The organism is Massilia paldalensis (assembly GCF_044901715.1).
Taxonomy (GTDB): domain Bacteria; phylum Pseudomonadota; class Gammaproteobacteria; order Burkholderiales; family Burkholderiaceae_D; genus Telluria; species Telluria paldalensis.
The window spans coordinates 1-54708 of record NZ_JBJCIU010000008.1 but is presented as its reverse complement, the minus strand read 5'-3'; the positions used below and the strand labels follow the sequence as shown (position 1 = coordinate 54708).

Below are 54708 nucleotides of genomic sequence, written 5' to 3'. Positions count from 1 at the left end.
TGAAGGACTGCGTCAGCGTACCCAGTTCGTCCTTCGTCTCGACGATGGGACGCGGCGACAGGTCGCCCTCGGCCACCGCGCGCGTGCCCTCGGCCAGCACTAGCAGCGGCTGGGCGAGGTTGCGCGCGATGAGGAAGGCGCTGCCGATGGCGGCGAAGATCGCCAGCAGCAGCGTCAGGGTCAGCGTGCCGATGTACATCTTGCGCAGGCCCGTGCGGGCGTCGGCGCGCGACTTGTATTCGGTGTACGCCGTGCTCAGCACCTCGGCGTTGGACGCCAGGTTCACCGGCACGCCTTGCAGCAGCTGCAGGTAGCGCGGCGCCATGCCAGGCGGCTCCGGTACGGCGATCACGACGCGCAGGCGCAGGCCGGTGGCGGCATCGAGCGCGCTGGGCTGGTCGTCGCCCATCTTGGCGAGGTCGTGGTCGATGCCGCCTTCCGGCCGCGCATAACCGCCCGGCATGGCGGCCTGGCGCAGCATCTGGGCGGTCGGCAGGTCGGGCGTGAGGTCGGCGTTGCGCACGTCGGACGAGGACGCGACCAGCTTGCCGTCGGCCGACAGCAGCATCGCGCTCTGCATGCCGCTGATCTCCTCGACGGTGCGTGCCAGGATCGCGTGCGCCATCAGGTCGTCCTGCCCGGCCAGCGTGGCCGCCGTGGTGCCGGCATTCGCGCCGAGGTCCGTGAGCGCCTCGTCCAGCGCCGCGTGGCCCAGGTTCAGGCCGGACTGCAGCGCGGCCTCGATCTTGACGTCGAACCAGGACTCGATCGAGTGCGAGACGAACTGCACCGAGACCATGAAGATGACCAGGCCGGGAAGGATGCCGATGCCGGCGAACAGCAGCATCAGGCGCGCCATCAGGCGCGAGCCGAAGCGGCCCGCCTTGTAGCCCGAATACAGGCGCGCCAGGTTGACGATCACGAGGATCAGCAGGGCGCCGGCGACGGCCGCGTTCAAGCCCAGCAACCAGTAGTAGTTACGATCGAAGAAGCCCGAGTTGTCGGATGCCGATGCGAGCAGGAACAGCAGGATCGAGGCGATCGCGCTGCCGACCACCAGGGCGTAACGCAGGGCCTGGGTCACGGCTTACTCCGCACGGTAGGTGAAGGTCTTCTTGTGCGACGTCAGGCGCCAGTCGGAGTTGTTGAAGGCATCCACCTGGAGCGGCTTCTGCAGGTACTCGCGGTCCATGAACATGCGCAGGGAGACGTTGTAGGTCTCGCCGGGCTTGAGCGTGCCCTTGGCGCCGATCAGCCAGCGGCTGGGACGGCGGATCAGGAACAGCGCCTCGTCGAGCGTATCGAAGGTCTGCTGCACGCTGCCCGGCGCGGACACGTGGTAGACCCGGGTCAATACATCGTAGTACAGGCGCACCGTGCGCTTGGACGAGATGGCGCGGTCGTCGGTCCAGTACCAGCGCGGACGCGTGAGCTCGATCTCGGTGGTGAAGTACAGGGGGGTGCCGTGCTGGACGGCCTGCTGCAGGCCGTAGGGCAGTTCGAACGCATAGTTCACCGACAGGCGGTAGCCGTCGTCGGAAGCCTCGATGCTGGCGCGGGTGATCTCGATCCCATCGGCCGCCTGCGCGCCCGCGCATGCGAAAGCCAGCATGAGCTGGCAGGCGAGGAGGCGGAAAAATCGTAAAGTCACTAGGGCCAGAGCCTTAAAAAGCGTTGTCGGGAAGTCTCACGCCCCAGCCTTGTGGAACAGGGCGTAGAACAGACCGTCATGATCCTGCCCGGCGCCGCTTTCGGGAAGCAGTTGGCCCGGTGCATCGAGTCGGACTGCATTATTGCGCGCCGCGAAGGCGGCGGCCTGCGCTTCCGATTCCTGCGGCCAGAGCGAACATGTCACGAACAGCAATTTACCATCGGGGCGAAGCATTCGCCAAAGATTGTCGAGTATTTTCCCGGAAAGTGTTGCAAGTTGGTGGGTATCGCTTTTACGGCGCAGCCAGCGGATATCCGGGTGGCGGCGGACGATACCGGAGGCCGTGCACGGCACGTCCGCGAGGATACGATCGTATTGACGACCATCCCACCAATCGCTGTCTTCCGCGGCCCCCGTCATCACGGTGGCGGACATGCCCAGGCGCTGCAGGTTCTGCTCCACGCGCAGCAGGCGGCGCGCGTCCACGTCCAGCGACGTCAGGTCGACGTTCGCGCATTCCAGGATGTGGCCGCTCTTGCCGCCCGGGGCCGCGCAGGCATCGAGCACGCGCATGCCGTCCTCCAGGTCCAGCAGCGGCGCGGCGAGCTGGGCGCCCGCATCCTGGACCGACACCAGGCCTTCGGCGAAGCCGGGAATCTGGCCGACGCCCACGGCATGCGCGAGGCGCAGCGCGCTGGGCCCGACTTGCTGCGCCTGCATGCCGGCCGCGGCCAGCAGCGCGAGGTAGGCGTCGACGTCGGTCTTGCGGCGGTTCACGCGCAGCGTCAGCGGCGGCTGGCGGTTGCCCTCCTTCAGGATCGCCTGCCACTCGCGCGGATAGGCAGTGCGCACGGCATCGATCCACCACTGCGGGTAGTTCCATTGCGCCAGCGACTCGCGCAGCGCCTCGGCGACCAGCGCGTCGCGCTCGCGCAGGAAGCGCCGCAGCACGGCGTTCACCATCGCCTTGGCGTGGGCGAAGTCGGGGTGGGCGGCGGCCGCGCCGACGGCCTGGTCGACCACCGTGAAGGCTTCGTACGGCGCCGGTGCGCCGTCGGGCTGGTCGAGCAGCGCGAGCGCGGCATGCAGCAGGCCGGCCAGCATCGGCGGCTCCGGCGCCTTGCTCGTCATCAGGCCCAGCAGCACTTCGCTGCGTCCCAGCTGGCGCATGGCGCGGTAGGCGATGTCCTGGATCGCACCGCGCGCCTGCGGCGTGGCGTCGTAGGCGTCGAAGGTCTCGGCCAGCGCCTGCGGCAGCGCGGTGCCGGCGCGCACGCGTGCCAGGCTGCGCGCCGCGCCCAGCAGCGCAAAAGCGAGCGCGTCCGGCTTCAGTTCCGGACGGTAGTCGAGCTGGACGGGGTTCTTGACTTCATGGCTGTGGCGCAGGCGCGCCTCCGACTGGTGCCCTGCCCCGCTCGCGGCCGCGCCCTGCTCGACGGCGCGGCGCGCCTGGGGTGCTGCCTGCTCGGGAACCGGCTTCGGAGCCTGCTTGGGTGCCTGCCCTTGCGCCGCGCGGGGACCCGCCGGCTTCGCGCCGGGACGTACCGGACCACCCGGGCGCGCGCCGGACTGTCCCGGACGCTTGGCCGCGCCGGCCGCCTTGGCCTTGGGTTTGAGGGTGAGCGTCGGGCGCTTTTCGGTCATGGCAATCAGTCAATGCATAAAGACGCACATTGTAACGGGTAAGCGTTGCGCAGGCTTAAGCGAGGCTTTGGAGAAGTCCCCCCGATGGGTGACGCAGCGGTTGGCCGGGAGCGGCAAACCAGTATAATGACCGCTGTTTGCCCGCGGCACGACCATCGCCCGGCACCGCTGTCCATTATATTTTCGACCACTCCCATGCTCGCCCAACAAAAACAAGAGATCGTTGCCCTGTTCCAGGCCGCCCTGGCTCCCATCGTCGCCGGCACCGACCTCACGCCAAACGTCGTCCTGGAGCGTCCGCGCGACCCCAGCCACGGCGACATCGCCTGCAACATCGCCATGCAGCTGGCCAAGCCGCTCAAGACCAACCCGCGCGAACTGGCCACCCGCCTGGTCGCCGCGCTGCTGGCCGATCCGAAGGCCCAGGGCCTGGTGGAATCGGCCGACGTGGCCGGCCCCGGCTTCATCAACCTGCGCGTGTCGGCCGCCGCCAAGCAGTCGGTCGTGCGCACCATCCTGCAGCAGGGCGATCAGTTCGGCCGCGGCACGGGCGGCAACGGCCACCACGCGATCATCGAATTCGTCTCGGCCAACCCGACCGGTCCGCTGCACGTGGGCCACGGCCGCCAGGCGGCGCTGGGCGACGCCCTGTCCTCGCTGTTCGAGGCGCAGGGCCACCAGGTGACCCGCGAGTTCTATTACAACGACGCCGGCGTGCAGATCGCCACGCTCGCCACCTCCGTGCAGGCGCGCGCGCGCGGCTTCAAGCCGGGCGACGCCGAATGGCCCGAGTCGGCCTACAACGGCGACTACATCGCCGACATCGCCGCCGACTTCCTGGCGAAGAAGACCGTGTCGGCCAGCGACGGCGCCCCGGCCACCGGCAGCGGCGACGTCGACGACATCGAGTCGATCCGCCGCTTCGCCGTGACCTACCTGCGCAACGAGCAGGACCAGGACCTGCAGGCCTTCGGCGTCAAGTTCGACAACTACTACCTCGAATCGTCGCTGTACGCCGACGGCAAGGTGGAGGCGGCCGTGCAGGCGCTGGTCGATGCCGGCGTCACCTACGAACAGGACGGCGCGCTGTGGCTCAGGACCACCGACTACGGCGACGACAAGGACCGCGTGATGCGCAAGTCCGACGGCACCTATACCTATTTCGTGCCGGACGTGGCCTACCACATCCAGAAGTTCAAGCGCGGCTTCGACCAGGCCATCAACATCCAGGGCAGCGACCACCACGGCACCATCGCGCGCGTGCGCGCCGGCCTGCAGGCCGTGAACATCGGCATCCCGCAGGGCTATCCCGACTACGTGCTGCACAAGATGGTCACCGTCATGAAGAACGGCGAGGAGGTCAAGATCTCCAAGCGCGCCGGTTCCTACGTCACCGTGCGCGACCTGATCGAGTGGTCCGGCAACGGCGACGTCACGCGCGGCCGCGACGCCGTGCGCTTCTTCCTCATCTCGCGCAAGGCCGACACCGAGTTCGTGTTCGACGTCGACGTCGCCCTGGCCACCAACGACGAGAACCCCGTCTACTACGTGCAGTACGCCCACGCGCGCATCTGCTCGGCCCTGGCCAACTGGGGCGGCGACCCGGCGACCCTGGCCGGCGTCGACCTGTCGCCGCTGACCGAGCCGCACGAGCAGGCGCTGCTCGCGAAGCTGGCGTCGTATCCGGAGATGCTGCAGCGCGCCCAGGCCGAACTCGGCCCGCACCAGGTGGCGTTCTACCTGCGCGAGCTGGCCGGCGAGCTGCACAGCTACTACTTCGCGCACAAGTGGCTGCTGGACGACGACGAGGCGCTGAAGCTGGCGCGCCTGGCCCTGGCGACCGCCACCCGCCAGGTGCTGCGCAACGGCCTCGCGCTGATCGGCGTGTCCGCCCCGGACAAGATGTAAGCGTTTACTTTTTCGATCGTTACGACACCGCACCAATGACCGCCGCATTTCGCCCAGACCTCCGCTCAGCTCTCAGTCTTCGCCCACTTTCGCGCCAACGCGGCAGCACGCTGACTGGCCTCATCATCGGCCTGATCATCGGCCTGGGCATCGCGGTCGCGGTGGCCCTGACGATCACCAAGGGCGCCTCGCCCTTCACGGACAAGACGGCCAAGTCGGGCCGTCCGGCCGACCCGGCACCGGACCAGGCCGCCGATCCGAACAAGCCCCTGTACGGCAACCGCGACGCCGCCCGTGAAGCGAGCCGCGCGCTGGCCGACAAGGCCACGCGCGCGCCGGCGCCGGCCGCACCGGCCGCACCTGCCGCGCCGAGCGACACGAAGGCAGCGGATGCCGATCCGCTGGGCCAGATGATCGCGGGCCTGAAGGATCCGTCCGAGAAGCCGGCGGCGCCGGCCGCCCGCGCTTCGTCCCCGTCCGCGTCTCCATCTGCGGCCCCGGCCGCGCGCACGCCGTCCGCGCCGGCGACCGCCACGGCGGCCGCACCCGCGCCTGCCTCCGCTTCCGGCGACTACATCTATTACCTGCAGGCCGGCGCGTTCCGCGAGATCTCGGACGCCGAGGCGACCCGCGCCAAGCTGGCCCTGCTCGGCTTCGAGGCTTCGATCAGCGACCGCACCAGCGGCGACAATGTGCTGCACCGCGTGCGCCTCGGACCGTACAACCAAGTCGAAGCGATGAACAAGGCGCGCGCCAAGCTGCTCGACAGCGGCGTCGACGTCGCCATCGTGCGCAACCAGCGCTGATCCGGCGCCAGATCGGCGCCTGATTTCCGCCGCACCCGCGTCATCAACCAAGGAGAAGCCATGCGCGCACTGCGCCGCCTGTTCTGCACCGCCCTCGCCGGCCTGGCCGGCGCCGCCGTCCTCCCCGCCGGCGCGGCCGAGCCGCAAGCGGGCAAGGATTACGTGACCCTGGCCAATGCCCAGCCCACCGAGTCCGGCAAGAAGGTCGAGGTCATCGAGTTCTTCGCCTACTACTGCCCGCACTGCTACGCCTTCGATCCGATGCTGACGGAATGGGTCAGGAAGCAGGGCGACAACATCGTCTTCAAGCGCGTGCACGTGTCGGCCGGCGCTTCCGCGGTGCCGCAGCAGCGCCTGTTCTACACGCTCGAGGCGATGGGACTGACGGACCAGTACCACACCAAAGCCTTCGAAGCGATCCACGTGCAGCGCATCCGCTTCGCCAATGACGAGCAGGTGTTCGACTGGGCCGCGAAGAACGGCATCGACCGCGCCAAGTTCGTCGCCACCTACAACTCCTTCGGCATCGGGGCGCGCCTGCGCCGCGCGTCGGCGATGATGGAATCCTACGACGTCCAGTACTGGCCGATGATCGTGATCGACGGCCGCTACGTGACGTCGCCGTCGCAGGCCGGCAAGGGCGCGGGCCCGGGCCTGTCCGAGACCCAGCAGCAGCAACTGTCGCTGCAGGTGATGGACGCGCTGGTGGCGAAGGCGAAGGCGGAGAAAGGCTGACGATGCAGGCGGCAGTGAACGCCGGGCGCATCATGGCGCAGTCGCACAGCGGCGTCGCCGTCGAGGTGGTGCAGGAAACCGGCTCGACCAATGCGGACCTGCTGGCGCGCGCGCCGGCACTGGCGGCGCCGCTGCTGCTGCTCGCCGAGCACCAGACCGCCGGGCGCGGACGGGCCGGCCGCAGCTGGCTGTCCGCGCCCGGACACTCGCTCACCTTCTCGCTGGCCTGGCGCCTCGAGGGCGGCCTGCAGCGCCTGACGGGGCTGCCGCTCGCGGTCGGCACGGCGCTGGCGGAAACGCTGGGCCGCCTGGGCCAGCCGGTGAAGCTGAAATGGCCGAACGACATCCTGAAGGACGGCGACAAGCTGGCCGGCATCCTCGTCGAGACGCAGGGCATGCCGGACGGCTCGACCTGGGCCGTGATCGGCATCGGATTGAACCTGGCGATGCCGGACGAACTCGAAGCAAGGATCGGGCGCGCCGTCGCCTCGATGCCCTGGCTGGCGCGCATGGACCGCGACGCCTTGATGGCCGCCCTGCTCGACGGCCTGGCCGGCGCGCTGGACGAATTCGCGCGGCACGGCTTCGCGGCGTTCAGCGCGCGCTGGAACCTGCTGCATGCCTACCAGGGCGAGCCCGTCGTCATCCTCGACCGCGGCGAGGTGCTGCACGAGGGCCTGGCCGCCGGCGTCGACGATGCCGGCCGCCTGCTGCTGGACACGGCCGCGGGACGCGTCGCCATCGTCGCCGGCGACGTCTCGCTGCGGCCGAAGCCATAAGGAGACTGCCATGCTGCTGCTCGTGGACGCCGGCAATACCCGCATCAAATGGGCGCTCGCCGCCGCCGGCGCGGCGCCCGGCGACTGGATCGCGCACGGCGCCGTGCCGCATGCGGAGCTGGAGCGCCTGGTGCCTGCCTGGGCCGGACAAGGTGTGACGCGTGCGATCGTCTCCAACGTCGCCGGCGCCGCCATGGCCGCCCAGCTGCAGGCCGTGCTGCCGGTGGCGCCGACCTGGTTCACGGCGCGTCCCGCGCTGGCCGGCCTCGTCAACCGCTACCGCGATCCCGCGCAACTGGGCAGCGACCGCTTCGCCGCCGCCCTCGGCGCACGCACGCTGGCGCCCGGCAAGGCCCTCGTCGTCGCCACCTGCGGCACGGCGACCACGGTCGATGCCGTCAGCGCGGGCGGCGAATTCCTGGGCGGGATGATCCTGCCGGGCCTGGGCCTGATGCTGGGCGCGCTCGCGCGCGGCACGGCGCAACTGCCGCAGGTGGTCCCGGGGGCGACCCCGCCGACCTTTGCCGACCACACCAGCGACGCCATCCTGTCCGGCTGCATGGCGGCGCAGGCCGGCGCGATCGAACGCGCCTGCGCGCACTTGCCGGCCGAGCTGTGCATCGTTTCCGGCGGCGCGGCGCCCGGCATCGCGCCGCTGCTGACGGTGCCGCACTGGATGCTGGACAATATCGTGCTGGTGGGCCTGCATGCGGCCGCCCCGCACCTGGACTGACGAGGAATTCCGATGCTGCGACTCGCCTTCTGGTCCCTGCTTGCCTTGAACCTGATCCTGTTCGCCTACGCCCAGGGCGTCCTCGGCACGGCCAGGAGCATGGACCACGAACCGGCGCGCCTGAAGCGCCAATTCAATACCGCCAAGCTGACGCTGCTGACGCGCGAGCAGGCCGAGGCGGCCGCCAGCGCGCCGCCGGCGCCGACCTTGCCGGGCGATGCGAATGGCGCCCCCGCGATCGTGACTCCTGCGGCGCCCTCCCCGGCCGCAGCCGCGACGCCCGCCGCGGCGCCGCAAGCCGCGTTTGCCTGCACCGAGATCGGTCCCTTCGACGACACCGACGCGCGCCGCTTCGAGACGCGCCTGGCCGCCCTCGACCTGGGCGAGCGCCAGTCGCGCCAGGCCGTGCAGGCGCAGGACGTGAACAGCTGGCTGGTGAACATTCCGCCCCAGGGCGGCAAGGAAGGCGCCGACCGCAAGTCGGCCGAGCTGCGCGCGCTGGGCGTGACCAATTTCTACGTGCTGCAGGGCGACTCGCCGATGCGCTACGCGATCTCGCTGGGCGTGTTCAAGACGGAAAAAGGCGCCCAGGCGCTGCTGGCGCAACTGAACAAGCAGGGCGTGCACAGCGCCCGCATCACGCCGCGCGGTCCGCAGACCACGCACTACGTCTACCGCGTGCGCGCGCTCGATGCGGCGACGCGCAAGCGCATCGAAGGGTATGCGCAGCGCTACGATGTGGACGTGAAGAGCTGCGCTTAATTACCCGTCACCCCACCACCCGTCGCCCCTGCGCAGGCAGGGCCCAAGTTTCCAGCGCTAACGCAACGCGTGCAATATTGGGCCCCTGCCTGCGCAGGGGTGACGGGGTTTGCGCAGGGGCGACGTGGTTTGATGTTGCGCCTGGTCTAGCGCCGCACGACGATCGGCTTCAATCCCAGCGACGCCGGCAGGGAACGCGCCGCTTCCTGCGCCATCGCGCGCGTTTCGTAGGGACCGCAATACAGGCGGTTGATGCTGCCCGACGTGACCACTTCGATTGCCTGCGACACGCCCGACTTCTTGACCATCTCGCTCATTTCCTCGGCCTTGCCCGCGCGGCCGAACGCGCCCAGCTGCAGGTAGTAGCCCGAAGCAGCGAATGACACGGGCGACGGAGACGCGCCGGCCTGTGCGGGCTGCGCACGCGCCACGGCAGCATTGTCCATCTCGACGCGGTCTTCCAGCATGAGCGCGGCGATGCCCGGCGGCGGCAGCGCCTGCGCTTCGGACGCGGCGGCGCGGCGTGCCGTGGCGATGCGCGTGCCGTCCTCGGGGAACAGGCGCTCGACCTGGACTTCGTGGCTGCCCTTGCCCAGCAGGCCGAGCTTGAGCGCAGCCGTGTACGACACGTCGATCAGGCGGTCGGAGTGGAAGGGACCGCGGTCGTTGATGCGCACGATGACGGACTGGCCGCTCTCGACGCTGGTGATGCGGGCATACGACGGGATCGGCAGCGTGGGGTGCGCCGCCGTCATCTTGTACATGTCGTAGGGCTCGCCCGAGGACGTGCGCTGGCCATGGAACTTGACGCCGTACCAGCTGGCGATGCCGCGCTGCTTGTACGGCTCCTCGTTCAGCAGGGGCGTGTAGGTGGTGCCGAAGACCGTGTACGGCCGGTTCGCGAACTTCGCATAGGGCTCGTACTTGACGACGGCATCGGGCACGTCGCGCAGGCCCGCCGGCGGGTTCGCGCCGGGACCGTCGTCCTGGTAGTAGCCGCCGCGCCCGGAACCCGGCGCGGGCAGCTTGGGCAGGTCGTTGCCGACGGCCGGATGGTTGGCCGTGACCTTGTGTTTCCAGGGGAGCGGGATCAGGCTTTTGTGTTCGCCGGTTTCCGTGGTACTGCAACCGGTGATCATTGCCAATGACGCAATGACCGCGGGCAGATACCTAGGAACGGCCATTGCGTTCTTTTTCATATCAGGTCTGCATCAGGTCTGCACCAGCTTGCGGTGCCGTTGAATGCTCATCAATATACCACTGCCGAGGCCCAAAGTAATCAGCGCGGTTCCGCCATAGCTCATGAAAGGCAGGGGAACTCCGACGACCGGCAGGATGCCGCTGACCATGCCCATATTGACGAAGGCATACATGAAGAACATCATCGAGATCGCGCCGGCGAGCAGGCGCGTGAACAGGTTCGGCGCATTCGCCGCGATCATCAGGCCGCGACCGATCAGCAGCAGGTACAGGAACAGCAGTACCAGGTTGCCGACCAGGCCGAATTCCTCCGAATACACGGAGAAGATGAAGTCGGTCGTGCGCTCGGGAATGAATTCCAGGTAGGCTTGCGTGCCCTTCATATAGCCCTTGCCCGAGACGCCGCCGGAACCGATCGCGATCACCGACTGGATGATGTGGAAGCCCTTGCCCAGCGGGTCGGATGTCGGGTCGATCAGCGTCATCACGCGCTCGCGCTGGTAGTCGTGCAGCATCGACCAGGCCACCGGCAGGCTGGCCGCGCCCAGCGTCACCAGCGCCACCAGCGCCTTCCACGACAGGCCGGCCAGGAAGATCACCCAGAAGCCGGTGCCGCCGACCAGCAGCGCCGTGCCCAGGTCCGGCTGCTTGGCGATCAGCGTGAACGGAATCGCCAGCAGCAGCGCACCCACGGCGAACGACTGCCACTTGAGCATGCCGGCGCGGGTCTGGAAGTACCAGGCCAGCATCAGCGGCGTGGCGATCTTCATGATCTCGGACGGCTGGATGTCCACGCCCACGTGCAGCCAGCGCCGCGCGCCCTTCTTGATGATGCCGAACAGCGCTACCGCGATCAGCAGCGACACGCCGAAGCTGTAGATCGGCACCGCGAGGCGCAGCAGCGTCTGCGGCGGGATGTTCGCCGCCACCCACATGACGATGAAGGACAGCAGGATGTTGCGCATCTGCCCTTCCATGCGGCCCGGGAAGTCGTGGCCCGCGGAGCTCAGCGTCAGCGTGCCGGCCGAGAACAGCAGGAACAGGATCATCGCCAGGGGGCCGTCGAAGACCGTGATATACGGCTTCATGCGGCGCCACAGCGAGCGCCGTTCGGGAATGTGTGCCATCGCTTACTCCACGTTGCCGGCAGCTTCGGCAGGCGCGGCCGGCGCAGCCGCCGCTTCCTTCGGCACCGTCGGCTTGTCCTTGTCGCCCGGGCGTTTGCCGAGCAGGTAATAGTCGAGCGCCTTGCGCGCGATCGGTGCCGCGTAGGTCGAGCCGAAGCCGGCGTTCTCGACCACCATGGCGATCGCGATGCGCGGCTTGTCGGCCGGGGCGAAGGCGGTGAACAGCGCGTTGTCGCGCAGGCGCTCGGGCGTCATGTTGTGGTTGTACTTGGCGCCCCTCAGGCCCACCACCTGCGCGGTACCCGTCTTGCCGCCGGCGACGTAGCCGGCATTGCGGAACGGGATGAAGCCGGTGCCGCTCTGGTCGTTGATGACGCCCACCATCGCGCGCTTGATGACGTCGATGTTTTCCTGCCTGAGCGGGATGCGGCCCGATTCCTTGGGCACCGTCAGCGTGCGCTGGCGCGTCGCCGCGTCTTCCAGCATCTTGACCAGGTGGGGCTTCATCACGACGCCGTTGTTGGCCAGCGTCGCCACCGCGTGCGACAGCTGCAGCATCGTGTAGTTGTTGAAGCCCTGGCCGATCGACACCGAGATCGTGTCGCCGCCGACCCACTTCTGCGCGGCGCGGTTGCGCTTGAAGCGCTCGCGCTTCCATTCCTGCGACGGCAGCACGCCCGCGCGTTCGTGCTCGAGGTCGATGCCGGTCGGCTGGCCGAAGCCGAACTGCTTCATGAAGCCGCTGATCGCATCAATGCCCATCTCGTTGCCGAGCTGGTAGTAATAGGTGTCGCAGGACATCACGATCGAACGGTACATGTCGACATAGCCGTGGCCGCCCGGCTTGTCGTCGTTGAAGCGGTGCCCGCCCAGCATGAAGAAGCCGGCATCGCTGATGCCCTGCTCCGGACGGCGCTTGCCCAGTTCCAGCGCGGCCAGCGCCATGAAGGGCTTGAAGGTCGAGCCGGGCGGATAGGTGCCGGACAGCGGACGGTTCATCAGCGGCTTGTCGAGCGAGGTATTCAGCTCGTTCCAGCTCTGGCTGTCGATGCCGTCGACGAACAGGTTGGGATCGAAGCCGGGACGCGACACATAGGCCAGCACGTCGCCCGTCTCCGGCTCGATGGCGACGAGCGCGCCGCGGAAGTCGCCGAACGCCTCCTCGACCACCTTCTGCAGCTCGATGTCGATCGACAGGATCAGGTTGTTGCCGGGGACCGGGGCGCGGCGCGACAGCGTGCGGATGGCGCGGCCGCCCGCCGAGCGCTCGACTTCCTCGTAGCCGGTCTGGCCGTGCAGCTGGCGTTCGTAGCTCTTTTCCAGGCCTTCCTTGCCGATATGGTCGGTGCCGTTGTAGTTGGCGGCCACCGCGGTATCCTCGTCTTCCTCGAGCGCCTTGGCCTCCTTCTGGTTGATGCGGCCGATGTAGCCGATCACGTGCGAGGCGACCTCGCCCAGCGGGTACTGGCGGAACAGGCGCGCCTGCACCTCCACGCCGGGAAAGCGGAAGCGCTGGGCGGTGAAGCGCGCGACCTCGTCGTCGGTCAGGCGGTTGCGGATCGGGACGCTGGCGAAGTTGCGCGACTCCTCCATCAATCGCTTGAAGCGTTTCCTGTCCTTCGGCTCGATGGCGACCAGCTTGGACAGTTCGTCGATGACGGAGTCGAGGTTCGCCTCCAGCTTGGACGGCGTGATCTCCAGCGTGTAGGCGGAATAGTTGCTGGCCAGGACCACGCCGTTGCGGTCCAGGATCAGGCCGCGGTTGGGGACGATCGGCACCAGCGCGATGCGGTTGTCCTCGGCCTGGGCCATGTACTGGTCGTGCTTGAGCACCTGCAGCCACACCCAGCGCGTCACCAGGAGGCCGAAGCAGATGAAGATGAAGACGACCAGCGCCGTCAGGCGCATGCGGAACAGGTGGATCTCGCGATCGCTGTCTTTTATTTCGGTCATTGCTTATTCGGGCATCGGTAGGTGCTCAGATCGGACGCGTATGGTCCTTGTCCACGGCACGGCGCTGCGGCGCCAGCAGCAGCCAGGTGATCACGGGCCACAGGGCCACGGCGATCAGGCTCTCGATGAAATGCAGCCAGCCCGGGAAGCGCCCCGTCACGAAGAAGCGCACCAGCACCTGGATCGCCTGGGTCAGCAGCAGCAGCGGGAACACGTGCATCGCCTGCGTCATCAGGGGAAACCACAGCACGCGGCGGTGGATCATGATCGCCAGGTAGGACAGCAGCGTGTAGGCGAGCGCGTTCTCGCCCAGCAGCGTGGCGTCGTGCACGTCCATCAGCAGGCCCATGCAGAAGGCGATGCCGATGCCGACCTTGCGCGGCTGGTGAATGCCCCAGAACACCAGCACCAGCGCGACGAAGTCGGGCGCGCCGATCCAGCGGCCCCAGGGCAGCAGGTTGAGCATGAAGGCGCACACCAGGCTGAACGCGATGAACAGCGGGCTGGCGGGCAGCAGGATGTAGTGCGGACGGTTCGTCGTCGCCATCAGCCGCCCTCCCTCGGCTGGCTGGCCGGCTGGCGCGCGGCCGGCGTCCCGGCGGCCGGCGCTGCGGTGGCCGGCGCCGCGGTGGTCGGGGTTACTGCGGCTGCCGGCCTGGATGCAGGTGCGCCGGCTGGCGCGCGCTGCGCGGGGGCGGTCGCAGTGCCGGCAGGCGCGCCGGCGGCGGGACGCGCCGTACCAGCAGCGGCAGCGGCGGCGGGCGCAGGCTGGCCGTTCGCCGCCGCGCCATTCGCGGCGGCGGGCGCCGCCGGCGGCAAGGGCGTGGCCTGCAGCGGCGGCAGCGGGATCGGGGCCATCTTCGGCAGGTTGCGGCGCGCCGTCGTGTTCGCGTTCGGCTTGGCCGCCTCCTCCGGCGGACGCGGCGCGGCCGGTTCGTCGGACATGACGATCAGCAGCTGGCGGTGGCGGTCGATGCCGGCCAGCGGCTGGCACACGACGTGGCCGAAGGAACCGGCCGCCACGTTCTCGACCTGCACCACCTTGGCCACGGCCAGGCCGGCCGGGTACATGCCGTCCAGGCCGGAGGTGACGAGGACGTCGCCGACCTGGATGTCGGCATTCGGCGCGACGAAGCGCAGGTCCAGCAGGCCGGAGTGGCCACGCCCGTAGGCGACGCTGCGCAGGCCGCTCCTGAGCACCTGCACGGGGATCGCCTGCTCCTTGTCGGTCAGCAGCGTGACTTCGGACGTGAACGGGAACACGCGCGTGACCTGGCCGACCACGCCGGCGTTGTCGATCACGGGCAGGCCGGCCTTGACGCCGCTCTGCGCGCCGCGGTCGAGCACCACGCGGCGCGTCGACGGGTCGCGCGCGTCGTACAGGATCTCGGCCATCATCGAGCGCACCGGCAGGTGGGCGCGCGCGTCCATCAGCTTGCGCAGCTGGACGTTCTCGGCCATCTGGAGCTGGGCCTGCTGCATCGCCTGGGCCAGCGCGACCTGCTGGCTCTTGAGGTCATGCACTTCCTTCTGCAGCGCGGAGATCGAGGAAAAATAGCTGCCCATGTTCGCGAGCGCGTCGCGCGGGACCAGGGCGGCCATCTGCAGCGGGTACAGCACCGTGCCCGCCACCTGACGCACGGCGCCGAGCGCATGAAAACGCGCGTCGACCACCAGCAGGGCGATCGAGATCAGCGCGAACACCGTCACCTTGACCCTTGCGGGGGCGCCTTGCTTGAACAGCGGCGGAGGACTGTATTCCATGACTTCCAATAATGCAGGCGCCGTGCGCCAACGTCAACGAAGGTGCCGGGCACCGGAAAGCGTGAAACGGCGCCGGGCGCCAGATGGCCCGACGCGGGCAGGCCCGCGGCTCGCGCCGCAGGCACTGCCCGCGCCATGCAGCACGTGCTTACTCGTACGAGAAGATCGAGCCAAGCTTGTCCATGCGCTCCAGCGCCATGCCCGAGCCGCGCACCACGCAGGTCAGCGGATCTTCGGCCACCAGCACCGGCAGGCCGGTTTCTTCCATCAGCAGGCGATCCAGGTCGCGCAGCAGCGCGCCGCCGCCGGTCAGCATCATGCCCTTCTCGGCGATGTCGGCGCCCAGTTCCGGCGGGGTCTGCTCCAGCGCGTTCTTGACGGCCGAGACGATGTTGTTGAGCGGGTCGGTCAGGGCTTCCAGGATCTCGTTGGACGAGATCGTGAAGGAACGGGGGATACCTTCGGACAGGTTGCGGCCCTTGACTTCCATTTCCTTGACTTCCGAACCCGGGAAGGCGGAGCCTATGGCTTTCTTGATCGCCTCGGCGGTCTGTTCGCCGATCAGCATGCCGTAGTTGCGGCGGATATAGTTGACGATCGCCTCGTCGAACTTGTCGCCGCCGACGCGCACCGAACCCTTGTACACCATGCCGCCCAGCGAGATGATGCCGACCTCGGTGGTGCCGCCGCCGATGTCGACGACCATCGAACCGGTCGCCTCGGCCACCGGCAGGCCGGCGCCGATCGCGGCCGCCATCGGCTCCTCGATCAGGTAGACCTGCGAGGCGCCGGCGCCCAGCGCCGATTCGCGGATCGCGCGGCGCTCGACCTGGGTCGAACCGCAGGGCACGCAGATGATGATGCGCGGCGACGGACGGAAGAATTTGGAGTCGTGCACCATGCGGATGAACTGCTTGAGCATCTGCTCGGTGACGGTGAAGTCGGCGATCACGCCGTCCTTCATCGGGCGGATCGCCTCGATGTTGCCGGGGACCTTGCCGAGCATCTGCTTGGCTTCCTTGCCGACCGCCTGGATCGTCTTCTTGCCGTTCGGGCCGCCTTCCTGGCGGATCGCGACGACCGACGGCTCGTCCAGCACGATGCCCAGGCCGCGCACGTAGATCAGCGTGTTGGCGGTGCCCAGGTCGATGGCCAGGTCATTCGAGAAATAGCTGCGTAAAAAACCAAACATGTGTGTCCTGATGCGCAACCGAGTGCGCCTAAAAACGAACCTCGAAAAACGTTTCCAAGGCCCTCATCATTGATCGGGAATCCTCGCCGCGATCGCCAAGGTGCGTCGCGGGCTTCTTGTGGTACGGAGGGGCCGACGGCGACTGCGCCGCCGAGGGCGGCACGCCGGTCTGCCCTTTCGGCGCCGAGAACGCATTAGCCCGCCATTCTACCTTATAATTTGTCGATTAAACGCTGAAAAACGGCCCGATTGGGCTTCAATTCGGCAGGCGAGATCGGCGGTATTACCAAGCTTTTATCGGCTTTAACGCGCCGTTGTCCAAATTTCATTATCTGCATAACCATCCTTGAACGCGGCATCGAACCGCGCCATTTGCCATGTCCCTGACACTTTCAGACGTAAAACGGATCGCCAACCTGGCCCAGCTCGATATGGACGAAGCTCACGCCGAGATCGCCCTGAACGAGCTGAACGGGATCTTCGCCCTGGCCGAGCAGATGCAGGCCGTCGACACCACGGGTGTCGCGCCGCTGGCCCAGCCGCTGTCCGCCATCCTCGCGCAACCGCTGCGCCTGCGCGAGGACGTGGTCACCGAGGAGAACCGCCGCGAGGATTACCAGGCGCCGGCCCCGAAAGCCCAGGACGGCCTGTACCTCGTCCCGAAAGTCATCGAATAACCCAGCCGCGAACGTTGTCATCATGCATAACAAGACCATCAAGGAGCTGTCCACGCTCCTGCACGCGAAACAGATCTCGGCGACCGAGCTGACGCAGCACTACCTCGACCGCATCGCAGCGAGCGGCCACAATGCCTTCCTGGACGTGAATCCGGAGCTGTCGCTGGCCCAGGCGAAGGCCGCCGATGCGCGCATCGCCGACGGCCTGGCCGGTCCGCTGACCGGCATCCCCATCGCCCACAAGGACATCTTCGTGACCCAGGGCTGGCGCTCGACCGCCGCCTCGAAGATGCTGGGTAATTACGTCAGCCCCTTCGACGCGACCGTCGTCACGAAGTTCGCCGACGCCGGCATGGTCACGCTGGGCAAGCTCAATTGCGACGAATTCGCGATGGGCTCGTCCAACGAGAACTCGGCCTTCGGCGCCGTCAAGAACCCGTGGGATGCGCTCGCCGTGCCGGGCGGCTCCTCGGGCGGTTCGGCCGCCGCCATCGCCGCGCGCTTGGCGCCGGCCGCGACCGGCACCGACACGGGCGGCTCGATCCGCCAGCCGGCCGCCTTCTGCGGCATCACCGGCATCAAGCCGACCTACGGCCGCGTGTCCCGCTTCGGCATGATCGCGTTCGCTTCCTCGCTCGACCAGGGCGGCCCGATGGCGCGCACCGCTGAGGACTGCGCCCTGCTGCTGAACGAGATGGTCGGCTTCGACGAGCGCGACTCGACCAGCCTCACCGTCGAACAGGGTAACCTGCGCGAGGACTTCGCGCGCGACCTGAACCAACCTTTGAATGGCCTGCGCATCGGCGTGCCGAAGGAATACTTCGGCGAAGGCCTGGCCGCCGACGTCGAGCAGGCCGTGCGCGCCGCGCTGGACGAATTCGTGAAGCTGGGCGCCACGCTGGTCGAGATCTCGCTGCCGAAGACGGCGCTGTCGATCCCCGTGTACTACATCATCGCGCCGGCCGAGGCCTCGTCGAACCTGTCGCGCTTCGACGGCGTGCGCTACGGCTATCGCGCCCCGGAATACACGGACCTGCAGGACATGTACAAGAAGACCCGCGCCCAGGGCTTCGGCAAGGAAGTCCAGCGCCGCATCATGGTCGGCACCTACGTGCTGTGCCACGGCTACTACGACGCCTACTACGTGCAGGCGCAGAAGATCCGCCGCCTGATCGCCGAGGACTTCCAGGCCGCCTTCAAGGACCAGTGCGACGTGATCATGGGCCCGGTGGCCCCGTCGGTCGCCTGGGACCTGGGCGCCAAGGCCGACGACCCCGTCGCCAACTACCTGGCCGACATCTTCACGCTGTCGACCAGCCTGGCCGGCCTGCCCGGCATGTCGATCCCCGTCGGCTTCGGCCAGGGAGAGAAGAACGCCAAGCGTCCGGTCGGCCTGCAAATCATCGGCAATTACTTCGCCGAGGCGAAACTGCTGAACATCGCGCACCAGTACCAGCAGGTTACGGACTGGCACAACCGCGCACCCGAGGGTGTCTAACGGTTCGGTGGGCATGTGATGCCCACCCTACGCCTGCGAACCATGTAGGGTGGGCACCACGTGCCCACCATTGTCTGCAAAAAGACAAACAAGAGAGAACACTATGCAATGGGAAGTCGTCATCGGTCTTGAGAACCACGTCCAGCTCACGACCAATTCGAAAATTTTCAGCGGCAGCTCGATCAAGTTCGGCGCCGAGCCGAACACCCAGGCCAGCCCCGTCGACCTGGCGCTGCCGGGCGTGCTGCCCGTGATGAACAAGGGCGCCGTCGAGCGCGCGATCCGCTTCGGCCTGGCGGTCGGCGCGAAGATCGCGCCGCAGTCCGTCTTCGCGCGCAAGAACTACTTCTACCCCGACCTGCCGAAGGGCTACCAGATCAGCCAGTTCGAAGATCCGGTGGTCCAGGGCGGCACCATCAGCTTCGCCTACGAAAAGGACGGCAAGCTGGAGACGAAGACCGTCAACCTGACCCGCGCCCACCTCGAGGAAGACGCGGGCAAGTCGCTGCACGAGGACTATGCCGGCATGAGCGGCATCGACCTGAACCGCGCCGGCACGCCGCTGCTGGAGATCGTCTCGGAGCCGGAAATGCGCAGCGCCGCCGAAGCCGTGGCCTATGCCAAGGCCCTGCACGCGCTCGTGATGTGGCTCGGCGTCTGCGACGGCAATATGCAGGAAGGCTCGTTCCGCTGCGACGTCAACGTGTCCGTGCGTCCGCTCGGCCAGAAGGAATTCGGCACCCGCTGCGAGATCAAGAACCTGAACTCCTTCCGCTTCATGGAAGAAGCGATCCACTACGAGGTGCGGCGCCAGATCGAGCTGATCGAGGACGGCGGCAAGGTGCAGCAAGCCACCCGCCTGTGGGATCCGGACAAGAAGGAAACCCGCTCGATGCGCAGCAAGGAAGACGCGCAGGATTACCGCTACTTCCCGGACCCCGACCTGCCGGCCCTGACCATCTCGCAAGACTGGATCGAGCGCGTCAAGGCCGACATGCCGGAACTGCCGGCCGCGATGCGCGCGCGCTTCACGGGCGACTACGGCCTGCCGGAATACGATGCCCTGATCCTGACCTCGTCGCAGGCGATGGCGACCTACTACGAAGCCGTCGTCGCCAAGGCCGGCAAGGAGAACGCCAAGGCCGCCGCCAACTGGATGATGGGCGACGTGGCGTCGACGTTGAACCGCGAAGGCATCGACATCGCCGAATCGCCGGTCGAGGCCTCGCAGCTGGCCCTGCTCCTGAAGCGCATCGCCGACGGCACCATCTCGAACAACGCCGCCAAGAAGGTGTTCGGCCTGATGTGGGAAGCGAAATCGGAAGACGAGCACCTGGCCGACGCCATCATCGAGCGCGAAGGCCTGAAGCAGATCTCGGACACGGGCGCGCTGGAAGCGATCGTCGACGAGGTGCTGGCCAATAACGCCAAGTCGGTCGAGCAGTACCGCGCCGGCAAGGAAGCGGCGATCAACGCCCTCATCGGCCAGTGCATGAAGGCGTCGAAGGGCAAGGCCAATCCGGCCCAGGTGACGGAGCTGCTGAAGCAGAAGCTGGCCGGCTGAACGCTGCCGCCTGCATGAAAAAAACCGGGGCTTGCCCCGGTTTTTTTCATGGCGATCAGAGCGCCAGCGCCCCGATACGCTGCAGCCCCATCCCGATGTTCTTCCGGACCGCGCCCGCGATCGACATGCGCTGGCGCTCGGTGCCGACGAAGGCTTCGTCGCCGCCGACCGTGTAGTCGGTCGCGATCGTCTCGCGCCACACGACGGCGCCGCCCGCGCGCGCCAGCGTCCAGTCCAGCGTCACGGTCGAGGTGAAGGCGATCGCGAACGCCGGCGTCGCCACCTCGCGCACCTGCACGCTCAAGCGGTAGTCGCCGCCTTCCGGCTTGACGCCGGCAAAGACCTTGTAGCCGCGGATGGATTCGTCCAGCGCCGTACGCAGTTCCGTCATCGCGGCCACCGTCGATGCCGCCGCCGGATCGGCGCCCGGCTTGGGCAGGGTCGTGACGGTCACCGATTGCGGATGCGGGCGCGCCACGTCGAGCGCGATCGGCGTCATTTCCTCGTGCGGGATGTGGACGGCGCAGCCGCCCAGCGCCATGGCGGCTAGCAGGGCCGGAATCAGGACGAGGCGCTTCATCGCTTACACGCCGTACTGCGCGCGATACGCCGCCACCGCATCCTTGTAGGCGCCCAGCGCCGGATCGGCCGACAGGTAGGCGAACAGGTCGGCCAGGTTGGCGATCGAGATGACGGGGATGCCGTAGTTCTGGCTGACTTCCTGCACGGCCGACAGGGGCGACAGCACGCCGTCCTTGCCGCCGCGTTCCATGCGGTCCAGCGCGATCAGCACGGCGGCCGGTTCGGCGCCGGCGGCGCGGATCATGGCGACCGATTCGCGCACCGAGGTGCCGGCCGAGATCACGTCGTCGATGATCACGACCTTGCCGGCCAGCTTGGCGCCGACGATGGTGCCGCCTTCGCCGTGATCCTTGGCTTCCTTGCGGTTGTAGGCGAACGAGGTGTCGCGGCCCTTGGCGGCCAGCGCCACGGCGGTGGCCGAGGCCAGCGTGATGCCCTTATAGGCGGGGCCGAACAGCATGTCGAATGCGATGCCCGAATCGAGCAGGGTCTGGGCGTAGAACTGCGCCAGCTTGCCCAGCGTGGCGCCGTCGTGGAACAGGCCGGCATTGAAGAAGTAAGGCGACTGGCGGCCGGCCTTGGTGGTGAATTCGCCGAACTTCAGGACTTCGGCTTCGACTGAGAATGCGATGAATTGCTGGCGCAGGTTGTCCACGTGGGTGCTCCGGTTTTTCTGTAAAGGCGATATTGTAGCCCGGCCGCCCGGCCCGCATACCGGCCGGGCCGCCGACGGCCGGCAGCAACAAGCTTGATGGCTTGGCAAGCATGTTGATGGCGGACAAAACACGCTACACTGTCGGCCTCGCAATCGTGCTCAGCTCCGTGTAGATCATGCCAAGAATTATTTCCGCCAACCTGAACGGCATCCGCTCCGCCCACAAGAAGGGCTTCTTCAACTGGCTGGCCAAGCAGGACGCCGACTTCATCTGCGTCCAGGAACTGAAGTGCCAGCTCGCCGACATGACCGAGGAATTCCTGGCGCCGCACGGCTACCACGGCCACTTCCACTATGCCGAGAAGAAGGGCTACTCGGGCACCGGCGTCTACAGCCGCACCAAGCCGGATGCGTTCAAGATCGGCTTCGGCTGCACCGAATTCGACAACGAAGGCCGCTATACCCGCGTCGACGTGGGCGACCTGACCGTGATCTCGCTGTATGCGCCGTCCGGCTCCTCGTCGCCCGAGCGCCAGGAAGCCAAGTTCCGCTTCATGGAAGTGTTCCTGCCGCACCTGGTCGAGCTGCAGGCCGAGGGCCGCGAGATCGTCGTCTGCGGCGACTGGAACATCGCGCACAAGGAAATCGACCTCAAGAACTGGAAGGGCAACCTGAAGAATTCCGGCTTCCTGCCGGAAGAACGCGCGTGGATGACGCGCATCTTCGACGAGCTGGGCCTGGTGGACGTCCACCGCGGCATCGACCAGCGCCCCGAACAGTACACCTGGTGGAGCAACCGCGGCCAGGCGTATGCGAAGAACGTGGGCTGGCGCATCGACTACCACGTGGCCACCCCCGGCATCGCATCGAAGGCGCATGCCGTGTCGGTCTACAAGGACGAGCGCTTCTCCGACCACGCGCCCCTGATCATCGACTACAAGCCCTGATCGTCGCGCCCAGCGGCGCCGGCCAGCGCCGCCCGGATGTCTTCCGCGGCGGCGGGCTTGAGCAGGTGGCGGTCGAAGCCCGCGGCCTGCGAACGGGCCCGGTCTTCCGCGGCGCCCCAGCCCGTCAGCGCCACCAGCGTCAAGGCCGCCAGTTGCGGCATGGCGCGCAGGCGCCGCGCCGTCTCGTAGCCGTCCATGCGCGGCATGCCGATGTCGAGGAACGCCAGCTGCGGCAGGAACGCCGCCGCGGCGTCCAGCGCCTCCACGCCGTCCGCGGCGATGCGCACCTCGTGTCCCTCCAGTTCCAGCAGGCCGGCCAGGATCCTGGCGGCGTCGGCATTGTCGTCGGCGACCAGTACCCGCAGGCGCCGGGGGCCATGCCCATCCTGCGGCATCGGGGCGTCGTCCTCGGCGCCCGCCGGCGGCAAGCCCTGCACCGCCAGCGGCAGGCGGATCGTGAACGTGCTGCCCTGCCCCGGTCCGGGGCTGGCCGCGCGCACGGTGCCGCCGTGCAGTTCGACCAGCTTCTTTACCAGCGACAGGCCGATGCCCAGGCCGCCGTTGGCGCGGTCGATGTTCTTGGCCACCTGGGTGAACATCTCGAACACGGCGCCCAGCGCCTCGGCCGGGATGCCGATGCCGTCGTCGGCCACCGCGATGACGACGGCGTCGCCCTCCGGTACGCGGTCCAGCGCCACGTCCAGCGTAATCCGCCCGCCCGGCGCCGTGTACTTGGCGGCGTTCGTCAGCAGGTTGCCGATCACCTGGCTCATGCGCACGGCGTCGGCCTCGATGGCGACCGGCACGTCGGGCAGCGTCACCGACAGCCGGTGGCGCGCCCCCTCGACCAGCGGCGCGGTCGACTCGACGGCACTCTCGACGACGGCGCGCACGTCCACGATCTCCTTCTGCAGCACGATCTTGCCGCTGGCGACGCGGGCGATGTCGAGCAGGTCGGACACCAGGTGCGTCATGTGGCGCAGCTGGCGGTCCATCGTGTCGCGCACGGACACGCGCAGGGCCGGGTTGCCGTCGGCCAGGCGCAGGATGTCCAGGCCATTGCGCAGCGGCGCCAGCGGGTTGCGCAGCTCGTGCGCCAGCGTGGCCAGGAATTCGGACTTGTGGCGGTCGGCCGCGCGCAGCGCCTCGGTCGAGCGCACCCGCTCGATGTGGGCCCAGCAGCGCTCGACGACGGCGTCGACGAGGGCGACCTCCTCGATGGTCCAGGCGCGCGGCTGTTCCTGGTGCACGGCCATCATCGCCACCAGCCGGCCGCCCTTGGCCAGGCCGCAGCAGACGATGGCCTTGATGCCGATCTGGTTGAACATGTCCTTGCCGTCTTCCGGCGCCAGTTCGCGGTCGACGTCGCCGATCACCAGGTTGCGGCCCATGCGCAGGTTGGCGCGGGCGCGCGAGCCGAACAGGTCGAGCGAATACACGCCCACGGTGCTGATCGCGCCCGGCACGCGCCAGTCGTGGCGGATGGTGAAGCGGTCGTTGTCCGCCTCCAGGTCGGCGTACGCCACCCGCGTCGCGCCCAGGTATTCGCCCAGCAGGCGCGTGGCCTCGTCCATGATCACCTTGGGATCGGACGCGACCCGCGTCGCCTCGCCGATGCGGTCGAGCAGGCGCAGGCGCTCCTCGACCCGGTAGCGCTCGGTGACGTCGGTGCCGGTGACGGCGATGAACAGCGGCGCCCCGTCCGCCCCCGTGACGGGAGCGAGCACGAGCCCGATGAAGCGGCGTTCGCCGTTCGCGCAGAAATGCGGCACCTCGACGCGCACGGTGTCCCCGCCCGCCGTGGCCTCGACGCTGGCACGCACCTGGCCCGCCAGGCCGGGCGCGCCGTCCCACCAGCCGCACTCCCAGAACGCCCGGCCGGCCACGTCGGCGCGCGCATAGCCGCCGGCTTCCAGCGACACGCGGTTGGCCTCGGCCACGGTGCCGTCCGGCGCCAGCAGCACGGCAAAATGCGGCGCCTGATCGAAGAAGGACGGGAACCAGTTGCCGGACGGCGTCGTGGCAACGGGAGCGTCGGTAGCGGGACGGGACGGCATGGGCGGATTGGGAAACGGAACAGGTGGAACGATACCACGACCGCCGCGGCGGTGCGTTCAGGTAGCGGGCCAGGCCAGCGTGCGCACGCTCTCGAACGCGCGCTCTTCCCCCGTCAGCGGATCGGTGAAGGCGATGCGGCGCGCCAGCAGCTGCAGCGGCGCCGAGAAATCGTCGCCCTTGCACGGCAGCGCGACCGGATAGAACGCGTCGTTCAGGATCGGCACGCCCAGGGAGGCCATGTGCAGGCGCAGCTGGTGCTTGCGTCCCGTGTGCGGATGCAGGCGGTAGCGCGCCAGGCCGCCGCGCCGTTCGATCATCTCGACCAGCGTCTCCGAATTCGGCTCGCCCGCCTCTTCCTTCATGACGAAGAATTTTTCGCCGTCGACCATGCGGCTGCGGTAGGTGAAGGGAAAGTCGCGTCCTTCCAGCGCCGGCGCCAGCGCCTCGTAGACCTTGCGGATGCTGCGCTTCTGGAACATCGACTGGTAGGTGCCGCGTGTGTCGAGGTTGTGCGAGAAGATGACGACGCCGGCCGTCTCGCGGTCAAGGCGGTGGATCGGGGTCAGGTGCGGCAGGCCGAGCTTGTGCTTCAGGCGCACCAGCAGCGTCTCGCGCAGGAAGCGTCCGGTCGGGATCATCGGCACGAAATGGGGCTTGTCGACGACCAGCAGGTGCTCGTCGCGGAACAGGATGCGCTCCTCGAACGGGATCGGCGTTTCCGCGTCGAGTTCGCGGTAATACCAGATGCGCATGCCCTGGCGCACGTGGCTGTCCGGCTGCAGCCGCTCGCCCTTCGCATCGACGACGTCGCCGCGCGCCAGGCGCTCGGCCCAGGACGGACCGCCCACGGCACCGAAGCGCTCCTCGAGGAAGGCCAGCATGCCCCCTAGACGGTCTTCCGTGATCCACAGGTAGCTGGGCGCGACGCCGTCGCGCACGGGCAGCGGCACGACGGCATTGGCGGCGGCCTGGTGGCCTTTCCTGACGAAACGTGCCATCCCTTCCCTAGCGTGACGCCACGTTGCTGCGGTAGGCCGGCAGGCGCTCGACCGACGTGCCCTTGGCGCGCGCGTACAGCGGCAGCAGCACGTTCATGTGGTCCTGGATCTGCTCGATGCGGTTGGCGCCGCCCGGGTGCGTGGACAGCAGCTCGATGTTCCCGCCCCGTCCTTCCAGCGCCGCCATCTTGTTCCACAGCGCGATGCCGGCGCGCGGGTCGTAGCCCGAGCGCGCCGCGATGTCCAGGCCGACCAGGTCGGCCTCGCGTTCCTCGTCGCGCGAGAACTTCAATACGTACAGCTGGCCGGCGCTGTTGGCGATGCTGCGCACGTCGTAGCCGAGCCAGGCCGAGGCCAGCGCGCCGCCGATGCCGGTGACGAGGCCCGTCGTCGTGGCCTTGCTCTGGCGCTCGCGCCCGTGCTCGCGCAGCGCGTGGGCGATCTCGTGGCCCATCACGGCAGCGATCTCGTCGTCGGTCAGCTTCAGTTTCTCGATGATGCCGGTGTAGAAGGCGATGCGGCCGCCCGGCATGCAGAAGGCGTTCACCTGATCCGACTTGAGCAGGTTCACTTCCCATTTCCAGCCCTGGGCGCTGTCGTTCCAGCGCGCCGTGTTCGGGATGATGCGGCGCGCGATGGCGCGCAGGCGCTGCACCCGCGGATCGCTTTCCGGCACCAGCACGCCTTTTTCGCGCGCCTGCGACACCAGGGCCGTGTACTGCTGGGCGGATTGCTCGTTGATCGCCTTTTCCGGCGCCGTGAAGTCGCGCCAGCGCCCGCGCAGGCCGTCGCGCTCGATGGGCTTGACGGCGATGCCGTCCTGGACGACCTGGTCCTGCGCGAAGGCGGGCGTTGTTTGCAGCGTGCCGCACAGCGCGAGCAGCAGCGCGGCGTGTTTGACGCGAATGAGTTTGTTCATGGTCGGGTATCCTTGTACGTTCTTGACAAGAATCTTCTCAAAAAGCACGTACGTACAGCACACGATAGATCAGCTGACGACCAGATCCTTCTTGCGCAGCCGGAACACGGCCAGGCTGCCGCGCAGGTTCGGCAGGAAGGAGACCAGCTTGCCTTCGGCCAGCGCCACATACTCGATGACTTCCAGGCCGCATTTCTCGGCCAGGTCCTTGAAGTCGTAGATCGTGGCGTAGCGCACGTTGGGCGTGTCGAACCACTGGTACGGCAGGGAGCGCGACAGCGGCATGCGGCCCTTGAGCAGCGCCGCCCGGTGCGGCCAGTAGGCGAAGTTGGGGAAGGACACGATGGCTTCCTTGCCGACCCGGACGATGTCGCGCAGGCGCGCCTCGACGTGCTGCATCATCTGCAGCGAGGACAGGCACAGCACCATGTCGAAGGCGTTGTCGCCGAACAGGTCCAGCCCCTCTTCCATGTCGTGCTGGATGACGTTGATGCCGCGCCGCGTGCTTTCCAGCACCTTGTCGTCAGCGATCTCGACGCCGTAGCCCGTGCAGTGCTTTCCCGTCTCCAGGTAGCGCAGCATGGCGCCGTCGCCGCAGCCCACGTCCAGCACGTGCGATCCTTCCTGGACCCAGTGCGCGATGAACGCAAGGTCGGGGCGCAGGGTGCTCAGGTCTTCGAATTTCATGCGGCCTCCCGCTGCTTGCCATTGCTCTCTTCCCAGATCCGCTCGTAGTAGGCGCGCACGATATTCATGTAGCGCGCGTCTTCCAGCAGGAAGGCGTCGTGGCCGTGCGGCGCGTCGATCTCGGCGTAGCTCACCTTGCGGCGGTTGGCCAGCAGCGCTTCCACGATCTCGCGGCTGCGCTCCGGCGAGAAGCGCCAGTCGGTGGTGAACGAGGCGATCAGGTACTGCGCCCTCGTGTTTTCCAGCGCCTTGGCCAGGCTGCCGCCGTGCTCGCGCGCGGGATCGAAGTAGTCGAGCGCCTTGGTGATGAGCAGGTAGGTGTTCGCGTCGAAGTATTCGGAGAACTTGTCGCCCTGGTAGCGCAGGTAGGATTCGATCTCGAAGTCGATGCCGAAGTCGAACTTGTAGTCGTTGGTTTCGGCCGCGTTGCGCAGCTTGCGGCCGAATTTCTCCGCCATGTCGTCGTTCGACAGGTAGGTGATGTGGCCGACCATGCGCGCCACTTTGAGCCCGTTCTTCGGCACCACGCCGTGTTCGTAGAAATCGCCGCCGCGGTAGTCCGGGTCGGTCAGGATGGCCTGGCGCGCGACGTCGTTGAACGCGATGTTCTGGGCCGACAGCTTGGGGGTCGAGGCGATCACGATGCAGTGGCGCAGGCGCTCGGGGAACATGATGCTCCAGGCCAGCGCCTGCATGCCGCCCAGCGAGCCGCCCATGACGGCGGCGAACTGGTTGATGCCGAGGCGGTCGGCCAGCAGGGCCTGGGCCGCGACCCAGTCTTCCACCGTCACCACGGGGAAGGCGGCGCCGTAGGGCTTGCCGGTGGCCGGATTCGTGTGCATGGGCCCCGTCGAGCCGAAGCAGGAACCAAGGTTGTTGACGCCGATGACGAAGAAGCGGTCGGTATCGACGGGCTTGCCCGGGCCGACCATATTGTCCCACCAGCCCGCGCTCTTGGGCTCGTTGTAATGGCCGGCCACGTGGTGCGAGGCGTTCAGCGCGTGGCAGATCAGGACGGCGTTCGACTTGTCGGCATTCAGCGTGCCGTAGGTTTCGTACATCAGCGTGTAGTCGCCGATCGACGCCCCGCCCTGCAGGCGCAGCGGTTCGGCGAAGTGCATCGCCTGGGGGGAGACTATTCCAAGGGATCCCATGAGACTCGTTGTTCTATGTGCGCGCCGTGCCGCGGTAGTGCCGGGCACGGCGTCGACGCCAAATCGTTTAAAGGGTTTGCAGCTGCTCGACGGCCTCGGCGATCGCCGCCGGCTCCATCGCGCGCAGGATGCGCTTGGTGCGCGCCGTCAGGGCTTGCGCGTCGCTGGACAGGATTTCCTGCTTGACCGCCAGCAGCTGGGCCGGATGCATCGAGAATTCGCGCAGGCCCATGCCCAGCAGCAGGCGCGTGAGCTTGACGTCGCCCGCCATCTCGCCGCACACGGCCACGTCGATGCCCGCCTTGCGGCCGGCGTCGATGGTCATCGCGATCAGCTGCAGCACGGCCGGATGCAGCGGATTGTACAGGTGCGCGACCTCGTAGTCGACGCGGTCGATGGCCAGCGTGTACTGGATCAGGTCGTTGGTACCGATCGACAGGAAGTCCATGCGCTTGACGAACATCGGCAGCGCCAGCGCGGCGGCCGGGATCTCGATCATGGCGCCGACCTCGATCGCCTCGTCGAACTTGATGTTGCGTTCGCGCAGCTGCTGCTTGGCCTGCGCGATCAGGCCCAGCGTCTGGTCGATCTCGAACGCATGCGCCAGCATCGGGATCAGCATGCGCACCTTGCCGAAGGCGGAGGCGCGCAGGATCGCGCGCAGCTGGGCCAGGAACATCTGCGGCTCGGCCAGGCAATAGCGGATCGCGCGCAGGCCCAGGGCCGGATTCAGCGCCGTGTGCTCAGCCTGGTCGAGCGGCTTGTCGGCGCCGACATCGAGCGTGCGGATCGTCACCGGGCGGCCCTTCATCGCCAGCACGGCCTTGCGGTACTGCTCGAACTGCTCGTCCTCGCCCGGCACCTTCAGTCCCTGCGCGCCGCGTCCCATGAACAGGAACTCGGAGCGGAACAGGCCCACGCCCACGGCGCCCGCATCCAGCGCCGGACCGCAATCGTCGGGCAGCTCGATGTTGGCCAGCAGCGTGATCGCCGTGCCGTCCTTGGTGACGGCCGGGGTCTTCTTGAGCTTGAGCAGGCGCTTGCGCGCCTTGATCAGGGCGAGCTGGCGCGCGCGGTACTGCTCCAGCACGAGGGCGCTGGGATTGCAGATGACGACGCCGGCGTCGCCGTCGACGATCACCCAGTCGTCCTGCTCGATCAGGCGCGAGGCCTGGCTCATGCCGACGGCGGCCGGGATGTCCAGGCTGCGCGCGACGATGGCCGTGTGCGAATTCTGACCGCCGACGTCGGTGACGAAGCCGACGAAGGAGCGGTCGCGGAAGGCCAGCATGTCGGCCGGCGAGATGTCGTGGGCGACCACGATCATCTGCGGCTGGAAGTGATCCTCGCCCGCCGGCGGGACCGGCGGCGCATGCAGCTCGGTCCCCATCAGCACCTTCAGCACGCGCTCGGCCACCTGCTGGATGTCCTGCTTGCGCTCGCGCAGGTACGGATCCTCGATCTCGTCGAACTGCGCCGACAGCTCGTCGATCTGCGTGACCAGCGCCCATTCGGCGTTGTAGTGGCGCGTGCGGATGATGTCCAGCGGCGCCTCGGAAATCATGGGGTCGGACAGGATCAGCACGTGCACGTCGATGAACGCGCCCAGCTCGGTGGGGGCGTCCTTCGGCAGCTCGGTCCACATCTCCTGCAGGTTGCGGTGCACCTCGCCGATCGCGTGCTGCAGGCGCTCGACCTCGGCCTCGACCTGCTCTTCGGGCACCAGGTAGTGCTTGACGTCGAGCGCGGCCGGCGTGAGCAGGTGCGCGCGCCCGATCGAGATCCCGCGCGAGACCGGAATGCCGTGCAAAGTGAACGATGCCATCGATGGTCCCTGGAAGCGCCCTGCCCGTGTATCCGGCATTTACTCGCCTTCGCCGAATTTATCGTTGATGAGCGCGGTGAGCGCCGCGATGCATTCCTGCTCGTCCGGCCCTTCCGCTTCCAGCGTGACTTTCGCGCCCTTGCCAGCGGCCAGCATCATGACGCCCATGATCGACTTGGCGTTGATGCGGCGGCCGTTGCGCGACAGCCAGACGTCGCTCTGGAATTTTGCGGCCAGCTGGGTGAACTTGGCGGAGGCGCGGGCGTGCAGGCCCAGCTTGTTGATAATTTCGAGTTCTTGCTGAATCATAAGTCGATGAGGTCTGCCCGCTCGTTGTCGTTGTTATGGGGATAGGCTAGGAACCTACCCGAATCCGGTTGTCCACCCTGACCGCGCCGTTCTGCGCGCCCGCCAGCGCCATCTCGACGACCACGTCGAGCGTGTCCTGCCGATACGTGATGGCGCGCAGCAGCATCGGCAGGCTGATGCCCGCGATGACTTCCACGTGACCGGGATCGGTCAGGCAGTTGCAGCAGTTGGACGGGGTGCCGCCCTTGACGTCGGTGATGACGAGCACGCCATCGCCTTCGTCCAGGCGCTTGATCGCGCTCTTGGCGAGCGCGTCGATCTCCTTCGTGTCCTGGTCCGCGGTGACGTCGATCGCCTCGAAGCGCTCGACGGGTGCGCGGAACACGTGCGCGACCGCCGCGATGAATGCCTGACCCAGTGGAGCGTGGGTCATCAGCAGGATGCCTACCATGTCATTTCCCGTTTATTTACCAGAGACGTTCCGTTCGACGGCATCGATGAACATCGCCGCGACGTCGAATCCGGTCTGGTCGAAGATCTCCTGGAAGCAGGTGGGGCTGGTAACGTTCACTTCCGTCAGGAAATCGCCGATCACATCCAATCCTACCAGCAACAGGCCACGGGCGGCCAGTAGCGGGCCGACGCTTTCCGCGATCTCGCGCTCGCGGTCGGAAATCGGCTGGGCCACGCCCAGGCCGCCGGCCGCCAGGTTGCCGCGCACTTCGCCGCCCTGCGGGATGCGCGCCAGCACGAACGGCACCGGCTTGCCGTCGATGACGAGCACGCGCTTGTCGCCCTTGACGATGGCGGGGATGTATTTCTGCGCCATGATCGTGCGCGCGCCGTTGTCGGTCAGCGTCTCGATGATGGAGCCCAGGTTCAGGCCGTCGTCCTTGACGCGGAAGATGCCGGCGCCGCCCATGCCGTCCAGCGGCTTGAAGATCACGTCGTCGTGCTCGGCGTGGAAGGCGCGCAGCTGCGTCGGCGACGACGACACCAGCGTCGGCGAGGTGAACTGGCTGAACTGGGCGATGGCCAGCTTCTCGTTGTGGTCGCGGATCGCGGCGGGCTTGTTGAAGACGCGCGCGCCCTGGCGCTCGGCCTGCTCGAGCAGGTAGGTGCCGTACACGTATTCCATGTCGAACGGCGGGTCCTTGCGCTGGATGACGGCATCGAAGGCCGACAGCGGCACGGTCTCGGTCGCGCCGGCGACGTACCACTCGTCGGGGTCGCCCGTCAGGGTGATCTCGGTCGCTTCGGCGGTCACGATCCCCTGGTTCAGTACCAGGTGGCGCTGTTCGAAGGCATAGACCCGGTGGCCGCGGCGGGCCGCCTCGCGCATCATGGCGAAGGTCGAGTCCTTGTAGATCTTGAAGCCGGACAGCGGATCGGCGAGAAAAGCGATTTTCATGATGGTTCCAGTCAGGACAATGCCTCGATTTTAGCCGGAAATGCCGATGTCCGCGGAAAGCGCCCCGGCAGATTCCCCTTGGCAAAAAGTCATCTATCCCCTTCGCGTTTGCGACCCCTCAAGCATCCATGCGGCATGCTTGGGAAGATGCGAACGAAGGAGGAACGGCCATGAACGAGGGGGCTGAACACGAGCGCATCAACCAGGTCTATCGCAAGTGGCATGGCGGGGCCGCCCTCGCCCGCTACGCCTGGCACCGTCCGGAAATCGTGCGCCAGGCAGCGGCCCGGGCACGCACGCTGGCCGCCCTGCTGGCCGTTACCGTCGGCCGCGATTTGTCGGCCGTGCGCGTGCTCGACGTCGGCTGCGGCAACGGCGGCTTCCTGCGCCAGCTGATCGACTGGGGCGCCACGCCCGCCCACCTGGCCGCCACCGAGCTGCAGCAGGACCGGCTCGACCAGGCCCGCAGCCGCAGCGCGCCCGGCGTGCGCTGGCACCTCGGCGGCACCGAGGCCTTCCCCGACGACAGCATGGACCTGGTCAGCGCCAACACGGTGTTTTCCTCGATCCTCGACGAAGACCTGCGGCGCGCGCTGGCGGCCGAGATGTGGCGCGTGCTGCGCCCGGGCGGCTGGACCATGATCTTCGACTTCCGCTACGACAATCCGCGCAACCCGCAGGTGCGCAAGGTGGCGGACGTCGAGCTGCTGCGCTTCTGGCCGGCCGCCCAACGCCATTACCGCAGCCTGGTGCTGGCGCCGCCGCTGGGAAGGGCGCTGGCCAGCCTGCCCTGGATGCTGCCGGAGCTGCTGGCCACCTGCGTGCCGCTGCTGCGCTCCCACTTCATCTACATGGCGCGCAAGCCCGAACCGGTGCAGCGGCTCGGGTTTGCACACACCGGGGTCAGAGCCCCGACAAGCAAAACCGGGCTCTGACCCCTGTCAGTAAATTTCCGGATCCGGATCCGTGCGTTCCAGTTCCAGCGACGCCGCCAGCAGCGCCAGGCGCGCCACCACGCCGTACACGTAGAAGCGGTTCGGCGCCGCCGTGCCCGGCTTGGCCTTCAAATCCGGCACCGCATGCTGCTGGGCGAACGCCAGCGGCACGTATTGCGAGCCCGGCGCGTTCAAATTCTGGTCGACGCCGCGCTCGGCGTGCACGCGGTAGAAGCCGCCCACGACGTAGCGGTCGATCATGTACACGACGGGCTCCGCCACGGCATCGTTGATCGATTCGAAGGTCGGGACGCCTTCCTGGATCATGACGTCGGTCACGGTCACGCCATCCTTGATGACCGACATCTTGTTGCGCTGCTTGCGGTTCAGGTCCTTGACCTCGCTCGCATCCTTGACGGTCATGATGCCCATGCCATAGGTGCCGGCGTCCGGCTTGACGATGACGAAGGGTTTCTGGTCCTTCATCCCGTATTCCTTGTACTTCTTCTTGATCTTGGACAGCAGCGCCGACACGTTGTCGGCCAGGCATTCCATGCCCGTGTCTTCCTGGAAGTTCACTTCGCCACACTTGTTGTGCAGCGGATTCACCAGCCAGGGGTCGATGTCGATCAGTTTGCCGAATTTCTTGGCGACTTCGTCGAAGGCCTTGAAGTGGTTGCTCTTGCGGCGCACGGCCCAGCCCGCGTGCAGCGGCGGCAGCAGCGACTGTTCGTGGACGTTTTCCAGGATGGACGGGATGCCGGCCGACAGATCGTTGTTCAGCAGGATCGTGCAGGGATCGAAGTCGGCCAAGCCCACGCGGCGGCCGTTGGCCGAGCGCACGAGGGGTTCCACGACCAGCATGTTCCCGTCCGGCAGCGCCAGCGGGGTCGGCTGGGTGACTTCCGGCGACAGTGAGCCCAGGCGCACGTGCAGGCCGGTCTGGCGGAAGATCTGCATCAGGCGCTGCACGTTCTGCAGGTAGTACGGGTTGCGCGTATGGCTTTCCGGGATCAGCAGCAGGTTGCGCGCGTCCGGACAGTATTTATCGATGGCGGCCATGGCGGCCTGCACGGTCAGCGGCAGCATCTCCGTCGACAGGTTGTTGAAACCGCCCGGGAACAGGTTGGTATCGACGGGCGCCAGCTTGTAGCCGGCATTGCGCAGGTCCACGGAGCAGTAGAACGGCGGCGTATGCTCCTGCCACTCGAGGCGGAACCAGCGCTCGATGGCGGGCGTGGCTTCGAGAATCTTCTTTTCCAGGTCCAGCAGCGGACCGGACAATGCGGTGGCGAGGTGGGGAACCATAACGATGACGTCCTTCAGGCTTTATTTTTGGCGGTTTGGTTGGCTCACATTGGGGCGCCAGCGCGCATTTTAAAGCCCAGATCCCCTCAAGCAATAAAAAAAGCGCCCGGGGATACCCCGGGCGCCCTGGAAGCGCCGACGGACGCAGGAGATTCCGAATCTTACGAGTGGTAGGCCGACTCGCCGTGGCTGGTGATGTCCAGGCCTTCGCGTTCCTGGTCTTCCGGCACGCGCAGGCCGAGGACCACGTCCACGATCTTGTAGGCGATGAAGGCGACCACGGCCGACCAGACGATGGTGGTGCCCACGGCTTCCGCCTGGATCAGCACCTGGCTGGCGATCGAGTACGGATCGGCCGACATCTTGTTGGTGGTGTAGTCGAAGATGCCCTGGCCGCCCAGCTGCGGCGCGGCGAACACGCCGGTCAGCAGTGCGCCCAGGATGCCGCCCACGCCGTGCACGCCGAACACGTCCAGCGAGTCGTCCGCGCCGATCAGGCGTTTCAGGCCATTCACGCCCCACAGGCAGACCAGGCCGGCCACCAGGCCGATGATCAGGCCGCCCATCGGACCGACGTAGCCGCAGGCCGGGGTGATGGCGACCAGGCCGGCCACTGCGCCCGAGGCACCGCCCAGCATCGACGGCTTGCCCTTGGTGATCCATTCGCCGAAGACCCACGACACGGCGGCGGCGGCGGTGGCCAGCAGGGTGTTGATGAAGGCCAGCGCGGCGACGTCGCCCGCTTCCAGCGCCGAACCGGCATTGAAGCCGAACCAGCCCACCCACAGCATCGACGCGCCGATCATGGTCATGGTCAGCGAGTGCGGGGCCATCGATTCGCGGCCGTAGCCGATACGCTTGCCGATCAGGATCGCGCCGACCAGGCCGGCGACGGCGGCATTGATGTGCACCACGGTGCCGCCCGCGAAGTCGAGCGCGCCCTTCTGCCACAGCCAGCCGGCCTTGGCCGTTTCAGTGGCCAGGGTGGCGCTGGTGATGGCGTCCGGACCGGTCCAGAACCAGACCATGTGGGCGATCGGCAGGTAGCCGAAGGTGAACCACAGGACCATGAACAGCAGCACGGCCGAGAAGCGCACGCGCTCGGCGAAGGCGCCGACGATCAGGCCGCAGGTGATGGCGGCGAAGGTGCCCTGGAAGGCCACGTAGATGAATTCGGGGATGACGACGCCCTTGCTGAAGGTGGCGGCGGTCGTGAAGCTGGCCTTGACCGGATCCCAGATGCCCTTCAGGAAGGCGCGGTCGAGGCCGCCGATGAAGGCATTGTTTTCCGTGAAGGCGAGCGAGTAGCCGTAGATGCACCACAGGACGATGATGACGGCGAACGTCATGAACACCTGCATCAGCACGGACAGCATGTTCTTCGAGCGCACCAGGCCGCCGTAGAACAGGGCCAGGCCCGGGATCGTCATCATGATCACCAGCAGGGTGGCGACGAACATCCAGGCGGTGTCGCCCTTTTGCGGCGTCGGTGCGGCGGGTGCCGCGGCGGGGCTCGCTTCGGCGGCTGCCGGTGCGGCGGCGGCGGGCGCGGCCGGTGCGGCGGCCGGAGTGTCTGCGGGCGCGGCGGCCGTGGCGGCGGCCGGGGCCGCGGAAGTGGATGCATCCTGCGCGAGGACCGGGCCCGACAGGCCCAGCGCCACGGCGACGGACACGCCTGCGATCAATTTAGTAATAGTACGGATCATGGTTTCCCCTTACAGCGCATCGTTGCCGGTTTCGCCGGTACGGATACGGATTACCTGCTCCAGATTGGAGACGAAAATTTTGCCGTCACCGATTTTGCCGGTGCGTGCCGCGCTCTGAATCGTATCGATCACCTGGTCGACGATGGCATCGTCGACTGCCGCCTCAATCTTGGTTTTCGGCAAGAAATCGACCACGTATTCCGCACCGCGATACAGCTCGGTGTGGCCCTTCTGGCGGCCGAATCCCTTCACTTCGGTCACCGTGATGCCCTGCACGTTGATCTCCGACAGGGCCTCGCGGACCTCGTCGAGCTTGAAGGGTTTGATGATGGCGGTGATCATTTTCATGCTATTGCCTCTTCAGAAAGTTTTTGAAACAGTGAGCAGGGCCGCGGACTTGCCCAGGTTCTCGGCCGATGGACTCAGGTAGGCACTGGTGTCGGCTTTCACCCAGGCGAGAGCGACCGAGCAGATGCCCAGGTCCTTGGTGACGCCGATCTTGTAGTCAGTGTAGGAAAGCGAACCGTTGTGGCGCACGCGCTGGCGCCCGACGTGCACGTTGACGACGAAGCCGTTGGTGACGTCGACGTTGGCGCCCACGTCGAGGTAGCCGCTCTGCTTGCTGTCGGCGGTGCCGAACAGGTTGGTCAGCGCATGCGAATACTTGATGTAGGCCGGACCGTAGCCCAGCTGGCCGTACAGTTCGAAGGTGTTGGCATTCGGCTTCAGGCCGTTGTCCGGGTAAAAATAGTAGAGGCCGCCCACGTCATAGGTGATGGCGTCGCTGAGGTTGCCGCGCTTGCCGCCGTAGATGTCCCACTCGACGTTGCCGTCGCCGCCCAGGTCCTTCGTCCACTTGATCGAGGACAGCCAGGTGCCCACGTACAGGCCGGTCGGGTTGTGCGTGTAGTCGGCCCCGCCCGAGACGGCCGGGTCCAGGCGCGACTGCGACAGGCCGCGGTAGCGGTAGTCGCTGCTGATCGCAGCGTTGTAGCTGATCGTGTGTTCCGGTTGCTGTTCCTGCGCGCTTGCGATCTCGGTGGCGAACACGGTCGCTGCCAGTACTGCAACCCGGGCCCACTTGTTGCGGTGATGCTTGCCGTCATGCGTCATGCGACTCTCCCTCGTTGTTGGTCATGTGCTGGTGATGCGGTTTACAATCCGTGTTCGCGACCCTGTCGAGTCGGAAGCGCCTGAAACCGAAGCATTGTGCGCAACAGTTTGTTGGGATTCTTATGTTTTAGGTATGCTTTAGCAGGATGCGTGCCAACCCTGTGCCCGATGCATGCCCCCTTGTTTTTGGGGTATTCCATCGCAACATGGGGTTAAAAAAAAGCAATACCTGTCTTGACGCCTGCGCCATTGCGGTGCACGCACTAATTCAGGATTCTGCGCACCATTGTGGTGCGCGCGCCTTTTACCAGGAACACTGTGAAATGAATAACTTCTTCAATGACTTGCAAGGCAAGCTCAACCAGGCAATCGAGAATTCCCCGGCCAAGGACATCGAACGCAACGTCAAGGCCATGATGACCCAGGGCTTCTCGAAGCTGGACCTGGTCACGCGGGAGGAGTTCGACATCCAGGCCCAGGTACTGGCCAAGACCCGTGCCAAGCTGGACGCGCTGGAAGCGCGCGTGGCGGAGCTGGAAGCGAAGCTGGCGGCGTCGGAGACCGCCAAGGTCTGACCGGTGGGGTGGTGATACGGTGGGCACGTGGTGCCCACCCTACGTGCTACGCCCTACGGATACGTCCGGCGCATGGTGGGCGTCACCTGCCCACCATGCGTATCAAGCTGCCATGCGCTGCGTATCCAGCCAGCGCCGCGCCGCTTCCTGCGCACTCAATCCCTCCACGCGGATCGCATGTTCCAGGTCCGTGACCACATCGTTCCCCAGGTACAGTCCCCGCAGTTCTTCCAACGCGGCCGGCGCGATGCCCGGCAGCACCTCCTTGCGTGCCACCAGCGTCGCCTCGTCCTGGCCGCCCAGCATGCCCTTCGGCTCGACCAGTGAGCGGATCCGGTAATCGTGGTGCAGGTACTGCGGGCTCCACAGCGGTAGCACCAGCCAGCGCCGGTCCGCGACGGCACGCTCGAACTTGGCGAACGCCGTCGCCTCGCTGCCCGGTTCGAAGCGGTAGCCGACGTCGCGCAGGCCGTAGGCATCGATCATCGCCGCGGAAAAACGGCTGATGCCGGCGCCGGGATTGATGCCGTCGATGACACGGTCCATCTTGTCCAGCACTTCCGGCTTCTTCAAGTCCTCGACCGAGGCCAGCACGTCGGCCGGCACATAGTCGGGCACGCCCCACAGGCAGTACGGCTCGTACAGCACCGTCAGCTTTTCCACGGCATCGAGCGACGGCGCCAGGTAGCCGCCGTGGCTGGCCGGCAGCCAGGCCGACGAGACGATGTCCACTTCCTTCGCATGCAGCAGCTCGAACATGGCTTCGTGCGGCGCCGCGCGCAATTCCACCTGGTGGCCGTGGCGCTCCAGGATTTCCTGCACGACGCCGGCGCTGGCCAGGTGGAAGGACAGGTCGATGTAGCCGAGGCGGATCGGCTGGCCGGTACGGGTAGTCATTGCTGGATCTCCTTCATGTCGATGCTGTACAGGGTGACGGGTTGCTGCACCTTGGAGGTGCCGCCGTTGAAGACGGGGACGCGGTCCATCTGCGCCACGGGCAGCCAGATGCGGCCGTTCGCGATGGTGGGGGCGTCGACCCAGTGCAGGCGCGGATCGCTCAGCACGGTCGTGACCTTGCCGTCCGGCGCGCGTTTTACGAGGCTGCTGGTGCGCAGCTCGGTATAGAACAGGTTGCCCCTGGCGTCGAGGACGGAGCCGCCGATCGGCGGCAGGTCGGCCCAGGGCCTGACGGCGGCGGCCAGCGTCGTGGCCGTCGTGGATGGATCGTCGAGCAGCCGCGTCGGCACCTGCGACCACGGTCCGGTCAGCGGGCCGTAGTACAGCGTCTTGCGGTCAAGGCTGAGCTCGAACGGGTCGACGTTCACGGCCAGCGGTTCGCCGTCGGCGCCGCGCACGATGGTGCCGGCCACGTCGATCGGACGGGTCCTGGGTGCCACCACGGAAGGATGGTTGTCGAGCACGCGGCGCGATTTGCCGGTATCGAGGTCGACGACGATCAGGCCCGGCTTGCCCGCATCGGTGAGATAGGCGTGGCGGCCGTTGAAGCGGATGTCGTCGACATAGCTGCCCGGCAGCGCCACGTCCGGGCCGAAGGCGATCGTGCGCACGACGCGATTGCTCTTCAGGTCGATCTGCACGGCCTTGGCGCCGCCCGGCAGCGGATCGCCGCCGAACTGGGGCGAGCCCGTGTCGATGACCCACAGGCTGCCGCGGCCGTCGAGGTGGATCGCATTCACGTTGACGAAGGCGCGGCCGTTGTCGCCGCCCTCCTTCCAGCCGTTCCAGGCCGCGTCCGGATACGGCACGGGCTTGCCGTCCTTGCCGATCAGGCCCAGGGCGGGGCCCTGCGAGCCGGTCCAGCGCGGGCCGGCGACGAAGACGCGCTTGCCGTCGACGGCGACGGCGTTCCAGATCATCGTGTCGCTGCTCGCCTCGACTTTCAGGACGGGGGCGGCGGTCGCGGCAGCTGCGGCGGCGCCGGCGAACACGGCGGACAGTGCGGCCGCGGCGAGCTTGGAAGGGGTAGACATGGTGGACGCTCCTGATATTGATCGATAGAATCAGCTTACGTCATGCTTTTTTGAATGAAAACCATCGCATCCGCATAGTCCGGATTCATTTTTGAATGAACGCAGATTGGAACGATTACCGCGTCTTCCTCGCGATTGCCCGCCACGGCACGCTGAGCGAGGCGGCGCGCCGCCTGGGCCTGTCCCAGCCGACGATGGGCCGGCGCCTGCAGGCGCTGGAAGACGCGCTCGCCCGCCCCCTGTTCCAGCGCACGGCGGACGGCTACGTGCTGACGATCGAAGGCCAGTCCGTGCTGGCGAATATCGAACGGATGGAAGAACAGGCGACGGCCGTCGAGCGCAAGCTGGCCGGCGAGTCGGAACTGGAGGGTCTGGTGCGCGTGTCGACGACGGAATGGTTCGGCGTGCACCTGCTGGCGCCGATCCTGGCCGGCTTGCGGATCGACTATCCGGGCCTGGCGATCGAACTCGTCACGGAAACGCGCCTCGTCAGCCTGGCGCGGCGCGAGGCCGACCTGAGCTTTCGCTTCCGCGAATTCGAGGAACCGGACGTGGTGCAGGTACGCGCCGTGGCGCTGGACTTCGGCGCCTATGCGAGCCAGGCCTACCTGGAGCGCTGCGGCCTGCCGCGCGACGGCGATGGCAAGGGCAATGGCAAGAACCACACCCTGATCACGATGGACACGGGCTTCGGCACGCTCGCCGACGTGGCCTGGCTGACCGGCCGCCTGCCCGATGCCGCGATCGGCCTGCGCGCCAACAGCCGCGACGTCCAGGCCCGGCTGTGCGCGGCCGGCGCCGGCATCGCCGTGCTGCCGCGCTGCGTGGGCGATGCGTCAGCGAACCTGGTCCTGCTCGACCTGGGCGAGGCGCCGCCGGGCCGCACGGTCTGGGCCGGCTACCACAAGGACATGAAGCGTTCGCCGCGCGTGCGCGCCGTGCTGGACGCGGCGCTGCGCGGACTAGCGCCGCCTTAGCAGGCGCCAGCCGCCGAACAGCCCTGCCCCGCCCAGGCTGACGCCGAGGAAGATGCCGACCATCCAGGCGGCGGGGTTGGCCAGCGTGAGCGAATCGGCGCCGAACAACAGGACGCACGCCAGTACCGCCTGCGTCACCCACACGGCGCGCAGGGGCCGGAACGCATCGAGGTCGCCGCGCCGCCACAGGCGCAGCGCAACGTACCACGCGGGGCCGCAGAGCAGGCAGAACAGGATGGCGATGCCGAGGACGGCGAGGACGATGCGGTGCATGGGTGACGATGACGGTCGGCAGACGCCGAATCCGCTACATTACCAGAGCGCGCGCCCGTTCACCCCGGAAGGCCCGCCGCACGGACGACATCCAGCTTCGGATAGCGGCGCGGCGCCTGTCCGGCCAGCACGTCGCGGCCCTTGGCCGTGTCGGCATAGATCCTGCCGTGGACGATCATGCCGTCCTCGATGCGGAACAGGAACAGGTGCTCGTTCTCCATCTGCGCGCCGTTGCGGGCCCGCGCCCGCGCGGTGACGGGCACCGCGACATGGTCGCCGCCGTCGATGACGGCATGGGCATCGTAGTGGAAATAGTCGTAGTACTCGGCGTACAGCACCGCCCACCAGGCCGTGAATTCCTCGATACCTTCGTAGCGGCCGCCGTACGGCAGCGACTCGGGAAATTCGAAGACCACGTCGCGGTGCAGGAACGGGGCCAGGGCGTCGCGGCGGTTGCGTTCGAAGCCCGAGTAGGCCAGCCTGCAGGCTTCGACGATCGGTGCATTGCTCATGTCGCTTCTCCGTCAAGGACCGGTATGCGCCGGCTTACCACTTGGGGGCGCCCTCGGCCAGCTGGGCCAGGCCGCGTCCGAACGAAAAGTTCTCGTTCGGGACCGGAATCGCGGCGATGAACAAGTCGTCCGGACGGATGCCGGCCTGCTGCTCCAGCAGGGCCGCCAGCGTGGCGAACAGCTGCTTTTTCTGCTCGAGCGGCCGGTGCGCGCCCATCAGGATGTCGACGATGACGGCGCCCTCGCTGCGCTGCATGCCCATGAAGGTCGGATGGATGTGCAGCTCGCCCGGACCGTGCTCGGTGATGGTGACGAAGCGGTCGCCCTCGGGAATGCCCAGGGCATCGACCAGCGACTGGTTGGCGGCATCGGCGATGCGGTGCTTGCGCGCGACGTCGAAGCCGCGCGGGACGTGGAAGTGAAATACGGGCATGGTCTCTCCTTCGGTGGACATGGCGGCGCTCATTCGGCGCCCAGGTGCTCGGCGAACCAGTCGCGGGCTGCGCCGCAGGCAATCGGGAAATGCGTGTCGTACGGGGTGAAGTGGCCGCCGCGCAGCAGGACGAGGCGCTTGGGCTGCAGCGCCGCTTCGTAGGCCTGCAGCTCGAGGTCGGAAAGCGTCACGCGGTCGTCGTCGGCGACCACCATCAGCAGGGGCGTCGGCGCGATGCGCGCGGCCCAGATGCCTGGTTCGTACTGGCGCGCGCGGTCGCTGGAACGCACGGTGACCGTATTGTTCCAGTCGGCGCCGCCGAGGTCCTGCAGGTAGAAGTCGCGCGCCTCGGACGAACGGTAGGCCGCCGGCTGCGCGGGGTCGTCGGCGACCACGGCTTGCGTGCGCGGCGCCCGGCCGGCGTGCACGGCGCGCAGCTCGTCCGCCAGCAGGTCCAGGTAGGCCGGCATGGCATCGGGGGCGACCCGGCGCCGGCTTTGCTCGTAGCCGCTGATCGTCGGCACCTGCGCGACGACGCAGCGCACGCGCCGGTCGACGGCCGCCAGCACCAGCGCGTGCCCGCCGCTGTAGCTCGTGCCCCAGATGCCGATGCGCCCGGCGTCCACTTCGCGCCGCCCCTCCAGGAAGCTCAGCGCGCGCCGCCAGTCGGCCAGCTGCATGGCGGGATCGATGTCGTGGCGCGGCAGGCCGCCGCTGGCGCCGAAGTTGCGGTGGTCGTGCACCAGCACGACGAAGCCCGCATCGGCAAAGGCGCGCGCGAAGCGCTCGAGCCCGTGCTCCTTGACGGCGGCGAAGCCGTGGCACATCGAGATGGCGGGCCACGGTCCCGTGCCGGCCGGGACGAACAGCCAGCCGCGCAGCGCGACCTCGTGTTCGCCGGTGAATTCGATTGCATGCCTGACGTGCATGGACATCCTCCGTGGATCGGCGGCGGCGCCGGTGCGCCACGTGCCGGACACAGTGTAGGCAGCGCCAGTGCACGGGCACAGTACGTGGCCGGCAACGGAGCATTGCGGCAACCGGAACAATCGCCCGGCCGCATGGGAGCCGATTGTTACGCCAGCGTACATGCTGTCGTGCCGCCGTCGGCGTTTATCCGCGGCGCCGGCCTGCCTACACTGGCAAGACCAGGGCGTCCCGCCCCTCTCCCCGACAGACAGGAGACCGACTTGATCATCGATCCGCAGCAGCTCGGCGCCCCGGCGCTCTACAAGATCCTCATCGGCACGGTCCTGCCACGGCCGATCGGCTGGGTATCGACGGTGTCGGCGGCCGGCGTGCCGAACCTGGCGCCGTTCTCGTTCTTCACGGTGGTGGCGCGCAAGCCGCCCATGGTGAGCCTGACGATCCAGCCGCGCGCCGACCTGGCGACGCCCAAGGACACGCTGGCGAACATGCGCGAGACGGGGGAATTCGCCGTGCACATCGTGTCGCTCGCCCACGTCAACGAGATGCACGCGAGCGCGGTCGACCATCCCGCCGACGTGGACGAATTCGCCGTGACGGGGCTGGAGCGCCAGCCGTGCGACCTGATCCGCCCGCCCCGCGTGGCCGGCGCGCCGGTGGCGATGGAATGCCGGGTCGAACGCATCGTCGGCCTGGGCGAGGTGGGCGACCACGTCGTCTTCGGCGAGGTGCTGCGCTTCCACGTCCGCGACGACCTGTGGCACCCGAACGGCAGGATCGATACGGCGGCGATCCAGCCCGTCGGCCGGCTGGCCGCCGAATACACGCTGGTCGACACCACGTTCGCCTGCCCCGCCCCCGCCGGGCTGCTCGCCGGCGCGGGAGCGCGCATGCGCCGTCTCGACGGGCGCGACGCGGGCTGGGCGGCGGTGGACGACAAGGGCTGGTCGGCCTCCGGCAACGCCAGGATCGACTAGCCCCGGCGGCGACGTCTCCGGCGAATGGAGGTAGAATCCTCTGCTGCGCCCGCCTGCACGATGCCCCCATCGGCGGCCGCGGCGCGGGAGCCGACAGATGGATCGCTTGCAAACGTTGAGGGTGTTCGTCCGGGTTGCCGAGCTAGGGGGATTCGCCCGCGCCGGCGTGGTGCTGAACATGTCGAACGCGGTCGTCAGCCGCCACGTGGCCGACCTGGAACGGCACCTCGGCGCGCGCCTGCTCCAACGCACCACGCGCCGCCTGGCGCTCACCGATACCGGCAAGGCCTACCTGGAAAAGGCGCGCCAGATCCTGGACACGTTCGACGAAGCGGGCGCGCTGGCCGGCGCCGACGCGACCCAGGCGCGCGGCACGCTGAAGCTGTTCGCGCCCAGCAGTTTCGGCCCCGAACTGAACCGCATCCTGCCCGAATACCTGCGCAGCCAGTCCGGCATCCGGCTCGAGGTGACGGTGTCCGACCACGAGGTGGACATCGTGCGCGACGGTTATGACGTGGGCATCTTCACCAACTTCCAGCCGTTCGATGCGTCGATGGTCGTGCGCCAGCTCGGCGTGTCCGAGGTCGTCGTGTGCGCCTCGCCCGACTACGTGCGGCGCCACGGCGCCCCGCGCACGCCGGAGGAGCTGGCGCAGCACGTGTGCCTGAATTTCTCGCACAAGGAACTGCGCCATGCCTGGGTCTTCGCGCAGGGCGGCAAGGAACGCTTCCGGATTCCCGTCAGCAGCCGCGTCGTCTCGAACAGCGGCGACCTGCTGCGCGCCTGCGCGCTGGACGGCGCCGGCCTGCTGCTGCGCACCTCGTTCACCCTGAACGGCGACCTCGACAGCGGCCGCCTCGTGCGCCTGCTGCCCGACCACTACCTGGGCGAACTCGACGTGGTCATGGCCTATCCCAGCCGGCGCCAGTTGCCGGCCCGGCTGCGGACCTTCATCGACTTCATGATCGGCAAGTTCCCCGACCCGCGCGAGGATGGCTGGCGCGCGCGTCCGAGAGCGGAAACACCGGCCGCCGCCCTGCACGATTAACAGCGCTCAATGCCGCGCCGTGCGCAAGCGTGCACTATCGTGCGGGTCCCGCGTTCACAGGAATCCCATGAGCCTTGCCGTCCTCCGCAGCCGCGCCCTGGCGGGCATGGATGCCCCCGCCGTCAGCGTCGAAGTCCACCTGGCCAACGGGCTGCCGGCGATGCACATCGTCGGCCTGCCGGACGCCGAAGTGCGCGAAGCGAAGGACCGGGTGCGCGCCGCGCTGCAGAATTCCGGCTTCGAGGTACCGAACCGGCGCATCACCGTGAACCTGGCGCCGGCCGAGCTGCCGAAGGAATCGGGCCGCTTCGACTTGCCGATCGCGCTGGGCATCCTGGCCGCTTCCGAACAGATCCCCGGGCGCGAGCTGGATGGCTACGAGTTCGCGGGCGAGCTGTCGCTGTCCGGCAACTTGCGCCCCGTGCGCGGCGCGCTGGCGATGAGTTTCGCGATGCAGCGCCGGCGCGCGGAGGGAGAGCCCGTGCGCCGCTTCGTGCTGCCGGCGGCGAATGCGGACGAGGCGGCGCTGGTGCAGGATGCCGTCATCCATCCGGCCGGCACGCTGCTGGAGGTATGCGCGCACTTCGCCGCCCGCGACGAGGACGGGCGCCTGCCGCGCTACCGCCCCGTGCTGCCGGACCAGCTGCCGCTGTACCCGGACTTTGCCGACGTCAAGGGCCAGCAGCAGGTCAAGCGCGCGCTCGAGGTGGCGGCCGCGGGGCTGCATTCGGCCTTGCTGATCGGACCGCCCGGCGCCGGCAAGAGCATGCTGGCTGCCCGGTTTCCCGGCTTGCTGCCGCCGCTGTCGGAAGACGAGGCGCTGGAATCGGCCGCGATCCAGTCGCTGGCCGGCGGCTTCGCCATCGAGCGCTGGCGGCGCCGTCCGTTTCGCAGTCCGCACCACACGAGTTCGGGCGTGGCGCTGGTCGGCGGCGGCACCGTGCCGCGCCCCGGCGAAGTCTCGCTGGCCCACCACGGCGTGCTGTTCCTGGACGAGTTGCCGGAGTTCGACCGGCGCGTGCTGGAAGTGCTGCGCGAACCGCTCGAATCCGGCGAGATCACGATCTCGCGCGCCGCGCACCAGGCCGACTTCCCGGCCAGCTTCCAGCTGATCGCGGCCATGAATCCCTGCCCCTGCGGCTGGCTGGGCCACGCGTCGGCGACCTGCCGCTGCACGCCGGATGCCGTGCAGCGCTACCAGGACCGCATCTCCGGTCCCCTGCTCGACCGCATCGACATCCAGGTGCCGGTGGCGGCGATGGCGCCCGAGGCGATGGCCCGCCTGGCCGACGGCGAGGCGAGCGCCGCCATCGCCGCGCGCGTGGCCCGTGCCCACGCGCTGCAGCTGGAGCGCCAGGGCAAGGCCAACCGCGCGCTGACGACGCGCGAGATCGACCGCCATTGCCGCCTGGGCCCGGGGGCGGAAGCGCTGCTGCGCGAGGCGATGGGACGCCTGCACTGGTCGGCGCGCGCCTACCACCGGGTGCTGAAGGTGGCGCGCACCATCGCCGACCTCGCCGCATCGGGCGAGGTGCAGGCGGCCCACGTGGCCGAGGCGATCCAGTACCGCAGAGGCCTGCGCGAAGGCTGATGCAGGCGCTGAATCAGGCCCCGACGGTAGCCGCCGGCACCCGCTGGCGCCCGATGGCCAGCGTCAGCAGGACGGCAGCCAGCTCGAAGGTGCCGCCGACCCAGCCGACGGCGCCGGCCGACAGGTGCGCGACCGTCCAGCCGCCGACCACGGCGCCCAGCGAGAAGCCGGCATACTGGAACGAGGAGTTCAGCGACAGCACCACGGGCGCCAGCGCCACGCCGCCACGGGTGACCAGCATGTTCTGCTGGGCCGGGAAAAAGCCCCAGGTGGCCATGCCCCACAGGACGATGCCGGGCAGCGTGAGCAGCAGCGGCCAGTGGCCGAAGCCTGCCAGGCTCGACAGGTAATAGAACGCCAGCGTCAACAGGCCCAGCGCCGGGATCACCACGTTGAAGGAACCGAAACGGTCGGTGGCCCGCCCGCCGACGGCCAGGCCGATGGCGGCCGAGACGCCCCACAGCAGCATCACCATGCTCATGTTCGACGCCGGCATGCCGGCCACCTGCGCCAGGTAGGGCGCCAGGTACGTCAATGGCGCATAGGTGCCGATGCCCCACAACATGGTCACGAACAGCGTGGGCAGCACGCCCGGCTGGCGCGCGGCGTCCAGGCGCGCCTTCAGGCTGGGAGGCGGCACACCGGCCCCGACCGATTTCGGCAGGCCCAGCGCCAGCGCCACGGCGGCGAGCAACGACAGCACGGCGACGGCGCCGAACGTCGCGCGCCAGCCGAGGTGGGTCCCCAGCAGCGTACCGAGCGGCACGCCCGCCACGATCGCGAGCGTCATCCCGCCGTTGACGATGGCCAGCGCATGGCCGCGCCGTTCGGGCGGCGCCAGCATGCTGCCCAGGGCGTTCGCGCTGGGCATGTACAGGCCGGCCGTCAGCGCCAGCACGACGCGCGCGACCAGCAGGCCGGCATAGCTGTGGCTGGCCCAGGCCAGCGCATTGCCGACCGCGAACACGGCCATGCCGCCGACCAGCACGGTACGGCGCTCGAAGCTGCCGGACAGGATCGCCAGCAGCGGTCCGCCGACGGCATAGGTCAGCGCGAAGGCGGTGACGAGCAGGCCGGCCTGGGCGACGCTCACCGCCAGGTCGGAAGCGATGCTCGGCAGCAGGCCGGCGATCATGAAGCTTTCGGTGCCGATGGCGAAGGTACCCAGCGCGAGGGTATATAACAGCCCCTTGGGCAGTGTCTTGGATTGCGCGTTCATCTCAACTCCTGTTCTGATCGGATGGCGGAATCGGATCGGGGGGTGCCGGATCCAATAACGAGCCCATCTTTTCAGAACGGGAGGTGACGCGTGGGACTAATTAGCCTCGTTTCCGGACATGTCCGGGCGTGGCGAACCGTCAGGCGTAGCTGGCCACCATGGCCGCCTGCTCGCGCGCGGCACGCTTGATGGCCTGCGGCGGCTGGCCGAAGGCGCGCAGGAAGGCGCGGCGCATGCGTTCCGGGTCGGCGAAGCCCGTTTCGCGCGCGACGACGTCGATCGAATGGTTGCTGGTCTCGATCATGGCGCGCGCCGCCTCCACGCGCAGCACCTCGACGGCGCGGGCCGGCGATTGCCCCGTCTCGATGCGGAAGGTGCGGCTGAACTGGCGCGTGCTCAGGTTGGCGGCCTCGGCCAATTCGTCGACGGACAGGGGCTTGCGCAGGTGCTGCTTGGCATAGCTGAGCGCCTGCTGGATGCGGTCGGACTTCGGCTCCAGCTCGAGCAGGGCCGAGAACTGCGACTGGCCGCCGCTGCGGCGGTGGTACACCACCAGCTGGCGCGCGATATTGCGCGCCAGGTCCACGCCCAGGTCGCTCTCGACCATGGCCAGGCACAGGTCGACGCAGGCCGTCATGCCGGCCGAGGTCCAGATCTTGCCCTCGTTGATGAAGATGCGGTCTTCCTCGACGCGCAGCTTCGGATAGGCGCGCTGCAGGTCGCGCGCCAGTTGCCAGTGGGTGGTGGCGCGCTTGCCGTCGAGCAGTCCCGCTTCGGCGAGCAGGAAGGCGCCGGTACAGATGCTGGCGATGCGGCGCGCCTTCCCGTTGGCCTGGCGCAGGATCTCGAGGAAGCCCGGCGACGTCGGCTTTTTGTTGGGCAACATCTGCCCTGCCACCAGCAGCGTGTCGTAGTCATGGCGGCTGGCCGGTTCCGTCAGCACGCTCACGCCCGAGGAACTGGTGACAGGGCCGCCATGCTCGGACAGCATGGTCACTTCATAGTGGGTCTCGTCGCTGAGGTTGTTGGCCAGTTCGAAGACGGTCGTCGCCATCAGGTCCAGGGCCTGGAAGCCGGGCGGGAACAGGAGTCCGATACTGCGTTTCATGATGTCCTCTATGTGTCGATAAAAGCAGGAGCAAGCCGCCGGCCTGGCATGAGGACGACAAGTTTGCTGCAGTGCATGATGGTAATCATACGACACTCATCGGCGGCCTTGCTGGAACAACTGACAGGACAGATAGGCCAGAAGATAGTGTGTGTGCACACATATTGTCTCAAAACGAGGCTTCTTTGTCTTTCGGACGAGCGCATTCCGGGCGAAGATGTTTCCCATGAGCTCAGCGCTCGATAACGGCATATCGCCCGATACCATTTCTAGGAGAACATCATGCAATTGACCAACAACACCATCTTCATCACCGGCGGCACCTCGGGCATCGGCCGCGGCCTCGCGGAAGCCTTCCACAAGCTGGGCAACAAGGTCATCATCGGCGGCCGCCGCAAGGCCTTGCTGGACGAAGTCACCCGTGCCAATCCGGGCATGGACGCGATCGAACTGGACATCGCCGATCCGGCCAGCATCGAGCGCGCCAGCGCCCGCCTGATCGCCGACTACCCGACGCTCAACGTGCTGATCAACAATGCGGGCATCATGCCGTTCGACGATCCGTCGGCGGATATCGACGAGGCGACGGCACTGTCGACCATCAACACCAACCTGCTGGGCCCGATCCGCATGACGTCCGCACTGGTCGCCCACCTGAAGAAACAGCCGCGCGCCCACATCGTCAACAACACGTCGATCCTGGCCTACGTGCCCATCGCCACCAATGCCGTGTACTCGGCCACCAAGGCGGCGCTGCATTCGTACACCCTGTCGCAGCGCTTCATGCTGCGCGACACCTCGGTCAAGGTACAGGAAATCGCGCCGCCCTGGGTCAACACCGACCTGATCTACAAGGGCACCGACCCGCGCGCGATGCCGCTGGACGCCTTCATCGAACAGACGATGCAGGGCCTGGCCACCGACAAGGAAGAAGTGGTGGTCGAGCTGGCGGCCGGACTGCGCAACAATGCCGGCCCGAACGAGCACAAGTTCGTCAACGAGTTCAACCAGTTCATGGCCGAGAACCCGATCCCGGTCGGCGCCTGAGGCGCGGGGCGCCGCCGCGGCGCCCACCCTGCCTGGCAACGCCTATCCCTTTGGGCGGGGGCCTGTTACCATCGTGACATGCGCTCCCGCCCTGCTCCCGTCCTGGCGCTCGTCCTGGTGCTGCTGTCGGCACTGGTCCCGCTCGCCGGCTGCAACCCCACCTACAACTGGCGCGAAGTCGCCGGCCCGGACGCGTCCTACCGCGTGCTGTTCCCGGCCAAGCCCGCCACCTTCACCCGCGAGATCGACCTGGACGGCCTGCGCGTCGCCATGACGATGACGGCGGCCGAGGTCGAGGGTGCCACCTTCGCCGTCGGCACGGCCGAAGCTCCCGACGCCGCCCGCGCCCAGGCGGCCCTGGCGGCAATGCGGCTGGCGCTGGCGCGCAATATCGGCGCCGCACCGCCTGCGCCCCAGGGCGCGGCGGCAGCGGGCGCCGATGCACCGACGGCCGCCGCCATCGATGCGCGCGGCATGCGCAACGGCGTGCCGCTGCGCGTCGTCGGCCGCGTCGAGGCACGCGGCAAGCGCATCTACCAGGCGATCGTCGTCGGCCCCGTGTCCGCGATGCCGGCCGAGCAGGTCGAGCAATTCCTCACCTCCTTCACGCCCCGCTGAGGCTTTTCCATGACCGATTCCTCCCCCGCCCTCGTGTTGCGCGCGCTGCGCAAGTCGTTCGGCCGCCCGGCCGTCGACGGCCTCGACCTCACGGTACGGCGCGGCGAGCTGTACGCGCTGCTCGGCCCCAACGGCGCCGGCAAGACGACGACGCTGCGCATGGTGACGGGCCTGCTGGCGCCGGACGAAGGCCAGGTCGAGGTGCTGGGGACGGACCTCGCGCGCGACCCGGCCGGCGCCAAGCGGCGCATGGCCTACCTGCCGGACGACCCGCTGCTGTACGGGAAGCTCAAGCCGGGCGAGTACCTGGAATTCGTCGCCGGGCTGTGGGGCATCCGCGCGCTCGACGCCGAACCGCGCGCGCGCGAACTGCTGGACTGGCTCGACCTCGCCAGGCATGCGCACGAGCTGACCGAGGGGTTCTCTCGGGGGATGAAGCAGAAGCTGGCGCTGGCCGGCGCGCTGATCCACGATCCCGAACTGCTGATCCTCGACGAGCCCCTGACGGGCCTCGATGCGGCCGCCGCGCGCCAGGTCAAGGACCTGCTGCTGTCGCACGTGGCCAAGGGCGGCACGGTGATCCTCACGACCCATATCCTCGAAGTGGCGGAACGCCTGGCGCAGCGCATCGGCATCATCCGCCAGGGCCGCCTGATCGCGGAAGGCACGCTGGACGCGCTGCGCGAGCAGACCCGCGGCGGCAGCCTGGAAGACGTGTTCCTGCAGCTGACCGAGGGGCAAACGGCATGATGGGCATCGGCGCCGGTGCGCCGCCCGGCAGCGCGCGCTGGCTGCTCGGCCACGAATTGCGCCAGGCCTGGTATGGCGCGGCGGTCAGTGGCGGCAAGCGCCGTCCCGGCACGGCGGCGATCATTGCCTGGATCGCCGGGTTCGTCGCCCTGCACGTGTTCGCGTGGGCGCTGCTGTCGAAGGCGAACGCGGGCGAGGCCGGGCTGCTGGCGCCCCTTGCGACGGTCGTGCTGGCCATCTGCGCCACCTTCATGCTGGCGACGGCGCTCAAGGCCTGCGTGCTGGCGCTGTTCGAACGGGGCGACCTGGACCTGCTGCTCTCGTCTCCCCTGCCCTCGCGCAGCATCTTCGCCGTCCGCCTGCTGGGCGTGACGGCGAGCACGGCGGCGCTGTTCCTGTACCTGTTCGCGCCCTTCGCCAACGTGGGCCTGGTGCGCGGGCATCCGGGCTGGCTCGGCATCTACGTCGCCGTCGCCGGCACCGCCATGCTGGCCGCCTGCGCCGCCATGCTGCTGACGCTGGCGCTGGTGCGCGTGCTCGGCGCGCGTCGCACGCGCGTGCTGGCCCAGGTGCTCGCCGCCGTGGCCGGCGCCGCGCTGTTCCTGCTGACGCAGCTGGGCAACCTGCTGGGCCACGAACGCAGCGCCGGCGTCGGACCGGCCGTCGCCGCGCTGGTCCGGCATCCGCTGCTGGCGGCCGACAGCCCCTTGTGGCTGCCCGGCCGGGCGGCCTTCGGCGAGCCGCTGCCGCTGCTGGGCGCGCTCCTGCTGGCCGGCGCCGCCTTCTTCCTGACGGTGGGGCGCACGCACCGTTTCTTCGTGCACGGCCTGCAGCAGGCGGCCGGCAGCGCCCGCGCCGCCGCCCGGCCGGCCGGTGCGCTCAAGCTGCGTGTGCGCGCCAGCCTGTTCGACACCATCGTCGTCAAGGAATGGCGCCTGGTCGCGCGCGATCCGCACCTGATCTCGCAGGTACTGCTGCAGACGCTGTACCTGTTGCCCTTGCTGCTACTGATCCTGCGCGACGGCGGCCGGGCCGGGACAGGCGTCAATCCCGCCATCGGCGCCGGCCTGACGCTGCTGTGCAGCTCACTGACGGGCGGCCTGGCCTGGATCGTGATCTCGGCCGAGGACGCGCCCGACCTGCTGCTGTCGTCGCCGGCGGCCGTGCGCACGATCCGCCTCGCCAAGCTGGCCGCGGCCGCGATGCCGGCCCTGCTGCTGGTCGCGCTGCCACTGCTGTGGCTGGTGGCGCATGCGCCGCTGGCGGGCCTGCTGGTCGCGTTCACGACGGTGGCGGCCGTCGTCAGCGCGGCCCTGATCGTCCAGTGGGTGGGACGGCCGGCCCCGCGCAGCAACTTCAAGGCGCGCGGCAAGGAGAATTTTTTGTGCAGCATGTTCGAACTGGTGTCGACGCTGTGCTGGGGCGGCCTGGGCTGGCTGCTGGTCGCGCTGGCCGGCGGGGCATCGGGATGGACGCTGGCGGGCGCCGCGCTGGCGCTGGCCGCCGGCTGCATCGTCCTCCTGCTTGCCTGGCTGCTGCGCCGCCGTCAAGATGGGCGTTAACCACCGCCTAAGTCGAGTCGTGATATCGTTCGATTACTAACGATTGACCGGAAAAACAAAACTATGCTGATCACTTTCAAATCCAAGGCCTATCCCAACGTTCTGATGTACCAGGAACACGCAAAGCGCATCCTCGACCTGCTGCACAAGGATAGCGAGCGCGGCGTCATTACCGCTGCCGAATCGACCCAGGCAGTCAAGCTGCTGGAAAGCGAGATCGAGGAAAGCCGCAAGCACCAGGCGACCGACGAACTCGAGGAAGACGTCAAGGCGCACCACGGCGACAATGCCGATGCCGAGCACGAGCAGGTGCAGACCGTCAGCTTCTCGACGCGCGCCTATCCGCTGCTGGAAATGCTGCGCGCGGCCCGCGACCAGGGCAGCGACGTGCTGTGGGGTGTTTGACTGGACGCACGTCTGACGCCCTGACGTCTCAGGCGATCGTGGCGCCGCCGTAGGATGGCGCCACGATTGCCACCCGGCCCTTGCCCCTGCGCTTGGCCTGATACATGGCCTTGTCGGCGCGGGCCAGCAGGCGCGCCGGATCCTGCATATCGCGCGGCATCTGCAAGGCAACACCGATGCTCGCGCCCACCTGCACGGTCGCCGTGGCCAGCGTGAACGGCTGCGACAACTTCTCCAGCAGCGATTCCGCCTTGGCCTGCGCCTCGCTCCCATCGTTTAACAATTCCAGCACGACGACGAATTCGTCCCCCGCCAGGCGCGCCGCCAGGTCGGTTTCGCGGATGTTGGCCTGGATGCGCTGACCGAACTGGCGCAGCAATGCGTCCCCTTCTTCGTGGCCGTGGGTATCGTTGATGGCCTTGAACCCGTCCATGTCGAGGAACATCAGCGCGCACGGCCGGTCCAGGCGCGCCGTCCTGGCCATTGCCTCCGGCAGCATCTGCATCAGGGCGCGGCGGTTCGGCAAGCCAGTCAGCACGTCGCGCATCAACAATTCCTGTAATTCGGCGGTGCGCTCGGCGACCGTGTCTTCCAGCTGCGCATTCATCCGCTCCAGCGCCTCGCGGTGGCGGCCTTCGCTGCGCAACAGCTCGCGCATCGCTTCCGACAATACCTGGGCTTCGTGGAAGCCGCCGACGTTGGGGATCGCTGCGGGCGTGGCCGCGGCGGGGTCATGGGCAATGTCCTCGATCGCCCCGCTGAGCACCTTCAATGGCTGCACCAGGCGCCGCGCCAGCAGCGCCGCCCCGGCCGCCAACGCCGTCGCCAGTGCCAGGCTCAACCACAATGCGCGGCGTTCGAAGTCGTGCGCCGATGCCATGGCCGCCTCCCGCGTCTGGCGCACCAGCACGCTCCAGCGCAGGCTGGTCCGCTCCCCCGTGCGTCCGGTCTGGCTGTAGCCCGTCACATAGGTCTTGCCGTCGGCCCACTGTTCTTCGATGGCCCCCGTGCGGCCGAGCTGGGCCAGGCGCAGGCTTTCGGTGGCGACGCGCTTCTCCAGCATGCCGTCGGGGCCGAGCAGGACGACGCCGTCGTTGCGCACCACGAGGATCTCGGCGCCGTAGCCACGCAGGGCCGGCGTCAGCAGATTGCGCGCCAGCGAACGCGCCCATTTCCAGCTCAGGTGGATGGCCAGGACGCCGATGGGCACGCCGCGTTCGTCCTGGATGGGGCCGGCGAGATCGACGAAACGCCAGGGATCGGGCGCACGCGGCAACAGCTCGCCCAGCAGCGTGGCCGGATGATAATCCTCGGCGATCGCCGTGCGCTGGCCGGCCTTGAACCAGGGCCGTCCTGTGACGTCACGGCCTTCGAGCAAGCGGCCGGTAGCTGCCTTTACCTTGCCGTCGATGCCGGCGATGCCGATCCAGGCGTAGTCGGGATAATTGCGCTGCATGCTTTCGAGCACGCCGCGGGCAAGATCGGGATCATTCTTGAGGCGAATGGCGGGCAGTGCGGACAGCAAGCGGACATCGCGCACCGCCTGCTCCAGCGTGTGGTCGAGAGAATCGCGCATCTGCCATGACAGCTGCTCCAGGCGCAGGCGCGCTTCTTCGGAGGCGTGCTTGATGGCGAAATGGTCGACCAGCGTCAGCAGCAGAAAGGCCGTGATCGCGACGGTCACGCAGGCGAACGACACCATCAGGGCGGCGAGGCGGAACGCCCTGCTGCGCGTGGCCCGTGCATCGGTGTCGCGGTCTGCTTTCATGTTGAATTTTTAATGGCAAAGCCCGAGATGCTACCGTAAATGTTGGCAAGCATCCAATGGAAAGTTTCCCATTAGTCATACAAATGTCGCAAAAAACCACATCGTGGGCGTGGAAATGCGGTTCACCATGCGGTTCAGAATGCAAATGCAGCGCCCAAAAGCAAAAAACCCCACCAGAATCATCTGATGGGGTTTTTCATATAACTAGCCTGACGATAACCTACTTTCACACTGGTTGCAGCACTATCATCGGCGCAAAGTCGTTTCACGGTCCTGTTCGGGATGGGAAGGGGTGGTACCGACTTGCTATGGTCATCAGGCATAACT

Annotated in this window: 54 protein-coding genes and 1 rRNA gene (1 of these 55 only partly in view); 21 read left to right on the top strand and 34 right to left on the bottom strand. The window is 67.8% G+C overall.

Annotation, left to right across the window (positions count from 1 at the left end; translation table 11 throughout):
• From ACI1V7_RS26055 to rsmB, 3 genes are all read right to left on the bottom strand, one after another.
• Positions 1–1084: the 5' portion of a sensor histidine kinase gene (locus tag ACI1V7_RS26055; RefSeq protein WP_404535129.1), read on the bottom strand. The gene continues 1235 nt to the left of window position 1, outside the view; the window shows 1084 of its 2319 coding nt (coding positions 1–1084); the start codon lies at positions 1082–1084; its stop codon lies off the left edge, out of view.
• 3 nt (positions 1085–1087) lie between these two features.
• Entirely contained in the window at positions 1088–1612 is a 525-nt protein-coding gene (locus tag ACI1V7_RS26050) for a DUF4390 domain-containing protein (RefSeq protein WP_404535126.1), read from the bottom strand.
• 75 nt (positions 1613–1687) lie between these two features.
• Positions 1688–3295 carry a 16S rRNA (cytosine(967)-C(5))-methyltransferase RsmB gene (rsmB, locus tag ACI1V7_RS26045; RefSeq protein WP_404535124.1) on the bottom strand — a complete coding sequence of 536 codons (1608 nt, stop codon included), beginning with the start codon at positions 3293–3295 and terminating at the stop codon, positions 1688–1690.
• Positions 3296–3490: 195 nt separating this feature from the next.
• Here rsmB and argS point away from each other — a divergent pair, with 195 nt between their 5' ends.
• From argS to ACI1V7_RS26015, 6 genes are read left to right on the top strand one after another with little or no spacing between them, the layout of a single operon-like run.
• Positions 3491–5203: an arginine--tRNA ligase gene (gene argS / locus ACI1V7_RS26040; RefSeq protein WP_404535121.1), complete on the top strand. Its 1713-nt coding sequence runs from the start codon at positions 3491–3493 to the stop codon at positions 5201–5203.
• Positions 5204–5238: 35 nt separating this feature from the next.
• Entirely contained in the window at positions 5239–6009 is a 771-nt protein-coding gene (locus ACI1V7_RS26035; RefSeq protein ID WP_404535119.1) for an SPOR domain-containing protein, read from the top strand.
• Between the two features lie 60 nt (positions 6010–6069).
• Positions 6070–6744 (top strand): thiol:disulfide interchange protein DsbA/DsbL, encoded by a 675-nt coding sequence (locus tag ACI1V7_RS26030; protein WP_404535117.1) that lies wholly within the window; start codon positions 6070–6072, stop codon positions 6742–6744.
• A gap of 2 nt (positions 6745–6746) precedes the next feature.
• Positions 6747–7523, top strand: a complete 777-nt coding sequence (locus ACI1V7_RS26025) for a biotin--[acetyl-CoA-carboxylase] ligase (protein WP_404535115.1) — start codon at positions 6747–6749, stop codon at positions 7521–7523.
• Between the two features lie 10 nt (positions 7524–7533).
• Positions 7534–8256, top strand: coding sequence for a type III pantothenate kinase (locus tag ACI1V7_RS26020; protein WP_404535113.1), 723 nt, complete (start codon positions 7534–7536; stop codon positions 8254–8256).
• 12 nt (positions 8257–8268) lie between these two features.
• The gene (locus ACI1V7_RS26015) at positions 8269–9018 is read left to right on the top strand and encodes an SPOR domain-containing protein (RefSeq protein ID WP_404535112.1); all 750 of its coding nucleotides are present in this window, start codon (positions 8269–8271) and stop codon (positions 9016–9018) included.
• 146 nt (positions 9019–9164) lie between these two features.
• Here the strand turns inward: ACI1V7_RS26015 and ACI1V7_RS26010 are convergent, their stop codons facing one another.
• The 6 genes from ACI1V7_RS26010 to ACI1V7_RS25985 form a co-directional block, all read right to left on the bottom strand.
• Positions 9165–10157 (bottom strand): septal ring lytic transglycosylase RlpA family protein, encoded by a 993-nt coding sequence (locus ACI1V7_RS26010; RefSeq protein ID WP_404535110.1) that lies wholly within the window; start codon positions 10155–10157, stop codon positions 9165–9167.
• A gap of 72 nt (positions 10158–10229) precedes the next feature.
• A complete protein-coding gene (gene rodA / locus ACI1V7_RS26005; RefSeq protein WP_404535107.1) occupies positions 10230–11345 on the bottom strand; it encodes a rod shape-determining protein RodA in 1116 nt (371 codons plus the stop codon).
• 3 nt (positions 11346–11348) lie between these two features.
• Entirely contained in the window at positions 11349–13298 is a 1950-nt protein-coding gene (mrdA, locus tag ACI1V7_RS26000) for a penicillin-binding protein 2 (RefSeq protein ID WP_404535105.1), read from the bottom strand.
• Between the two features lie 25 nt (positions 13299–13323).
• Positions 13324–13845, bottom strand: a complete 522-nt coding sequence (gene mreD / locus ACI1V7_RS25995; RefSeq protein WP_290415052.1) for a rod shape-determining protein MreD — start codon at positions 13843–13845, stop codon at positions 13324–13326.
• Positions 13845–15062, bottom strand: a complete 1218-nt coding sequence (mreC, locus tag ACI1V7_RS25990; RefSeq protein ID WP_404535102.1) for a rod shape-determining protein MreC — start codon at positions 15060–15062, stop codon at positions 13845–13847. Before mreC ends, mreD begins: the two co-directional genes overlap by 1 nt.
• Before the next feature lie 148 nt (positions 15063–15210).
• Entirely contained in the window at positions 15211–16254 is a 1044-nt protein-coding gene (locus tag ACI1V7_RS25985; RefSeq protein WP_036235315.1) for a rod shape-determining protein, read from the bottom strand.
• Positions 16255–16631: 377 nt separating this feature from the next.
• Between ACI1V7_RS25985 and gatC the strand changes: the two genes are divergently transcribed.
• From gatC to gatB, 3 genes are all read left to right on the top strand, one after another.
• On the top strand, positions 16632–16931 hold the full coding sequence (gatC, locus tag ACI1V7_RS25980) for an Asp-tRNA(Asn)/Glu-tRNA(Gln) amidotransferase subunit GatC (protein ID WP_290415215.1): 300 nt from the start codon (positions 16632–16634) through the stop codon (positions 16929–16931).
• A gap of 22 nt (positions 16932–16953) precedes the next feature.
• Positions 16954–18429, top strand: a complete 1476-nt coding sequence (gatA, locus tag ACI1V7_RS25975; protein WP_404535098.1) for an Asp-tRNA(Asn)/Glu-tRNA(Gln) amidotransferase subunit GatA — start codon at positions 16954–16956, stop codon at positions 18427–18429.
• A 70-nt stretch (positions 18430–18499) separates the two neighbouring features.
• Positions 18500–19993: an Asp-tRNA(Asn)/Glu-tRNA(Gln) amidotransferase subunit GatB gene (gene gatB / locus ACI1V7_RS25970; RefSeq protein ID WP_404535096.1), complete on the top strand. Its 1494-nt coding sequence runs from the start codon at positions 18500–18502 to the stop codon at positions 19991–19993.
• A gap of 55 nt (positions 19994–20048) precedes the next feature.
• Here the strand turns inward: gatB and ACI1V7_RS25965 are convergent, their stop codons facing one another.
• On the bottom strand, positions 20049–20573 hold the full coding sequence (locus ACI1V7_RS25965; protein ID WP_404535094.1) for a YajG family lipoprotein: 525 nt from the start codon (positions 20571–20573) through the stop codon (positions 20049–20051).
• A 3-nt stretch (positions 20574–20576) separates the two neighbouring features.
• Entirely contained in the window at positions 20577–21230 is a 654-nt protein-coding gene (gene pyrE / locus ACI1V7_RS25960) for an orotate phosphoribosyltransferase (RefSeq protein WP_404535092.1), read from the bottom strand.
• A gap of 176 nt (positions 21231–21406) precedes the next feature.
• Between pyrE and ACI1V7_RS25955 the strand changes: the two genes are divergently transcribed.
• Positions 21407–22177, top strand: coding sequence for an exodeoxyribonuclease III (locus tag ACI1V7_RS25955; RefSeq protein ID WP_404535089.1), 771 nt, complete (start codon positions 21407–21409; stop codon positions 22175–22177).
• Here ACI1V7_RS25955 and ACI1V7_RS25950 read toward each other — a convergent pair.
• The 9 genes from ACI1V7_RS25950 to gshB all read right to left on the bottom strand — a co-directional run bounded on the left by ACI1V7_RS25950 (position 22165) and on the right by gshB (position 31538).
• Positions 22165–24234 (bottom strand): PAS domain-containing hybrid sensor histidine kinase/response regulator, encoded by a 2070-nt coding sequence (locus ACI1V7_RS25950; protein WP_404535087.1) that lies wholly within the window; start codon positions 24232–24234, stop codon positions 22165–22167. The two genes, ACI1V7_RS25955 and ACI1V7_RS25950, sit on opposite strands and share 13 nt — an antisense overlap.
• A gap of 57 nt (positions 24235–24291) precedes the next feature.
• Complete coding sequence (locus tag ACI1V7_RS25945) at positions 24292–25233, bottom strand: RluA family pseudouridine synthase (protein ID WP_404535085.1); 942 nt, start codon at positions 25231–25233, stop codon at positions 24292–24294.
• A gap of 7 nt (positions 25234–25240) precedes the next feature.
• Positions 25241–26152, bottom strand: a complete 912-nt coding sequence (locus ACI1V7_RS25940) for a M48 family metallopeptidase (RefSeq protein WP_404535082.1) — start codon at positions 26150–26152, stop codon at positions 25241–25243.
• Between the two features lie 69 nt (positions 26153–26221).
• Positions 26222–26839: a methionine biosynthesis protein MetW gene (gene metW, locus ACI1V7_RS25935; protein WP_404535080.1), complete on the bottom strand. Its 618-nt coding sequence runs from the start codon at positions 26837–26839 to the stop codon at positions 26222–26224.
• Positions 26836–27993: a homoserine O-succinyltransferase MetX gene (gene metX, locus ACI1V7_RS25930; protein WP_404535078.1), complete on the bottom strand. Its 1158-nt coding sequence runs from the start codon at positions 27991–27993 to the stop codon at positions 26836–26838. The genes metW and metX overlap by 4 nt, the downstream gene beginning before the upstream one ends.
• Before the next feature lie 67 nt (positions 27994–28060).
• On the bottom strand, positions 28061–29818 hold the full coding sequence (gene ptsP, locus ACI1V7_RS25925; protein ID WP_404535075.1) for a phosphoenolpyruvate--protein phosphotransferase: 1758 nt from the start codon (positions 29816–29818) through the stop codon (positions 28061–28063).
• Between the two features lie 39 nt (positions 29819–29857).
• Positions 29858–30127 (bottom strand): HPr family phosphocarrier protein, encoded by a 270-nt coding sequence (locus tag ACI1V7_RS25920; RefSeq protein ID WP_290415203.1) that lies wholly within the window; start codon positions 30125–30127, stop codon positions 29858–29860.
• 46 nt (positions 30128–30173) lie between these two features.
• Positions 30174–30578, bottom strand: coding sequence for a PTS sugar transporter subunit IIA (locus tag ACI1V7_RS25915; protein ID WP_290415202.1), 405 nt, complete (start codon positions 30576–30578; stop codon positions 30174–30176).
• 12 nt (positions 30579–30590) lie between these two features.
• Positions 30591–31538, bottom strand: a complete 948-nt coding sequence (gene gshB, locus ACI1V7_RS25910; protein WP_404535072.1) for a glutathione synthase — start codon at positions 31536–31538, stop codon at positions 30591–30593.
• A gap of 170 nt (positions 31539–31708) precedes the next feature.
• On the opposite strand from gshB, the gene ACI1V7_RS25905 reads away from it, so the two are divergent.
• Positions 31709–32473 (top strand): class I SAM-dependent methyltransferase, encoded by a 765-nt coding sequence (locus ACI1V7_RS25905; RefSeq protein WP_404535070.1) that lies wholly within the window; start codon positions 31709–31711, stop codon positions 32471–32473.
• A 6-nt stretch (positions 32474–32479) separates the two neighbouring features.
• Here the strand turns inward: ACI1V7_RS25905 and gshA are convergent, their stop codons facing one another.
• The 4 genes from gshA to ACI1V7_RS25885 all read right to left on the bottom strand — a co-directional run bounded on the left by gshA (position 32480) and on the right by ACI1V7_RS25885 (position 36600).
• Positions 32480–33781, bottom strand: coding sequence for a glutamate--cysteine ligase (gshA, locus tag ACI1V7_RS25900; protein ID WP_404535068.1), 1302 nt, complete (start codon positions 33779–33781; stop codon positions 32480–32482).
• 161 nt (positions 33782–33942) lie between these two features.
• Positions 33943–35487, bottom strand: a complete 1545-nt coding sequence (gene amt / locus ACI1V7_RS25895) for an ammonium transporter (RefSeq protein WP_404535066.1) — start codon at positions 35485–35487, stop codon at positions 33943–33945.
• A gap of 9 nt (positions 35488–35496) precedes the next feature.
• Positions 35497–35835 (bottom strand): P-II family nitrogen regulator, encoded by a 339-nt coding sequence (locus ACI1V7_RS25890; protein WP_141838913.1) that lies wholly within the window; start codon positions 35833–35835, stop codon positions 35497–35499.
• A 12-nt stretch (positions 35836–35847) separates the two neighbouring features.
• A complete protein-coding gene (locus ACI1V7_RS25885) occupies positions 35848–36600 on the bottom strand; it encodes a TorF family putative porin (RefSeq protein ID WP_404535063.1) in 753 nt (250 codons plus the stop codon).
• Positions 36601–36923: 323 nt separating this feature from the next.
• Here ACI1V7_RS25885 and ACI1V7_RS25880 point away from each other — a divergent pair, with 323 nt between their 5' ends.
• A complete protein-coding gene (locus ACI1V7_RS25880) occupies positions 36924–37175 on the top strand; it encodes an accessory factor UbiK family protein (RefSeq protein WP_404535061.1) in 252 nt (83 codons plus the stop codon).
• A 102-nt stretch (positions 37176–37277) separates the two neighbouring features.
• Here ACI1V7_RS25880 and ACI1V7_RS25875 read toward each other — a convergent pair whose 3' ends face one another.
• Both ACI1V7_RS25875 and ACI1V7_RS25870 read right to left on the bottom strand, forming a co-directional pair.
• The gene (locus ACI1V7_RS25875) at positions 37278–38072 is read right to left on the bottom strand and encodes a glycine betaine ABC transporter substrate-binding protein (RefSeq protein ID WP_404535059.1); all 795 of its coding nucleotides are present in this window, start codon (positions 38070–38072) and stop codon (positions 37278–37280) included.
• Entirely contained in the window at positions 38069–39166 is a 1098-nt protein-coding gene (locus tag ACI1V7_RS25870) for an L-dopachrome tautomerase-related protein (protein ID WP_404535057.1), read from the bottom strand. The genes ACI1V7_RS25875 and ACI1V7_RS25870 overlap by 4 nt, the downstream gene beginning before the upstream one ends.
• 95 nt (positions 39167–39261) lie before the next feature.
• On the opposite strand from ACI1V7_RS25870, the gene ACI1V7_RS25865 reads away from it, so the two are divergent.
• A complete protein-coding gene (locus ACI1V7_RS25865; RefSeq protein WP_404535055.1) occupies positions 39262–40143 on the top strand; it encodes a LysR family transcriptional regulator in 882 nt (293 codons plus the stop codon).
• Here ACI1V7_RS25865 and ACI1V7_RS25860 read toward each other — a convergent pair.
• From ACI1V7_RS25860 to ACI1V7_RS25845, 4 genes are read right to left on the bottom strand one after another with little or no spacing between them, the layout of a single operon-like run.
• Positions 40129–40416, bottom strand: coding sequence for a hypothetical protein (locus ACI1V7_RS25860; protein WP_404535053.1), 288 nt, complete (start codon positions 40414–40416; stop codon positions 40129–40131). The genes ACI1V7_RS25865 and ACI1V7_RS25860 overlap by 15 nt on opposite strands.
• Before the next feature lie 59 nt (positions 40417–40475).
• Entirely contained in the window at positions 40476–40928 is a 453-nt protein-coding gene (locus ACI1V7_RS25855; RefSeq protein ID WP_404535051.1) for a nuclear transport factor 2 family protein, read from the bottom strand.
• A gap of 34 nt (positions 40929–40962) precedes the next feature.
• On the bottom strand, positions 40963–41361 hold the full coding sequence (locus tag ACI1V7_RS25850) for a tautomerase family protein (protein WP_404535049.1): 399 nt from the start codon (positions 41359–41361) through the stop codon (positions 40963–40965).
• 29 nt (positions 41362–41390) lie between these two features.
• Complete coding sequence (locus ACI1V7_RS25845; RefSeq protein ID WP_404535046.1) at positions 41391–42290, bottom strand: alpha/beta hydrolase; 900 nt, start codon at positions 42288–42290, stop codon at positions 41391–41393.
• Between the two features lie 261 nt (positions 42291–42551).
• Between ACI1V7_RS25845 and ACI1V7_RS25840 the strand changes: the two genes are divergently transcribed.
• From ACI1V7_RS25840 to ACI1V7_RS25830, 3 genes are all read left to right on the top strand, one after another.
• Positions 42552–43265: a flavin reductase family protein gene (locus ACI1V7_RS25840; protein WP_404535044.1), complete on the top strand. Its 714-nt coding sequence runs from the start codon at positions 42552–42554 to the stop codon at positions 43263–43265.
• 97 nt (positions 43266–43362) lie between these two features.
• Entirely contained in the window at positions 43363–44313 is a 951-nt protein-coding gene (locus ACI1V7_RS25835; RefSeq protein ID WP_404535042.1) for a LysR family transcriptional regulator, read from the top strand.
• 67 nt (positions 44314–44380) lie between these two features.
• Positions 44381–45904: a YifB family Mg chelatase-like AAA ATPase gene (locus tag ACI1V7_RS25830; RefSeq protein ID WP_404535040.1), complete on the top strand. Its 1524-nt coding sequence runs from the start codon at positions 44381–44383 to the stop codon at positions 45902–45904.
• 13 nt (positions 45905–45917) lie between these two features.
• Here the strand turns inward: ACI1V7_RS25830 and ACI1V7_RS25825 are convergent, their stop codons facing one another.
• Positions 45918–47123 carry an MFS transporter gene (locus tag ACI1V7_RS25825; RefSeq protein WP_404535038.1) on the bottom strand — a complete coding sequence of 402 codons (1206 nt, stop codon included), beginning with the start codon at positions 47121–47123 and terminating at the stop codon, positions 45918–45920.
• A gap of 139 nt (positions 47124–47262) precedes the next feature.
• A complete protein-coding gene (locus ACI1V7_RS25820) occupies positions 47263–48231 on the bottom strand; it encodes a GlxA family transcriptional regulator (protein ID WP_404535036.1) in 969 nt (322 codons plus the stop codon).
• Between the two features lie 282 nt (positions 48232–48513).
• Between ACI1V7_RS25820 and ACI1V7_RS25815 the strand changes: the two genes are divergently transcribed.
• The 5 genes from ACI1V7_RS25815 (at position 48514) to ACI1V7_RS25795 (ending at position 52613) form a co-directional block, all read left to right on the top strand.
• A complete protein-coding gene (locus ACI1V7_RS25815; protein ID WP_404535034.1) occupies positions 48514–49278 on the top strand; it encodes an SDR family oxidoreductase in 765 nt (254 codons plus the stop codon).
• Between the two features lie 78 nt (positions 49279–49356).
• On the top strand, positions 49357–49896 hold the full coding sequence (locus ACI1V7_RS25810) for a hypothetical protein (protein WP_404535032.1): 540 nt from the start codon (positions 49357–49359) through the stop codon (positions 49894–49896).
• A gap of 9 nt (positions 49897–49905) precedes the next feature.
• Positions 49906–50646 carry an ABC transporter ATP-binding protein gene (locus ACI1V7_RS25805; RefSeq protein WP_404535029.1) on the top strand — a complete coding sequence of 247 codons (741 nt, stop codon included), beginning with the start codon at positions 49906–49908 and terminating at the stop codon, positions 50644–50646.
• The gene (locus ACI1V7_RS25800; RefSeq protein WP_404535027.1) at positions 50643–52208 is read left to right on the top strand and encodes a hypothetical protein; all 1566 of its coding nucleotides are present in this window, start codon (positions 50643–50645) and stop codon (positions 52206–52208) included. Before ACI1V7_RS25805 ends, ACI1V7_RS25800 begins: the two co-directional genes overlap by 4 nt.
• 63 nt (positions 52209–52271) lie before the next feature.
• Positions 52272–52613 carry a DUF1840 domain-containing protein gene (locus tag ACI1V7_RS25795; protein WP_404535025.1) on the top strand — a complete coding sequence of 114 codons (342 nt, stop codon included), beginning with the start codon at positions 52272–52274 and terminating at the stop codon, positions 52611–52613.
• A gap of 28 nt (positions 52614–52641) precedes the next feature.
• Here ACI1V7_RS25795 and ACI1V7_RS25790 read toward each other — a convergent pair whose 3' ends face one another.
• Positions 52642–54381, bottom strand: a complete 1740-nt coding sequence (locus ACI1V7_RS25790) for a diguanylate cyclase domain-containing protein (RefSeq protein ID WP_404535023.1) — start codon at positions 54379–54381, stop codon at positions 52642–52644.
• A 207-nt stretch (positions 54382–54588) separates the two neighbouring features.
• Positions 54589–54701 (bottom strand): 5S ribosomal RNA (gene rrf / locus ACI1V7_RS25785).
• Positions 54702–54708 lie beyond the last annotated feature (7 nt).

Excerpts from the sequence above, each read along its gene's own strand:
- ACI1V7_RS26050 (WP_404535126.1), bottom strand. The coding sequence starts at position 1,612 with ATGCTGGCTTTCGCATGCGCGGGCGCGCAGGCGGCCGATGGGATCGAG.
- rsmB (WP_404535124.1), bottom strand. The coding sequence starts at position 3,295 with ATGACCGAAAAGCGCCCGACGCTCACCCTCAAACCCAAGGCCAAGGCG.
- argS (WP_404535121.1), top strand. The coding sequence starts at position 3,491 with ATGCTCGCCCAACAAAAACAAGAGATCGTTGCCCTGTTCCAGGCCGCC.
- ACI1V7_RS26035 (WP_404535119.1), top strand. The coding sequence starts at position 5,239 with ATGACCGCCGCATTTCGCCCAGACCTCCGCTCAGCTCTCAGTCTTCGC.
- ACI1V7_RS26030 (WP_404535117.1), top strand. The coding sequence starts at position 6,070 with ATGCGCGCACTGCGCCGCCTGTTCTGCACCGCCCTCGCCGGCCTGGCC.
- ACI1V7_RS26025 (WP_404535115.1), top strand. The coding sequence starts at position 6,747 with ATGCAGGCGGCAGTGAACGCCGGGCGCATCATGGCGCAGTCGCACAGC.
- ACI1V7_RS26020 (WP_404535113.1), top strand. The coding sequence starts at position 7,534 with ATGCTGCTGCTCGTGGACGCCGGCAATACCCGCATCAAATGGGCGCTC.
- ACI1V7_RS26015 (WP_404535112.1), top strand. The coding sequence starts at position 8,269 with ATGCTGCGACTCGCCTTCTGGTCCCTGCTTGCCTTGAACCTGATCCTG.
- ACI1V7_RS26010 (WP_404535110.1), bottom strand. The coding sequence starts at position 10,157 with ATGATCACCGGTTGCAGTACCACGGAAACCGGCGAACACAAAAGCCTG.
- rodA (WP_404535107.1), bottom strand. The coding sequence starts at position 11,345 with ATGGCACACATTCCCGAACGGCGCTCGCTGTGGCGCCGCATGAAGCCG.
- mrdA (WP_404535105.1), bottom strand. The coding sequence starts at position 13,298 with ATGACCGAAATAAAAGACAGCGATCGCGAGATCCACCTGTTCCGCATG.
- mreD (WP_290415052.1), bottom strand. The coding sequence starts at position 13,845 with ATGGCGACGACGAACCGTCCGCACTACATCCTGCTGCCCGCCAGCCCG.
- mreC (WP_404535102.1), bottom strand. The coding sequence starts at position 15,062 with ATGGAATACAGTCCTCCGCCGCTGTTCAAGCAAGGCGCCCCCGCAAGG.
- ACI1V7_RS25985 (WP_036235315.1), bottom strand. The coding sequence starts at position 16,254 with ATGTTTGGTTTTTTACGCAGCTATTTCTCGAATGACCTGGCCATCGAC.
- gatC (WP_290415215.1), top strand. The coding sequence starts at position 16,632 with ATGTCCCTGACACTTTCAGACGTAAAACGGATCGCCAACCTGGCCCAG.
- gatA (WP_404535098.1), top strand. The coding sequence starts at position 16,954 with ATGCATAACAAGACCATCAAGGAGCTGTCCACGCTCCTGCACGCGAAA.
- ACI1V7_RS25965 (WP_404535094.1), bottom strand. The coding sequence starts at position 20,573 with ATGAAGCGCCTCGTCCTGATTCCGGCCCTGCTAGCCGCCATGGCGCTG.
- ACI1V7_RS25955 (WP_404535089.1), top strand. The coding sequence starts at position 21,407 with ATGCCAAGAATTATTTCCGCCAACCTGAACGGCATCCGCTCCGCCCAC.
- ACI1V7_RS25950 (WP_404535087.1), bottom strand. The coding sequence starts at position 24,234 with ATGCCGTCCCGTCCCGCTACCGACGCTCCCGTTGCCACGACGCCGTCC.
- ACI1V7_RS25945 (WP_404535085.1), bottom strand. The coding sequence starts at position 25,233 with ATGGCACGTTTCGTCAGGAAAGGCCACCAGGCCGCCGCCAATGCCGTC.
- ACI1V7_RS25940 (WP_404535082.1), bottom strand. The coding sequence starts at position 26,152 with ATGAACAAACTCATTCGCGTCAAACACGCCGCGCTGCTGCTCGCGCTG.
- metW (WP_404535080.1), bottom strand. The coding sequence starts at position 26,839 with ATGAAATTCGAAGACCTGAGCACCCTGCGCCCCGACCTTGCGTTCATC.
- metX (WP_404535078.1), bottom strand. The coding sequence starts at position 27,993 with ATGGGATCCCTTGGAATAGTCTCCCCCCAGGCGATGCACTTCGCCGAA.
- ptsP (WP_404535075.1), bottom strand. The coding sequence starts at position 29,818 with ATGGCATCGTTCACTTTGCACGGCATTCCGGTCTCGCGCGGGATCTCG.
- ACI1V7_RS25920 (WP_290415203.1), bottom strand. The coding sequence starts at position 30,127 with ATGATTCAGCAAGAACTCGAAATTATCAACAAGCTGGGCCTGCACGCC.
- ACI1V7_RS25915 (WP_290415202.1), bottom strand. The coding sequence starts at position 30,578 with ATGGTAGGCATCCTGCTGATGACCCACGCTCCACTGGGTCAGGCATTC.
- gshB (WP_404535072.1), bottom strand. The coding sequence starts at position 31,538 with ATGAAAATCGCTTTTCTCGCCGATCCGCTGTCCGGCTTCAAGATCTAC.
- ACI1V7_RS25905 (WP_404535070.1), top strand. The coding sequence starts at position 31,709 with ATGAACGAGGGGGCTGAACACGAGCGCATCAACCAGGTCTATCGCAAG.
- gshA (WP_404535068.1), bottom strand. The coding sequence starts at position 33,781 with ATGGTTCCCCACCTCGCCACCGCATTGTCCGGTCCGCTGCTGGACCTG.
- amt (WP_404535066.1), bottom strand. The coding sequence starts at position 35,487 with ATGATCCGTACTATTACTAAATTGATCGCAGGCGTGTCCGTCGCCGTG.
- ACI1V7_RS25890 (WP_141838913.1), bottom strand. The coding sequence starts at position 35,835 with ATGAAAATGATCACCGCCATCATCAAACCCTTCAAGCTCGACGAGGTC.
- ACI1V7_RS25885 (WP_404535063.1), bottom strand. The coding sequence starts at position 36,600 with ATGACGCATGACGGCAAGCATCACCGCAACAAGTGGGCCCGGGTTGCA.
- ACI1V7_RS25880 (WP_404535061.1), top strand. The coding sequence starts at position 36,924 with ATGAATAACTTCTTCAATGACTTGCAAGGCAAGCTCAACCAGGCAATC.
- ACI1V7_RS25875 (WP_404535059.1), bottom strand. The coding sequence starts at position 38,072 with ATGACTACCCGTACCGGCCAGCCGATCCGCCTCGGCTACATCGACCTG.
- ACI1V7_RS25870 (WP_404535057.1), bottom strand. The coding sequence starts at position 39,166 with ATGTCTACCCCTTCCAAGCTCGCCGCGGCCGCACTGTCCGCCGTGTTC.
- ACI1V7_RS25865 (WP_404535055.1), top strand. The coding sequence starts at position 39,262 with ATGAACGCAGATTGGAACGATTACCGCGTCTTCCTCGCGATTGCCCGC.
- ACI1V7_RS25860 (WP_404535053.1), bottom strand. The coding sequence starts at position 40,416 with ATGCACCGCATCGTCCTCGCCGTCCTCGGCATCGCCATCCTGTTCTGC.
- ACI1V7_RS25855 (WP_404535051.1), bottom strand. The coding sequence starts at position 40,928 with ATGAGCAATGCACCGATCGTCGAAGCCTGCAGGCTGGCCTACTCGGGC.
- ACI1V7_RS25850 (WP_404535049.1), bottom strand. The coding sequence starts at position 41,361 with ATGCCCGTATTTCACTTCCACGTCCCGCGCGGCTTCGACGTCGCGCGC.
- ACI1V7_RS25845 (WP_404535046.1), bottom strand. The coding sequence starts at position 42,290 with ATGCACGTCAGGCATGCAATCGAATTCACCGGCGAACACGAGGTCGCG.
- ACI1V7_RS25835 (WP_404535042.1), top strand. The coding sequence starts at position 43,363 with ATGGATCGCTTGCAAACGTTGAGGGTGTTCGTCCGGGTTGCCGAGCTA.
- ACI1V7_RS25830 (WP_404535040.1), top strand. The coding sequence starts at position 44,381 with ATGAGCCTTGCCGTCCTCCGCAGCCGCGCCCTGGCGGGCATGGATGCC.
- ACI1V7_RS25825 (WP_404535038.1), bottom strand. The coding sequence starts at position 47,123 with ATGAACGCGCAATCCAAGACACTGCCCAAGGGGCTGTTATATACCCTC.
- ACI1V7_RS25820 (WP_404535036.1), bottom strand. The coding sequence starts at position 48,231 with ATGAAACGCAGTATCGGACTCCTGTTCCCGCCCGGCTTCCAGGCCCTG.
- ACI1V7_RS25815 (WP_404535034.1), top strand. The coding sequence starts at position 48,514 with ATGCAATTGACCAACAACACCATCTTCATCACCGGCGGCACCTCGGGC.
- ACI1V7_RS25810 (WP_404535032.1), top strand. The coding sequence starts at position 49,357 with ATGCGCTCCCGCCCTGCTCCCGTCCTGGCGCTCGTCCTGGTGCTGCTG.
- ACI1V7_RS25805 (WP_404535029.1), top strand. The coding sequence starts at position 49,906 with ATGACCGATTCCTCCCCCGCCCTCGTGTTGCGCGCGCTGCGCAAGTCG.
- ACI1V7_RS25800 (WP_404535027.1), top strand. The coding sequence starts at position 50,643 with ATGATGGGCATCGGCGCCGGTGCGCCGCCCGGCAGCGCGCGCTGGCTG.
- ACI1V7_RS25795 (WP_404535025.1), top strand. The coding sequence starts at position 52,272 with ATGCTGATCACTTTCAAATCCAAGGCCTATCCCAACGTTCTGATGTAC.
- ACI1V7_RS25790 (WP_404535023.1), bottom strand. The coding sequence starts at position 54,381 with ATGAAAGCAGACCGCGACACCGATGCACGGGCCACGCGCAGCAGGGCG.